A 57671-nucleotide genomic window follows, 5' to 3' on the forward strand; every position below is an offset into this window, starting at 1 on the left:
AATCATGTTTGGCAGGCTCAAGGACTGGCGGCGTGTCGCAACCCGCTATGATCGCTGCCCAAAAGTCTTCCTCTCAGCCATCGCGCTCGCCGCTACAGTCATCTATTGGCTATGAGTCCTGACCCTAACATGTCGGCGATGCTTTGAAACGTATCATCACTTTCAAGACGATCAAACTCATCGACTATTACACATGGAGATTTATCTATATCAGAGGGCTGTATTGCATGCCTCACCAAAGCACTTGCTTGATTAGGTGTGATACTTTCATTCACAGTCAACATATCCGCAGTTTCTCCAGCAAGTGTTATTCCTGCAATTTTTATTTGTCCCTTAAATTTGATCCCCTTCAAGATACTTGGATTTCTCTCTGCTGCGTCGTTAACTATGTCTTGCAAGAGACTGCGGAAATTAGTTTTTTTACCGCAAGCAACGACTGAAACCAACTCGACCAAGTCATTATGTACCTGACAGGCGGTATGGCCGACAGATGTTTTACCTATCCCACGCGCGCCCCAGATAAATGGATGAGCACCGGGCGTTTCGAATGCATCTAACATTTCATTAATATTTTTAGTTCTTCCCTTGAGCTGTTGACTCACCTCTATATGCCTTGAGGGATGCAATAGGTTGTCTAAGCGAGCTCTAAAAGACTTACGATCTAAACCTATAGAATTTTTATTCATCTCGCCGCCCTATCAATTTTCCAATATGATCACATTCGCTACTAGTGCCCACCATATGCCCCAACCCTCACCCGCGCAAGCGCGCACCCCCTTCACATCCCCCCCATACCCAAGTATAGCGCCCTCTGACCCAATCTAGGAGCCGTTCGGATGCAAGGCAGTGCCAACCTCAACCTGATGATCAAGGCCGCGCGCAAGGCGGGCCGCGCTTTGGTCAAGGATTTCCGCGAAGTGGAAAACCTTCAGGTGTCGTCCAAGGCCGCAGGCGATTTCGTCAGCCGCGCCGATATTGCCGCTGAACGCATCATCCGCGACGATCTGATGGAAGCGCGCCCCAATTACGGCTGGCTGGGCGAGGAGACCGACCCGGTCGAGGGCAAGGACCCCACCCGTCGCTGGATCGTGGACCCGCTGGACGGGACCACCAACTACCTGCACGGCCTGCCGCATTGGGCCGTGTCCATCGCGCTGGAATTCAAGGGCGAGATTATCGCCGCAGTGGTGTTCGACCCCGCTAAGGATGAAATGTTCGTCGCCGAGAAAGGTGCGGGCACCTTCATGAATGACAAGCGCCTGCGCGTGTCAAACCGCAACACGATGCTGGAATGCATCTTTGCCACCGGCGTGCCCTTTGCCGCCAAGAAAACCCTGCCCGCCACACTGCATGATCTGGCGCAACTGATGCCCGCATGTGCCGGTGTGCGGCGCTGGGGGGCTGCGTCGCTTGATCTGGCCTATGTGGCGGCCGGCCGGTTCGACGGGTATTGGGAACGCGAAGTACAGCCTTGGGATATTGCCGCAGGGTTGTTGCTGGTACGCGAGGCGGGCGGGTTCATCGCGCCAATCCGCGAAGGCACGGATATTCTGGAACGCGGCGAAGTGATCGCAGCCAATTCCGGCATTTTCGACAGCTTTGCGCGCACCCTGCGCAAACGCCCGGAATAAGCCCGCGCCTGCTATCGAATCCGCTTGAACAGGCGCATCTGCTCGTAAAGCGATTCCATGCGTTCCAGCCTTTCGCTGGTATCGGCCCAGTTGCGTTCCTGAATGCGTGCAAGCATCGCTTCCACAATGGCGACAAGGGGCACGACTGTATCCCATGCGGACGGCACTTCGATATGACTGGCAAGGATATGGCGCGCAACGCTGGCCGCAGGGGACACCCATCTGTCGGTCAGCAGGATAATCTCGACGCCCTGTTCATTCGCCAGTTCGGCAAGCTGCATCACCGATGGCTCATACCGGCGAATGTCGAACACCACCAACACATCGCGTTCGGTCATGTCCAGCAGCGCGGGCGGCCAGGTATTGGGCAGGCTGGACAGCAGCGACACATCCGCGCGCATCACCTTCAGCGCGGTGGCAAAGTATTCCGCGATGGATCGCGTCAACCGCCCGCCCACCATATGCACAGGGCGCGACTTGTCCGACAGAATGCGCGCCGCTTCGTCAAAGCTGGCCAGGTCCTGCTGACTGAGCGTCAGGTTCACATTTTCGATCACGCTTTGGGCAAAGCGGTTCAGAATATGATCACGCGCGCCGACACCCGCCCATTTTTCGTGCTTTGCTATCGGCGAGGCCAGTCTTTCGCCCAGATCTTCATGAAGCTGCGCGCGAAATTCCGGATAACCTGAAAACCCCAGTTTGCGCACCAGCCGCACCACTGTCGGCCCCGACACTTCTGCGGCGCGCGCCACGTCTGACACACTGCCCAGCACGGAAACCGGGAAATTACTAAGCATATAGGCCGCAAGCTGCCGTTCGGCCCGTGTCAGGTCCGGCATTGCCGCGCGCAACCGCGCTTCCAGTGTGTCGATAGGTTTCATGCCTCCCCCTGAAAGAACCTGCAACAGGTCTGTAATGTTTATTACAAAAAATCAATACAAGAAAAAGTCTTGACGAAATCAACCTGGATGCGGCAGGCTTGCACGAAAGGCAGCATGGGCGCTTACTGATGTCACACCCTGACATTGCGACTTTTGACGGGACATCCCCATCTGTGACTGGCGACTGGTCAGGCACCTGCGATGCCTGGGGTGCAACAGGCGCGGCGCAGCCGGACGCGTTGGTTCCGCAGATCATGCTGATCTGCGAACACGCGTCAAATGCCACCGCCCCCCCTTGGGCGCAGTTTGACGACGCGCCCGCGCAGATGTCGGCGCATGTTGCCAGCGATCCGGGCGCACTGGGGCTGGCGCGGGCATTGGGGGAAAATCTGGGCCGGGCGACCGGCGCGGCGGAACTGGTGCATGCGCCCCTGTCGCGGTTGATCTATGACCTGAACCGCAGCCCTGAACGCATGGATGCCATGCCATCCGTGTCCGAAACATTCCATATCACGCAGAATCAGGGGTTGGATACCGCCCAGCGCATGGCACGGATGCAGGCGCTGTATCTGCCGTTTCACAACCATGTCCGCGCCCGTATTGCGCGCGCGCTTCTGCTTGGCACCCGCCCCTGTATCGTGACCATCCATTCCTTCACACCTACATGGTATGGCCAGCCGCGCGATGTGGAATTCGGTATCATTCATGACGACGCGCCTGAATTTGCGCAGGCCATTCTGGCGCATTCCCCCGATACCGGCCTGACAACGCGGTTGAACGAACCCTATAGCGCCGCCGACCATGTGACCCATACGCTGCGCTTGCATGCCCTGCCCTATTTCCTTCCCAATGCCATGCTGGAATTGCGCAATGACCTGATTGCCAGCGCAGCGCAGCAAACCGATATCGCCGCGCGGCTGGCCCCGGCCATTCTGCGAGCCATGCAAAATGTGAAGGATGGCCCATGCCCGCAGCCCTGATCACCTATGTCCGCTGGGTAGAGGCGCTGAATTACCGTGTAGGGCGGCTGGCCATGTGGGGGCTGTTCGCGCTTATGGCGGTGCTGATGTGGGGTGCCATTGCGCGCGCGGGCTTCAGCCCACAGATATGGACCGATGAAATGGCGCAGTTCCTGCTGCTCGGCTATTTCATGCTGGGGGGTGCCTATTCGCTGCAGCTGGGGTCCGCAGTGCGAATGGACCTGCTGTATTCACGCTGGTCGGACCGCAGCAAGGCCGCAGTGGATGCCATCACCATTTTCACACTGCTGGTCTATCTGGGTGTGCTGTTATGGGGCGGTATTGAAAGCACCCAATACGCGCTGGAATATGGCGAACGCCGTCGCGGGCTGTGGCGGCCCTATATGGCCCCCATCAAGATTGTCATGTGTATCGGCATCGTGCTGATGATCCTGCAATGCACCGCCTTTCTGATCCGCGACATTGCCAAACTACGGGGCAAGGACATCTGATGTCATATGAAATGATTGCAGCCCTGATGTTCGGGACCATGCTGGTGGTCATGCTGACTGGCCAGCGCATGTTCGGCGTCATCGGTTTTGTCGCGGTGGTTGCGGCCATCGGGTTATGGGGCGAACGGGGCGGGCATGATCTGGCATTTGCGCAGACCATCAAGCTGATGAACTGGTTTCCGCTGATGACGCTGCCGATGTTCGTTTTCATGGGTTATGTGCTGTCGGAAAGCAAACTGGCCGATGATCTGTATCGCATGTTCCATGTCTGGTTCGGCCCGGTGCCCGGCGGGCTGGCGATCGGGACGATTGTGCTGATGGTGCTGATTTCGGCCATGAACGGGCTGAGCGTGGCGGGCATGGCAATCGGCGCCACAATCGCGCTGCCCGAATTGCTGAAGCGAAATTACGACAAGCGGATGGTCACGGGCGTCATACAAGCCGGGTCCAGCCTTGGCATTCTGGTACCACCTTCGGTGGTGCTGGTGCTGTACGCCATGATCGCGCGCCAGCCTGTGGGGCAGTTATGGATGGCGGGGCTGTTGCCGGGGCTGATGCTGGCGGTGCTGTTCATCATCTATATCTGGATACGCTGCAAGATTAACCCCGCCCTTGGCCCGACCATAGACCCCGCGGAACTGGCCAGTGTCACCCGCGCGGAAAAATACCGCCTGCTGCTGGCGGGGCTGATGCCGCTGGGCATTTTCGCAGTGATGATGGTGCCGTTCGTGCTGGGATATACGCGGCTGGTCGAAAGTTCGGTTGTGGGCGCTGTGGCGGCGCTGGCGGTGTCCTTCCTGAAGGGCCGCATGAGCTGGGATGTGTTGGAACGCTGCACCCGCAAGACGCTGGCGATTTCATGCATGTTCCTGTGGATCATCCTTGCCGCGCTGGCTTTCGGCGCAGTGTTCGACGGGCTGCGCGCGGTCGATTTCGTGCGTGCGCTGTTCATGGATAACCTGGGCCTTGGGCGCTGGGAAATCCTGATTCTGATGCAGATTTCCTTTATCCTGATGGGCATGTTTCTGGACGACACGGCGATGCTGGTCATTGTCGCGCCACTTTATGTGCCGATTGTGCGGATGCTGGAATTCGACCTGATCTGGTATGGCGTGCTTTATACCATCACCTGCCAGATCGCCTATATGACGCCGCCTTTCGGCTACAACCTGTTTCTGATGCGGGCCATGGCCCCGAAAGAAGTGTCCCTGATCGACATCTACCGCTCCATCGTGCCGTTTGTGGGGGTGATGATCATCGGCCTTGGGCTGGTGATGGCCTTCCCGCAAATCGCGCTTTGGCTGCCCGGCGTGGTGTTTCCATGACCCCGGACAGCCCATGCCCCCCGACAGAAGGCGCGGATAACGCGCCCGGATAACTGAAACCCAAGACAGGAAGGAAGACCCATGACAACGACAAGACGGAAGTTTCTGACCACCAGCGCCCTTGGCGGGGCTGCAACACTCGCCGCACCGGCGGTGCGCGCGCAATCCACCATCCGCTGGCGGTTGCAGACCTATGCAGGTGCCGCCCTTGGCGCACAGGTGGCCAAACCCGCCATCGATATGTTCAACGCCATCGCAGGCGATGAAATGCAGATCGACCTGTATTATGCCGACCAGCTTGTGCCAACGGAAGAACTGTTTCAGGCCATGCAGCGCGGCACCATTGATGCTGTGCAATCCGACGATGACAGCATGGCCAGCCCCACCGAAGTGACCGTGTTCGGCGGCTATTTCCCTTTTGCCAGCCGCTATTCGCTGGACGTGCCCGCGCTGTTCAACGACTGGGGCCTGAATGAAATCTGGGCCGAAGAATATGAGAAAGTGGGCGTCAAGCATATCTCGGCGGGGTCGTGGGATCCGTGCCATTTCATCACCTCATCGCCGATCACATCGCTGGACGATCTGCAGGGCAAGCGGGTATTTACCTTCCCGACAGCGGGGCGGTTCCTGTCGCAATTCGGTGTGGTGCCGGTCAGCGTGCCCTGGGAAGATGTGGAAATCGCATTGCAGACACGCGAGATTGACGGCGTGGCCTGGTGCGGGATCACGGAAGCCTATGAAGTGGGCTGGGCCGATATCTGCAGCCATTTCCTGACCAACAATATCTCTGGCGCGTGGATCGGGCATTTCTTTGCCAATATGGACCGCTGGAACGAATTGCCCGAACATCTGCGCAACCTGATGGCCACTTGTTTCGAGCAGTCGCATTACTATCGCCAGCACTGGTACTGGGCGGGCGAAGCGCGGCTGCGCACAGAAGGTGACAAGCTGGAACTGACATCCATCCCGGATGCGGAATGGGGCAGTGTTGAAGGTGCAGCGCGGGATTTCTGGGAAGAAATCGCCGCCGAATCCGACACCAAACGCCGCGTGGTCGAGGTGTTCCGCGCCTATAACGCCGCGATGGACAAGGCGGGCCGCCCCTATCGCTACAGCTAGGGCCGGTTGACCAACAAAGGGCGGGGGGCTGTCTGCCCCCCGCACCCCCCGAGGATATTTTCACCAGAATGAAGCGGATATACGCGCATGCCGGATGTGGCAGGAGGACAGGTTGATGGCGGCTGAAATGACATTGCAGCAATTGCAGGCGGGTTTTGATGCCGGTGAGATTGACACGGTTCTGGTGGCCGCCCCCGATATGCAGGGCCGGTTGATGGGCAAGCGGTTTCATGCCGCGCATTTTCTGGCATCGGGGTATGAAGAAACGCATTGCTGCAATTACCTGCTGGCCACCGATATGGAGATGCTGACTGTTGAAGGGTATGCATCGACAAGCTGGGCGAAGGGCTATGGCGATTACATGATGAAGCCCGATCTTGCCACGCTGCGTCGTCTGCCCTGGCTGGAGGGAACGGCGCTGGTGCTGTGCGATCTGGTGGATCATCACACGCATGCCGAGATCACGATTTCACCGCGTGCGATACTGAAGCGCCAGATCGCGCGGGCGCAGGCCATGGGCTATGTGCCGATGGCGGCGACGGAGCTGGAATTCTATATTTTCGAGCAAAGCTATGAGGCATTGCGCGATCAGGGCACGGACCGGCTGACGCCGATTTCGGCCTATAATGAAGATTACCACCTGTTCCAGACCACCAAGGAAGAGCCGCTGATGCGGGCCTTGCGCAATGGTCTGTATGGCGCGGGAATTCCGGTGGAGAATTCCAAGGGCGAGGCAGAGGCCGGACAGGCGGAAATCAATATCCGCTATGCCGATATGCTCACCACCGCCGATTATCATGTGATCACCAAGCAGGCGACCAAGGAAATCGCGCATGGTCTGGGCAAATCCGTGACCTTCATGGCGAAATATGACCACCGGCGCGCGGGATCATCGAGCCATGTGCATCAGTCGCTATGGACGCCTGAGGGCGCGGCGGCCTTCATGGACGGGGATGCGGAATATGGCATGTCGGCCCTGATGCGCCAGTATATGGCCGGGCAACTGGCCCATGCGCGCGAGATCACGGCCTTTCTGGCCCCTAATGTGAACAGCTACAAACGCTTCTGCACGGGGATGTTCGCGCCCACAAAGGCCGTGTGGTCGCTGGATAACCGCACAGCGGGGTTCCGGGTGTGCGGCGATGGCAGCCGCGCCGTGCGTGTGGAATGCCGGATTGGCGGGGCGGATCTGAACCCCTATCTGGCCTGTGCCGCATTGCTGGCGGCTGGGCTTGCGGGGATCGAGCAGGGCATGGCGCTGGAGCCGGAACTGCACGGCGACATGTATGGTGCACGCGAGGCGCGCGAAATCCCGAAAACCCTGCGCGAAGCGGCAGACCTGCTGGACGGGTCAGAGATGCTGCGCGCGGCCTTTGGGGATGAGGTGGTGGAGCATTACACCCATGCCGCCCGGTGGGAGATTTCGGAACATGACCGCGTGGTCACCGACTGGGAGCGCAGGCGGTTGCTGGAACGGGGCTGAGCAGGCGCCACCGCAGAACTGAGCTTTTTTTGGCAAGATGAAGCCCGCGACACAGGGATGCCGGGCAGAAAACAGGAGCGATAATGTCTACGATCAAGCTGATCTCGCCCGTGGATGGGTCGGTTCACGCGGAACGCGCGATTGTACCGCTGGAGGACGCGCGGGCCTGTGTCGCACGCGCGCGCGCAGCCCAGACAGCTTGGGCCGCGCGGCCCTTGCAGACGCGGATCGATCTGGTGATGGGGGGCATCGAGGCGCTGGAAGGCATGAATGCCGAGATTGTGCCGGAACTGGCCTGGCAGATGGGTCGGCCTGTGCGTTATGGTGGGGAAATGGGCGGGGTGCGCGAACGTGCTGCCTATATGGCGCAAATCGCCGCAGACGCGCTGGCTGATGATGTCATTGAAGACAGCGATAGCGTAAGCCGCGTTCTGGCGCGCGAGCCACATGGCGTGGTCTTTGTAATTGCGCCGTGGAATTACCCGTTCCTGACAGCGGTGAACACAGTCGTTCCTGCACTGATTGCGGGGAATGCGGTGGTGCTGAAACATGCCAGCCAGACATTGCTGGCGGGCGAGCGGCTGGCGCAGGCGCTGCATGCAGGCGGCGTGCCGCAGGATGTGTTCCAGAACCTTGTGCTGGATCATGCCACGACAGAGGCCCTGATCCGCGAACGTGCCTTCGGGTTTGTGAATTTTACCGGGTCCGTCGGCGGTGGGCAGGCGATTGAACATGCGGCGGCGGGCAGTTTCACGGGCCTTGGGCTGGAACTGGGCGGCAAGGATCCCGGCTATGTGCGCGAAGACGCCGATCTGGATGCGGCCGTGGACGGGCTGATGGATGGCGCGATGTTCAATTCAGGTCAGTGCTGCTGCGGGATTGAACGGATTTACGTACATGAGAGCCTGTATGATGCCTTCGTTGACAAGGCCGTGGACTGGGTGAAAGCGCAGAGGCTTGGCAATCCGCTGGAACCGGAGACGACCATGGGACCGATGGCGCATGTGCGCTTTGCAACGACAGTGCGCGGCCAGATTGACGAGGCATTGGCGACGGGCGCGCGGGCGTTGATTGACCCTGCCCTGTTCCCGGCAGATGATGGCGGGGCCTATCTGGCGCCGCAGATTCTGGTCGATGTGGACCATTCCATGCGGGTGATGCGTGAAGAAAGCTTCGGGCCGGTGGTGGGTATCATGCCGGTACGAGATGATGCGCAGGCAGTGTCATTGATGAATGATTCTCCCTATGGGCTGACCGCATCGATCTGGACGCGCGATGCCACCGCCGCGCGGCACATCGGCGCGCAACTGGACTGCGGCACCATCCTGATGAACCGCTGCGATTATCTGGACCCGGCGCTGTGCTGGTCGGGCTGCAAGGATACGGGTCGCGGTGCTGCCTTGTCGAAACTGGGATATCTGGCACTGACGCGGTCCAAATCCTACCATCTGAAAAAGGTCTGATACATGTCATTCACGGCAAACTGGAGCTATCCGACAGTCATCAAATTCGGTGTGGGCCGGATTTCGGAACTGGCGCAGCATTGTCAGGCGACGGGCATGAAACGCCCGCTGCTGGTCACAGACAAGGCGCTGGCGGCGCTGCCCATCACCGCGCAGGCGCTGGATGTGCTGGACGCGGCGGGCCTTGGGCGTGCGGTGTTTTCCGAAGTGGATCCCAATCCGACAGAGGCCAATATGAACACGGGGCTGGATGCCTACCGCGCGGGCGGGCATGACGGGGTTGTGGCCTTTGGTGGGGGCTCAGCACTGGACCTGGGCAAGATGATTGCGCTGATGGTGGACCAGCCTGTGGGCGTGTGGGAGCTGGAAGATATCGGCGACTGGTGGACGCGCGCAAACGCCGACACGATTGCGCCGATTATCGCTGTTCCCACAACCGCAGGCACCGGGTCCGAGGTCGGGCGTGCGGGCGTGCTGACCGACAGCGCCACGCACCGCAAGAAGATCATCTTTCACCCCAGACTGATGCCCGCTGTCACCATCTGCGACCCTGCGCTGACCGTGGGGATGCCTGCCTTCATCACGGCGGGCACCGGAATGGACGCACTGGCGCATTGTCTGGAAGCCTATTGCAGCCCGCATTACCATCCCATGTCGCAGGGAATCGCGCTGGAAGGCATGCGGCTGGTGTTTGAAAACCTGCCCCGCGTCTATGCCGCCCCCGATGATCTGGAAGGGCGCGCGAATATGATGTCGGCTGCCGCCATGGGCGCTGTGGCGTTCCAGAAGGGGCTGGGTGCGATCCATGCGCTGAGCCACCCGATCGGCGCGGTGTACAACACCCATCACGGCACCACCAATGCCGTGGTCATGCCGATGGTGCTGGATTTCAACCGCGCAGAGATTGAGGACAGGATTGCCCGCGCCAGCGCCTATATCGGCATCAACGGCGGGTTTGACGGGTTCCTCACGCGTATCATGGACTTGCGCGCGACACTGTCCATTCCCGAAAACCTGTCTGCGCTGGGGGTGGAACGCGCGCGGCTGGATGAGTTGACAGATATGGCACTGCTGGATCCGTCCTGCGGGGGCAACCCGGTTGAAATGACGCGCGAAAATACCCGCGCACTGTTTGACGCCTGCATGTGACACGGGACTGGCCCGACAGGGTTCGGGCCACTCCCCTCTGCCCCCGTGACCGGGTGGTGGGGGGCATATATCGCGCTGTGCGGCAAACGCCCGCGAGCGGCCGGATACAGGGCAGGTGGTAATTGCAGGGAACAGGTTATTCATCCTGCTGGCGGAACGGGTGCAGGCTTTCTGCGAAACATTCCATGAATTCCAACGTGATCATTGATGGCTGTTTGTGGATCGGGCGCACCAATGACAGGCGGTGCGGCACAGCGGGCCGGAAGGGCCGGTACTCCACCCCCTGCCCGCGATATTTCACCGCATCAAGTTCACTGACGACCGAAACGCCCACCCCTTGCGCGACGAATTCGCAGGCCGTGGTGAATTGCCGCGCTTCAACAAAGGTTGTGATACTTTGCCCATCGGCCAGAAAGGCTTCGTTCAGCAACCTGAAAAACGGGCTGTCGCGGCGGGTATGAATCAGCTTCTGGTCCACCAGGTCACGTGGGCGAATCACATCCTGCCGCGCAAGTGGGCTGTCTTGGGGAAAAATGCACACAGTTCTGACGCGTATTTCTTCACGTTCAACTGCGGGGTGCCCGTCAAACCCGTCGGTAATACCGAAATCGAACTGCTCGCCCACCATCCATTCCAGAATGCGTTCGGGCCGGTCCGGTTCCAGTGTCACAGTCACGCCGGGGCGGTCTTTCAGAAAATCAGCGACAACGCGCGGCAGGTGGCTGATGGCAAACCCCGGCAGGCAGGCGATTCGCAGATCGCCTGCCTTGCGCTGGGTAATGTCGCGGCTGGTTTCGGAAATACGGTCCAGAAGGTCCAGCACGCGCCGGATGTCGGGCAACAGAAACCGCGCTTCCTGCGTGGGCACCAGCCGCCCGTCGCGCCGGTCAAACAGTGCAAAACCCAGATCATGCGCCAGATCCGCCAACAAGCGACTGACCGCCGGCTGCGAGATATTTAACTGCTGCGAGGCCCGCGTCATGGTGCCGTGTTCAACCACCGCATGAAAGGCTTCTAACTGGCGCGGACTGATTTGGCCTGACATGCGTAATTCCTTTAGGTTTCCTTGGCATGTATATAATAAAATGTTATATGATAAAATAAAAAAATTGTCTTGTCTTATGATTGTTACAATGCCACGCTAGTGATCGTAGCGAGCGGGGGCATAGCCTTGCCCCCGTGACAAACTGAACAGTTCCATCGCTACCTTCGAAAGGGAGGAAATCATGAAGAAACATGTGTTTGGCGCCTGTGTCGCCGCAAGCACCGCGCTTACGCCAGTCTGGGCCAATGCGCAGGTCACCATCGACTGGTGGCATGCCATGGGCGGAGAACTGGGCGAATTGCTGGAAGACGTCGCCGCCAATTTCAATGCCAGCCAGAGCGAATTTGAAGTGCGCCCCAGTTTCCGTGGCACTTACACAGAAACCATGACCGGTGCGATTGCCGCATTCCGCGCGCAACAACAACCCCATATCGTTCAGGTTTTTGAGGTTGGCACCGGCACCATGATGGCCGCCGAAGGCGCCACATATCCGATCTATCAGCTGATGGCCGATTACGATGTGCCGTTTGATCCGTCCGCATATCTGCCTGCGGTCGTGGGCTATTACACCGACCCCGACGGCAACATGCTGTCCTTCCCGTTCAATTCCTCTACCCCGATCATGTATTATAACAAGGACGTTTTCGAAGCGGCCGGTCTGGACCCGGAAACCCCGCCCACGACATGGTCTGAGCTGGAGGCTGCTGCAGAGGCGATCCAATCTTCTGGTGCCGCGCCGTGCGCATTCACCACTCGCTGGCCTAGCTGGGTTCAACTCGAAAACCTCCTTGCTCTGCACAACCTGCCGCTGGGCACGCAGTTGAATGGCTTTGCCGGTTTCGACGCCGAACTCATTTTCAACCAACATGAAGTGCTCGTGCGGCACTGGGACAACCTACATGCTTGGCAGCAAGCAGATACCTTCCGTTGGGCAGGAGGTGGCGCTGGCCCGGATGCTGGACCGCTATTTTATAGCAGCGAATGCGCGATCCTGATGGAGAGTTCCGCAGGCCGTGCCGGGGTACTTCGGAACTCAGAATTCGAGGTTGGTTTTGGTATGCTACCCTATTATGACGACGTGTCCGGAGCGCCGCAGAACTCGATCATCGGGGGCGCCACACTGTGGGTGCTGCGCGGCAAGACAGAGTCAGAGTACGAGGGCGTCGCGCGCTTCTTCGAATACCTCTCGCTGCCCGAAGTTCAGGCGCAATGGCATCAGGACACCGGCTATCTGCCGATCACCCAGGCCTCATTCGACCTGACAACCGAGCAGGGCTACTATGACGCCAACCCCGGTGCCGACATCTCAATCCGCCAGATGAACCTGAACGAACCTACCGAAAATTCCAAGGGCCTGCGTTTCGGCAGCTTCGTGCAGATCCGCGATATCATTTCGGAAGAAATGGAATCGGTCATGACCGGCGCGAAAACCGGCCAGCAAGCTGCGGATGATGCGGTCAGCCGTGGCAACGCGCTGCTGCGCGAATTCGAAGCGGCAATGAACTAACCCCGCGACCGAACCTGCACCCCCGGCATGACACCAATTGCCGGGGGTGCTTTCGTTGGACGACAGCCAAGGCCACACGACATGCAAACCAAACGGATGACCTTTTCCAGCAAATGGCTGCCCTATGCCCTGCTGGCACCGCAGGTAATTATCACGGTAATTTTCTTCATCTGGCCTGCATCGCAGGCGTTGTATCAATCCGTGCTGCGGCAGGACATATTCGGGCTGCGCACCGAATTCGTTGGTCTGGACAATTTTGTGCGTCTGCTGAACGATCCGCTATATCTGAATTCGCTGAATGTAACCTTCTGGTTCAGTGTGGGCACCACATTCCTGTCCATGTCAGTGGCGCTGCTATTCGCGGTGATGGTCAACCGCATGATCCGCTCGCGCGACACCTACACTACTTTTCTGGTCTGGCCCTATGCTGTGGCACCCGCCATCGCCGGGGTGTTGTGGTGGTTCATTTTCAACCCCTCTATCGGGATCATGCCCTATATGCTCAAGGGGTTCGGCTATGACTGGAACCACCGGTCATCCAGCACGGATGCGATGATTCTGGTCATCATTGCCGCCGCATGGAAACAGATCAGCTATAATTTCCTGTTCTTCCTGGCCGGTCTGCAATCCATTCCGCAAAGCCTGATCGAAGCGGCAGCAATTGACGGGGCCAGCCGGATGAAACGCTTCTGGACCATCGTGTTCCCGCTGCTGTCACCTATCACCTTCTTTCTGATGGTGGTGAATGTCGTTTATGCCATGTTCGACACATTCGGCGTGATCCATGCCACCACCGAAGGCGGGCCAGCGCAGGCCACGAATATTCTTGTCTACAAGGTCTATCGCGACGGGTTCGTGAACCTGAACCTCGGGTCTTCCGCTGCGCAATCCGTGATCCTGATGGGGATCGTCATCATCCTGACCGTCATCCAGTTCCGCTATATTGAGCGGCGCGTAAACTACTGAAGGGGCGCGGCACATGGTCGAAAACAACCGTTGGGGCAATCTGCTGGCCCATATCATCCTGATCTTTGGCGTGGCGATCGTGATCTTTCCGGTCTATGTGGCGATCATCGCATCAACCCATCCGTCCGGCACATTCCTGCGCGGGGTCATGCCGCTGCTGCCCGGCCCGAATGCGCTTGAAAACTACAAGACTGTCATCCTCGAAGGGCGCTCGCGCGCAGGCACGCCGCCGATCAGCGGCATGTTGTGGAACAGTTTTGTCATGGCGATGGCAATCACCATCGGCAAATTGTCCATCTCGCTGCTGTCGGCATTCGCAATCGTTTATTTCCGCTTTCCGTTCCGCATCTTCTTTTTCTGGGTTATCTTCCTGACGCTGATGCTGCCGATCGAAGTGCGGATTCTGCCCACATTTCAGGTGGTGGCTGATCTGGGCATGCTGAACAGTTTTGCGGGCCTGTCGATCCCGCTGATTGCCAGTGCCACGGCCACATTCCTGTTCCGGCAGTTCTTCATGACGGTGCCGGAGGAACTGATGGAAGCCGCCCGCGTGGATGGTGCAGGGCCGATGAAATTCTTCAAGGACATCCTGATGCCCCTGTCCATCACCAATATCGCGGCGCTGTTCGTGATCATGTTCATCTATGGCTGGAACCAGTATCTCTGGCCCCTGCTGATTACCACTGACCCCGAATATTACACCATCGTCATGGGCATTCAGCGCATGGTCACCGGCGGGGACAGCGAACCACTATGGCATCTGGTCATGGCGACGGTGGTTCTGGCCGCCCTGCCCCCGATCCTTGTGATCCTGTTCATGCAACGCCTGTTTGTCAAAGGCCTGACCGAGACGGAGAAATAAACCATGGCCTCCATTACAATGGATAATCTGCACAAGGTCTATACAGGCGGCGTGCGCGCGGTAACCGGTATCAATCTGGATATTGCGGATGGCGAAATGATTGTGCTGGTCGGCCCGTCGGGCTGCGGCAAATCCACGCTTCTGCGCATGGTCGCGGGGCTGGAAACCATCAGCGAAGGAACGCTGCATATCGGGGAACGTGTGGTCAACAATCTGGAACCGGCAGACCGAGATATTGCCATGGTGTTCCAGAATTACGCGCTTTATCCGCATATGACCGTGTTCAACAATCTGGCTTATGGCTTGAAAAACCGCGGGTTTTCCAAAGCTGAAATTGACCGCCGCGTGCGTGATGCCGCCGAAATGCTTGAAATCGGTGCCTTTCTGGACCGCAAGCCGCGGCAGTTGTCGGGCGGGCAACGCCAGCGCGTGGCGATGGGCCGCGCACTTGTGCGCGAACCGGCAGCGTTTTTGTTTGATGAACCGCTGTCAAACCTAGATGCGAAACTGCGCGTGCAGATGCGTGTCGAAATCCGGCAGTTGCAGAAACGGCTGGCCACAACATCACTTTATGTGACCCATGACCAGTTGGAAGCGCTGACCATGGCCGACCGCCTGGTGGTGCTGAACGGCGGGCAGATCGAACAGGTCGGCACCCCCATGGACGTGTATTCGCGCCCTGCAACCACCTTTGTTGCAGGATTCATCGGATCGCCCGCCATGAACATGCTGCCAGCGGATTATCTGCGCAGCACGCAGGCATCCGACAATCTGGCGCATTTGCCGCAAGCGGCGGATCTGATCGGCATCCGCCCCGAAGATCTCGCACTTGAAACGCCCGGCGATGGCGATCTGTCTCTGACAGGTAAGTTGTTGCTGCTGGAACCTGCAGGGGCCGAAAGCCATCTGCACCTGAAATTCGACGGGCTGCATGAAAACATGATTATACGCCTGCCACATGTCCCGTCGGTTATTGAAGGGCAGGCCTTGTCCTTCACTGTGCGGCGTGACAATTTGCACCCGTTTGACGGCGCCACCGGAAAGCGCGTTTCCTAATCAAGGCATGCAGGAATGACCAATTTTTTGCGCCGCCCAGCGGGGCATCCGCGGATATACGGGCATCGCGGCGCGCGCAGCGTGCTGCCCGAAAACACGATGGCGGGCTTTGCCTATCTGCGTGAAACGGGCGTGACCGCAGTAGAGCTGGACGTCCAGAATGCGCGTGGTCGTGTTCCGGTCATCATCCATGACCCGCTATTGCCCATGGCCCATACCCGCGATGCGCAAGGAAACTGGCTGCCCGCACCCGGCCCGAAGGTCATTGATCTGACCGTGGATGAACTGCGCAGCTATGATATCGGGCGGCTGAACCCTGCCACGGAATATGCCGCGCGCTACCCGCTGCAACGCCCGCAGGATGGCGCGCGCATCCCCACACTTGCCGAATTTCTGGAATGGGCGCAGGCAGATAGCGACCTGCTGATCAATATCGAGATCAAGTCCCATGCCCACCAGCCGGATCTGGGCGATGCCCCCGAGATACTGGCCGCAGATGTGGCAGGGATGGTACAGCATTCCGGGCTGGCAGCACGGGTGGTGGTGTCATCCTTTGACTGGCGTGTCCTGTCGGCGCTGCGCGTGCATGCGCCCGACATTGCCCGCGCATATCTGAGTTTTGAACAACCCGGACAGGACACGAATATCATCGATGGCGGCGCGCTGATGGACGGGCTGAACCGCAAGGATTTCGGCGGCAGCCTGCCCGCGCTGATTGCCGCGCAAGGGGCAAAAGCCTGGTGCCCCTATTTCGGCGACCTGACGCCTGCAGAACTGGCGCAGGCGCATGCACATGATCTGGCGGTCAATGTCTGGACCGTTAACGCTGACGCAGATATCCGCCGGATGATAGCGATGGGTGTGGACGGGATCATTTCCGACGACCCGGCGCGTGCGCAGTATCTGCTGGACACCGCAGCCTGACGGACAGGATATGAACAGGTTGCGGTGCCCCGTCCGGCGGCGGGACCCAGCCTGAAACAGGTATTGACGAGTCCCGGAGCGCGGCAGCCTTTCGGCCCAACTGATATTGTTGCCTTCTACCGCCTGCGCCAGGGGCTGGTGCGGAACCGCGCGGGTTTGCCCGATTTCGGCACATTGGATGCGACGAAACGGTAGCGCGCTTCGGGGTGTGGCGGCTGGCCCAGACAGCGCGTCCAGAACGCCCGCCCGCCCAGCCGCCGCCACAGCGGGAATGACAGCGCCACACCAGCCACGAACCCGCCCGCATGCGCCCAATAGGCAACGCCGCCAACATTCGCAGGTGTCGAGACCCCGCCAAGTATCTGCAGCGTGAACCAGCCCCCCAGAACCACCCATGCGGGGGCCGGGATAATGCGAAAAATGACGATCAGAAAGAAAAACAAATCAACGCGCGCGCGGGGGTAAAACAACAGATACCCGCCCAGAACCCCCGCAATCGCCCCGGACGCGCCCACCATGGGAATAACCGATGACGGGTCCGCCGCGAATTGCAACCCCGCCGCGGCAACCCCGCATAGCAGGTAGAATCCCAGAAACCTGAAATGGCCCCAGACATCTTCCATGTTGTTTCCGAATATCCACAGAAACAACAGGTTGGACCCCAGATGCAGTAGATCCCCATGCAGGAACTGATGCGTCAGCAGCGTGACATAGCCTTCGCCCATGCCAAGGCGCGCAGGCAGCATGCCCCAGGTCTGGAAAAAATGCATCAGCGCGCGGTCCTGCACAAACAGGTCCGCATAGCCGACAAATACCATAATATTCACGACAATCAGCGCATAGGTCACATAGGGCCGCCGCACTGACGGATTGTGGTCGCGTATGGGGATCAACATGGCCGGGGTCCGGAATGCACTGACGCCCGGACGCAACGTCCGGGCGTCTGGTTGTGAAAATCCCCTTCCCCGGCAGATGGGACAAAGGGGACCGGCATTTTCAGTCAGCGGTCAGCAAAGGCGGGTTCTTTCCGGTCAGGCGCCGGGCTTCCGGCCCTTCGACGGTCAGAGCAATCTTGCCGTCGCGCACATGCACGCGCACCAGACCACCCTTGGTCAGTTTGCCAAACAGCAGTTCTTCGGCCAAGGGTTTCTTGATGTTTTCCTGAATGACGCGCGCCAGTGGCCGCGCCCCCATCTTGTCATCATAGCCCTTCTCTGCCAGCCATGCCGCAGCTTCTTCGGACAGGTCAATGGTAACATTGCGGTCCATAAGCTGCGCTTCCAGTTGCAGCACGAATTTTTCGACCACCTGAACGATAACCGTTTTGGGCAACGGTGCAAAGCCGATCACAGCATCCAGCCGGTTGCGGAATTCCGGCGTGAAAGTGCGTTCGATCGCGGCCATATCCTCGCCTTCGCGCCGGTCACGGCCAAAGCCGATTGCCGCTTTCGCCTGTTCTGTCGCCCCGGCATTGGATGTCATGATCAGGATGACATTGCGGAAATTCACTGTCCGGCCGTTATGGTCCGTCAGTTGCCCGTGATCCATGACCTGCAACAGGATGTTATACACATCCGGATGCGCCTTTTCGATCTCGTCCAGCAGCAGCACACAATGTGGGTGCTGGTCCACGCCATCGGTCAGCAGACCGCCCTGATCAAAGCCGACATAGCCCGGCGGTGCCCCGATCAGGCGCGAAACTGCGTGTTTTTCCATGTATTCCGACATGTCAAACCGCAGCAATTCCACCCCCAGGCTGTCGGCCAGTTGCTTGGCCACTTCGGTCTTGCCCACCCCGGTCGGCCCCGCGAACAAGTAGTTCCCGATGGGTTTTTCCGGTTCGCGCAAACCCGCACGTGACAGTTTGATGGCCGATGACAACGCTTCGATCGCGGTATCCTGACCAAAGACCACACGCTTGAGCGAGCGTTCCAGATCGCGCAGGACTTCGGCATCATCCTTGGACACATTCTTGGGCGGAATGCGCGCAATCTTGGCCACCACAGCCTCAATTTCCTTGGGGCTGATGGTCTTGCGCCGTCTGGATTCTGCCAGCAGGTGCTGGGCAGCGCCCGCTTCGTCGATCACGTCAATCGCCTTGTCGGGCAGTTTGCGGTCATTGATATAGCGCGCGGCCAGTTCCACGGCGGTCTTGATCGCTTCATTGGTGTAGCGGATATCGTGGTGTTCCTCAAAATAGGGTTTCAGCCCCATCAGGATCTTGATCGAATCCTCTACCGTGGGTTCGACAACATCAATCTTCTGGAACCGGCGCGACAGCGCGCGGTCCTTTTCAAAATGCTGGCGGAATTCCTTATAGGTCGTGGACCCCATGCAACGCAGCTTGCCACCCTGAAGTGCGGGTTTCAGCAGGTTGGACGCATCCATCGCACCGCCCGATGTCGCGCCTGCACCGATGACAGTGTGAATTTCATCAATGAACAGCACTGCATCCGGGTGGTCTTCCAGTTCCTGCATGACGGATTTCAGGCGTTCCTCAAAATCGCCACGATAGCGCGTGCCCGCCAGAAGCGCGCCCATATCCAGCGAATAGATGGTGGAATGCGCCAGAATTTCCGGCGTCTGCCCTTCGACGATTTTCTTGGCCAGCCCTTCGGCAATAGCGGTTTTGCCGACACCGGGATCGCCCACCAGCAGCGGGTTGTTCTTGCGCCGCCGACACAGAACCTGAATGCAGCGTTCCACCTCGGGGCCGCGGCCGATCAGGGGGTCCACTTCGCCCTTGCGGGCCTTCGCGTTCAGATCAACACAGAATTTGCCCAATGCGGTTTCCTTGGGCTTTTCTTCGGCGCTGGCCTGTTCGGCCTGTTCGCTATCGGCGCCACTGACAGGGCGCGCTTCGGAAAAGCTGGAATTCTTGGCCACACCATGCGCAATGAAATTCACTGCATCATAGCGGGTCATGTCCTGTTCCTGCAGGAAATACGCGGCGTTTGATTCGCGTTCGGCGAAAATGGCGACCAGCACATTCGCGCCCGTCACCTCGTTGCGGCCAGAACTCTGGACATGGATGGCCGCGCGCTGGATAACGCGCTGGAACGCCGCTGTCGGCACGGCTTCGGACCCTTCCACATCAGTCACCAGCGAGGTCAGTTCTTCCTCGATGAAATCGCTGAGGGTTTTGCGTAATTCATCGAGTTCGACATTGCAGGCCTGCATCACGCGGCTGGCATCCGGTTCGTCGATCAGCGACAAAAGCAGATGCTCCAGCGTTGCGAATTCGTGCCGCCGGGAATTGGCCAAGGCCAGCGCCCCGTGAATGGATTGTTCCAGTGTGGCAGAAAATGATGGCACGTCAGACGCTCCTGTATAGTTTGATCCTTCGGCCCATACCGTTGGATCAGTCTCGCCTCATACTCTTAAACTTCGGTTTTATTTTCCGTCGTTCAAGTGTTTTTTCCTTAACTCTGCTTCCAAGATGCAAAACACGCAAGGATTAAGCAGTTCAAACGGTCAAAACCTGTCCTTCAACGCCCTGAGATGTGCGAATACCTCGGCGTCGCTGGCCTGCGCCATCCCAAGTGCCGCCTTCATGCCGGGGTCACCTGCCCGCAGAAAGGGGTTGGTCGCCAGTTCCAGCGCAAGCGGCGCAATCGCCATGGGCCGTCCTTCCGCACGGTCCATTCTGGACCGGGCAATGCGCGCTTGCAAGTCGGGATTGTCACCATCCACAGTTTGCGCAAACGCGGCATTACCTTTTATATAGTCGTGCCCGGAACAAATGACAGTATCTGCGGGCAAATCCATCAGTTTTGTCAGGCTGTCCCACATCTGGGCGGGCGTGCCTTCAAACAAACGCCCGCAGCCAAGCGCCATCAGGCTGTCCGCCGTAAAGGCCAGCCTGCTCTCAGGAAAGTGAAACGCCACATGCCCCAGCGTATGGCCCGACACATCCAGTACCGTGCAGGTTTCGCTGCCAATGCTGAAACTGTCGCCATCTGACAGCGCATGATCCAGCGGCGGCAGGCGGTGCGCATCAGCGCGCGCGCCCCGGACTTTCGCCCCGGTTGCCGCGCGCAGGGCATCGACACCATCGATATGATCGCTGTGGTGATGCGTGATCAGTATATCGCCAAGCGTCCAGCCCTGCGCGGCCAGCGCCTGCTGCACGGGCGCGGCTTCGGGCACGTCAATGACCGCGGTCGCGCCCGTCGTCTGATCATGGATCAGATATGCATAATTATCAGCAAGACAGGGTACTGCGTGCACCACAAAAGGCATGATCTTTTCCCCTTCATCCGTTACAGTCCCGCCAAGACTGCGCCAATTGGGCGACATGTGCAACCGAGGCATCACCAAAGGGTGAAGGGCAGAATATGCATCACGATGTCCGTGCGCTGCGCGACTTCTACTATACCACTTCCCTTGGACGGGCAGCCCAGAAGGCGATGCGCGACCAGTTGCGCGCGTGCTGGAAGGACACCACCGCGCTGACGGTTGCGGGATTCGGGTTTGCGGCCCCGCTACTGCGCCCCTTTCTGCCGGAAGCGGCGCGGGTGACAGCCCTGATGCCCGCACAGCAAGGTGTCATGCACTGGCCTGCGGAATCAGCAAATCATTCCGTTCTGGTGGAAGAAACCAACTGGCCGCTGGCCACCGGCAGTGTTGACCGGTTGGTATTGCTGCACGGGCTGGAAGCGTCGGAACGGCCCGCTGCCTTGCTGGAAGATGCCGCGCGCGTTCTGAAAACCGGCGCGAAGGCAGTTTTCATTCTTCCCAACCGCTCGGGCCTTTGGGCGCGGCGCGATGGCACACCTTTTGCATTGGGGCGCCCCTATTCGCTGGGCCAGATCGAAACCGAACTGAAAATGCACGGTTTCGCCATCGAAGGCCATTCAGCGGCGCTGTTCTTTCCGCCACGTGACACTACACGCTGGTTGCGATGGGCCATGACACTGGAAAGATACGGTCAGAAACTGTCGCGCTATCATGCCGGGGGCGTGCTGATGGTGCAGGCGCGGCGTATCAGCGACACACCCGGCACAACCGGGCTGGCAGTGAAATCGCGCAAACCCCTGCGGGTTCTGGACGGGGTTACCCAACCGGGTGCGCGCCCCGCATGGTAACGATGCCCTGCGCCCCGCCTGCTGCGGAAGGGGGAATCAGCCGCCATATGCGCGCCCGGCCGCAGGCGCGATGGCGCAAACAGGCGCGCGGGCCATACAAAGCGGTGACGAAATCCCGCTAGCAGGGTAATTTTATGTCCCGGAACATCAAGAAGTGGTTACCTTCGCGGTTGCGGCAGAAATGGACCTCTGCTAAACCCGCGCCGACCTCATATGCCGCGTAACTGTAGCATTCATGATATCGGGCCAGCGCGAGGTCCGGTGAAAACAAGATGGAAGGGTGGACGTGTCCGAACCAGCTTCGATCTCCTCTGGCATTGCCGCGCGCTATGCCACTGCAATTTTTGAATTGGCGAAAGAGTCAAAGACGCTCAAATCTCTGGAAGCCGATGTTGACGCGCTGGATGGCGCGCTGACCGAAAGCGCTGATCTGCGCAATCTGATCACATCGCCCGTTTACACGCGCGATCAGGTTGCCAATGCAATCACTGCAATCGCCAGAAAAATGAAACTGTCGCAAACTGTCGCTGGTGCGCTGGGCCTGATGGCCAGCAAACGCCGCTTGTTTGCCCTGCCACAGGTGCTGAACGCACTGCGCGCACGGATCGCCGACGAGAAAGGCGAGGTCACCGCCGAGGTGACAGCCGCGCAGACCCTGTCCAAGGCGCAGGAAACAGATCTTGTCAAAACGCTGAAAGCGCGTATTGGCAAGGATATCAAACTGAAACTGGCCGTCGATGAATCCCTTATCGGCGGTCTTGTCATCAAGGTGGGCTCGCAAATGATCGACACGTCGATCCGCGCACAGCTCGCGGCCCTCAAGAACAGCATGAAAGAGGTCGGATAAATGGGTATCCAAGCAGCTGAGATCTCTGCGATCCTGAAAGAGCAGATCAAGAACTTCGGTCAGGATGTCGAAGTCGCAGAAGTGGGCCGTGTGCTCTCGGTCGGTGACGGTATTGCGCGCGTCCATGGTCTGGACAATGTGCAAGCCGGTGAAATGGTCGAATTCCCCGGCGGCATTCGCGGCATGGCGCTGAACCTTGAAGCTGATAATGTCGGTATCGTTATTTTCGGCGACGACCGAGGCATCAAGGAAGGCGACACCGTCAAACGCACGAAATCCATCGTGGACGTGCCTGTGGGTGATGCACTGCTGGGCCGCGTTGTGGACGGTCTTGGCAATCCGATCGACGGCAAAGGCCCGATCGCAACATCTGAACGCCGCGTGGCCGATGTGAAAGCACCGGGCATCATTCCGCGGAAATCGGTTCATGAACCCATGGCAACCGGCCTGAAATCGGTTGACGCCATGATCCCGATTGGCCGTGGCCAGCGCGAACTGATCATTGGTGACCGCCAGACTGGTAAAACCGCTGTGGCACTGGACACCATTCTGAACCAGAAAAGCTATAACGAAGCTGCTGGCGACGATGAGTCCAAGAAGCTGTATTGCGTTTACGTCGCAATCGGGCAGAAACGCTCGACCGTGGCGCAGCTGGTGAAGAAGCTGGAAGAAACCGGCGCGATCGAATATTCGATCGTCGTGGCCGCCACCGCGTCCGACCCGGCCCCCATGCAGTTCCTGGCCCCCTATGCCGCGACCGCCATGGCCGAACATTTCCGCGACAATGGCCGCCATGCGCTGATCATCTATGATGACTTGTCGAAACAAGCTGTGGCTTATCGCCAGATGTCGCTGCTGCTTCGCCGCCCGCCGGGCCGCGAAGCCTATCCCGGCGACGTGTTCTATCTGCACTCCCGTCTGCTGGAACGTTCGGCCAAGCTGAACGAAGATCACGGTGCCGGCTCGCTGACCGCGCTGCCGATCATTGAGACCCAGGGCGGCGATGTGTCGGCCTTTATTCCGACCAACGTGATCTCGATCACCGATGGCCAGATCTTCCTTGAAACCGAACTGTTCTATCAGGGTATCCGCCCGGCTGTGAACACCGGCCTTTCGGTGTCGCGCGTTGGCTCATCCGCCCAGACCGATGCGATGAAATCGGTTGCTGGTCCGGTGAAACTGGAACTGGCGCAATACCGCGAAATGGCGGCATTCGCGCAGTTTGGCTCCGACCTTGATGCATCCACCCAGCGTTTGCTGAACCGCGGTGCGCGCCTGACCGAGTTGATGAAGCAAGGCCAGTATTCACCCATGACCAATGCCGAGATTGTCTGCGTGATCTTTGCAGGCACCCAGGGCTATCTGGACAAGGTTGCCGTGAAAGACGTGGGCCGCTTTGAAAAAGGTCTGCTGACCCATCTGCGCGGCAGCCACAAGGCGCTTCTGGATGATATCACCGTCAATGACCGCAAGGTCAAAGGCGAGCTGGAAGAGAAAATTCGCGCCGCATTGGATGAATTCGCGAAAGACTTCGCCTGAGGGCGGGGCAAGGAGTAGCGTATGGCAAACCTCAAGGACCTGAAAAACCGGATCGCGAGCGTCAAATCGACGCGCAAGATCACCAAAGCCATGCAAATGGTCGCGGCTGCAAAACTGCGCCGCGCCCAGGATGCGGCTGAAGCGGCACGTCCCTATGCCCAACGCATGGCAGATGTGGTCAACGGCCTTGCGGCATCTGTCGCGGGGTCGGAAACGGCACCCAAGCTACTGGCCGGAAGCGGGTCTGACCAGACCCATCTTCTGGTCGTCATGACTGCGGAACGTGGGCTTTGCGGGGGCTTCAATTCGTCCATCGTCAAGGCCGCGCGCGTGCGCGCCGGGCAACTGCTGAACGAAGGCAAGACTGTCAAGATCCTGACAGTCGGCAAGAAGGGCCGCGAACAACTGCGGCGTGACCTGTCTGCCCATCTGGTGGGTCATGTCGATCTGAGCGAGGTCAAGCGCGTCGGATATGAGAATGCAGCCGGTATTTCGAAACAGGTGTTCGACCTGTTCGATGCAGGTGAATTCGACGTGGCGACCATCTTTTATAACCGCTTTGAATCGGTGATCAGCCAGATTCCGACACCGCAGCAGATCATCCCTGCCGAAGTGCCCGAAACCGATACGGCCAAGTCCGAAACGCTTTATGAATACGAGCCGTCGGAAGAGGCTATTCTGGAAGACCTGCTGCCACGGTCCGTGACCACGCAGATCTTCACCGCGCTTCTGGAAAATGCGGCTTCTGAACAGGGCGCACGGATGTCAGCGATGGACAACGCCACCCGCAACGCGGGCGATATGATCGACCGGCTGACCATCCAGTATAACCGCTCGCGTCAGGCCGCGATCACCAAAGAGCTTATCGAGATCATTTCGGGCGCGGAAGCGCTCTGACGAACCCGGAGAGACATATAATGGCTTCAAATGGCAAAATCACACAGGTGATCGGCGCCGTCGTGGACGTGCAGTTCGACGGCGAACTGCCCCCCATCCTGAACGCGCTGGAAACCGACAATAACGGCAAGCGGCTGGTGCTGGAAGTGGCGCAGCATCTTGGCGAAAGCACTGTGCGCACCATCGCCATGGACGCAACCGAAGGTCTGGTCCGTGGTCAGGCAGTCACCGATTCGGGCGAGCCGATCATGGTTCCCGTAGGCGACGCAACACTGGGCCGCATTCTGAACGTGGTGGGTGAACCCGTCGACGAAGGCGCGCCGATTGCCGCGACCGAACGCCGCGCCATCCACCAGCCCGCCCCCGGTTTCGCCGAACAGTCGACAGAATCCGAAATTCTGGTCACCGGTATCAAGGTCATCGACCTGCTGGCCCCCTATTCCAAGGGTGGCAAGATCGGTCTGTTCGGTGGTGCCGGTGTGGGCAAGACGGTTCTGATCATGGAACTGATCAACAATATCGCCAAGGTGCATTCGGGCTATTCGGTATTTGCCGGTGTGGGTGAACGTACCCGCGAAGGCAACGACCTGTATCATGAGATGATGGAGTCAGGCGTTATCAATATCGACAACCTGGCGGAATCCAAAGTGGCGCTGGTTTACGGCCAGATGAACGAACCCCCCGGCGCGCGTGCGCGTGTGGCGCTGACCGGTCTGACACTGGCCGAACAGTTCCGCGACCAGTCGGGCACCGACGTTCTGTTCTTCGTGGACAACATCTTCCGCTTCACGCAGGCTGGTTCGGAAGTGTCGGCACTTCTGGGCCGTATCCCGTCCGCCGTGGGCTATCAGCCGACGCTGGCGACCGACATGGGCGCGCTGCAGGAACGCATTACATCGACCAAGGCGGGGTCCATCACCTCGGTGCAGGCGATCTATGTTCCCGCAGATGACCTTACCGACCCTGCGCCGGCCACGTCATTCGCCCACCTTGACGCAACCACCGTTCTGTCGCGTGCGATTTCGGAACTGGGCATCTACCCGGCTGTGGACCCGCTTGACAGTAACTCCCGCCTGATGGACCCGACCTATATCGGGGATGAGCATTATCAGGTTGCGCGCGATGTGCAGGGCATCCTGCAGCGCTACAAGTCGCTTCAGGACATCATCGCCATCCTCGGCATGGACGAATTGTCGGAAGAAGACAAAATGACCGTGGCGCGTGCGCGCAAAATCCAGCGCTTCCTGTCGCAGCCTTTCGACGTGGCAAAAGTGTTCACTGGCTCGGACGGCATTCAGGTTCCGCTGGAAAAAACCATCGCATCGTTCAAGGCTGTTGTGGCCGGTGAATATGACCACCTGCCCGAAGCCGCCTTCTACATGGTCGGCGATATCGAGGATGTGATCGCAAAAGCCGCGAAGCTGGCCGCTGCGGCCTAAGGGGGGCCTTATGGCTGACATGATGCAATTCGACCTGGTTTCGCCCGAACGCAAGCTGACATCCGTTCAGGCGTATTCGGTGCAGATTCCGGCAGCAGAAGGCGACCTGACGGCCATGCCCGATCATGCGCCACTGATCACCACGCTGCGCCCCGGCGTGCTGGTGGTGAATGGTGCGGACGGGGAAACCCGTTTTGCCGTGACGGGGGGATTTGCGGAAATCACCCCCAGCGCGACATCTGTTCTGGCCGAACGCGCCTATCCGATGGGTCAGGAAGGCCGCGATGCATTGCAGGCGCTGCTGGACGAAACCCGCGCCAAGGCGGCCAGTGCGGAAGGAAATGACCGGGACGCGCTGAACAAGACAGCTGATGACCTGGCGCAGACCATTTCCACAATGAACTGAGCGTCTTCGGTTCTGACAACAATAGAAAAGCCCCGCAGCACATGGTGCAGGCGGGGCTTTTTCATGGCGTGCGGGATGTTCATGGCGTGCGGGATGAGGCGCCATGGCATGATCAGATCAGACCGGGGCATCCCGTTTGCGGGCGGTTTCGGGGGTTGGGGCATGCTTTCGCGCGGAACAAAAGGCGCAAAGCCCGCCACGCCATAGGCCCGGCCATCCGGTGGCCCGCCGATAGCGGGGCTTCACCCTCTCTCACCGTGGGTGCAACCAGCCTCCCGGCTCCACCTGGCCGCTAACCTCAAGCGCACAACTGACAGGAACGCGCGCCCCCTCAGCGACCGTCCGGCCCGTCGGGGTCAGTGTCACCGCCCGCATCGCCCTCTGTGATCTCATCATGCTGCATGGCTTTCGGCTGCGCCGCTTCAGGTTCGGCGTCCGGCGTTGCGGGCGCTGGCGTATCGCCGCGCAGCACTTCGGGATTGCGCAGCCATATATCGCGCTGCGCAAAGGGGATCTCTATCCCTTCCTGCTGGAACCGCTCGGCAATCTGGTGGCGCACCTCGGTTCGCACAGCCAGACCAAGCCCGACATCACTGATAACAATACGCAATTCGAATTCCAGCGCATCGGCCCCGAAATCCGTAAAATGAACTGCTGGTGAAGGGTCCAGAAGGGCCAGCGGCTGCGCATCGCCAATCTCTTTCAGGATGCGTTCGACCTTGCGGGTATCCGACCCATAGGCCACGCCCACGGGAATAATGACGCGCCCTGTCTGGCTGAAGCGTGTCCAGTTCGTCACTGTACCCGAAATCAGATCGGCATTGGGGACAATCACATCTGTCCGGTCAAAGGTTTCGATAATCGTGGAGCGTACCGAAATGGATCGCACCGTGCCCATGGTGGAGCCAACCTCAATCCAGTCCCCTTCGGCCACCGGCCGTTCAATCAACAGGATCAGCCCCGAAATGAAGTTGGACACGATGTTCTGCAGGCCAAAGCCAATACCAACCGACAGCGCCCCCGCGACAATGGCTAGTCCCGACAGGTCAATCCCGGCAGTCGAAATGGCCACCAGACCTGCAATAAAAATACCAATATAGCCAGTGCCGGAAATAATAGCTTTCTGACCACCCTTGTCGATCCTGGTTTTGGGCAGGACAGAGGAACCAAGCGCGCCCTGCACCATCCGCGTCAGCATATACCCGATTGAGAATATGATGACGAAACTAAGGATATTGGTGGGTGAAATCCGTGTGTCGCCAATGCGGAAGCCTTCGCGCAGCACTTGCCACATTTCCAGCAACTCTGTCAGCCGCACGCCCCAGACCAGCGCGAAAACCGGCAGCGACAACACAACCAGACCAAAACTGATCAGCGCCGGAATCAGGGCGTCGGGATCATCCGGATTGCGCCCGGTGACCATATCATGGAAATCCGACACCAGTTGCGCGATGAAGATCAGAACGGCCACAAGCCACAGCGACATGACGGCAGGAAACAGCACGGCTTCAGCGGCCTGCACATAGCCGATGGCAGCAAAAACCGGCGCACCCGCACCAATGACAACCGCCCCGCGCCCAAGAATATTGATCATCCGGTCATAGAAGCGCCGCTCGTCGCCCTGATCGGCGCAAAGTTTCGTGTGCAGCGTCATCAACGACCCGAAGCGCATCAGCACAATGCCTGCCAGCACCAGAACCGGGAACAGGATGACCGCATTCGCCGTATCTGACTGCTGATCGGGGTCGATAAACGCCATAAGCATCAGCGACAGGCCAAAGATCAACCCCATCAGATGCGACAGGAAACGCCCCTCACGGCGGCGGGTTTCTGGCAGTTTCAGCGGCATCTGGGGCGTGTCAACGGCGGGAAAAATCTCGCCCCCGGCCCAACGCGCCGCGAAATAGATAATTCCGAACCCGATCAACGCATTGGTCAGGTCACTGCCGATATCGCCGATAATCCCGGTCAGGTCCAGCGCCACCGCAACCGCAATAACTGCCGTCACCGGAACGATAATCTGCGCCAGCGATGCGACTTCAGCAAAGACACGTCTGCTTTTGTGCGCGCCCCCTTCATGCAGCAGCCGCGACACGGCACGTTCGATCCAAAGCCGTCCGCGTAACAACACGAAGCCCGCAAAAGCGAATAACAGCAGCACAATCGGCAGATTTGAGCGGAATTCACGCAGGCGCGCGGGGTCAGTCAGCGCATTGGCGACCTGCGTATAGAAGGTAAACCCACGGTCCCAGACAGCATCCGCTGCGTCAACCCAGTTCACAGGATTGATGGGCGATGGCCACAGTTCCAGCAGCGCTTCGGCCTGCCGTTCGCGCAAAAGCACATCAATCTGGCGGATCATCCCGTCTGCACGGCGAAAGGCTTCCTGCGCGGCAATTCCCGGTGCCTGCAATGCCGCAAGCTGTTCGTGCAGTTCTACGCGGCGCGCGGCAATTTCCGGTGCTTCGGATACCCCTTCTTCCGGTGCGGCACCAAGGGCTGAAATCTGTTCGCGCAGGCTGGCGATACGGGATTGATTGGCATCCTGCGCCGCCAGAAAAGCCGACCTGAAGGCGACCAGTTCCTGTCGCAGTTCCTCCAACACCTCCTCTGTGGGGGTGCCATCATCAATGACGTTTTCCGCCCGTGTCGCAAAACTGCGCCATGCTTCATAATCCGGCGCTGTGCTGGCCGCGTGTTCCGTGGATTGTGCCAGCACTACCTGTGGTGGCGCGACAATGGCGATAGTGCAGAAACACGCCAGAATGAAAACTTTTATCAGTTGCATGGGATAAAGCTATCAGCCTTCAAACACTGTGGGAAGGGTGCGGTTCTCACGGTTCAGCCAGCCGGGCACCGGCAAATCCTTGCTGCGCAGAAATTCGGGATTGAACAGCTTTGACTGATAGCGCGTGCCGTAGTCGCACAGCACCGTGACAATCACATGTCCCGGCCCCATGTCGCGCGCCATGCGCACAGCACCCGCCACATTCACGCCCGATGACCCACCAAGGCACAGCCCTTCTTCGGCCAGCAGGTCAAAGACATAGGGCAGCGCTTCTTCATCAGGGATTTGCGCGCAGAAATCCGGCGTGAACCCGTCCAGATTGGCCGTCACCCGTCCCTGCCCGATGCCTTCGGTGATGGACCCGCCTTCGGATTTGAATTCGCCGCTGGTGTAGAAACTGTAAAGGGCCGCCCCCATAGGGTCTGCCAGGCCGATTTTCACGCCCCTGGGCTGCAACGCCTGCGCAACACCGGCCAGCGTGCCACCAGACCCCACAGCACAGATAAACCCGTCCACACGGCCATCCGTCTGCGCCCAGATTTCGGGGCCTGTGGTTTCGACATGCGCCTGACGGTTGGCGATATTGTCAAACTGGTTGGCCCAGATCGCGCCATTGGGTTCGGTCTGCGCCAAGGCTTCGGCCAGACGCCCGGAATAGCGCACGTAATTATCCGGGTTGCGATAAGGGGCTGCGGGCACTTCGACCAGTTCGGCACCTGCCAGCCGCAGCATATCCTTTTTTTCCTGACTTTGCGTTTCAGGTATGACAATGACCGTGCGGAACCCCATCGACGCGCCCACAAGCGCCAGCCCGATTCCGGTATTTCCGGCGGTCCCTTCAACAATCGTGCCGCCCGGTTTCAACGCCCCGCGCGCGACCGCATCGCGGATAATATACAGCGCTGCGCGGTCCTTGACCGACTGGCCGGGGTTAAGAAACTCTGCCTTGCCAAGGATTTCGCAGCCGGTTGCGTCGCTTACCTTGTTCAGCCGGATCAATGGCGTGTTCCCAATGGCCTCTGCCAGGTTTGCGTGACGCTTCATCAGGGTTCTCCAGTATTGTAGAAAGGGCCAAATGCTGGCCCGGTTCAAGCAAGGCCGCACCCGCCAGTGCCAGACAGGGTGAAACGTGGGTTACAGACGCCCGGACCGTTTTGCCGTGCGCGCATAGACCCACATCCCGAAACTACCGAATGCCAGCGCAGACGCGTATTCCAGCGGCCTGATTTCCATGATCTCAGTGTGCCCCTGCAAAAACGCCAGCACGCCCCAGACCAGCGCCACAAGGCTTGCCACAAACGCAAGCGCCAGAACCAGCACTGATGCCCGGTCCCCCAGCAACAACAGCACTGCCCCCAACAGGCCAAGCCAGATTCCCGACGTCATCGCAATAGCGGCCCAGTCCGGCACGCCCTGCAAAAACCCGCCCAGACCAAGCGGTTCAGGCAGCACAATGATTGCGCCAAGCGCATCATATCGCGCGATGACATATTCCAACGCCAGAATGCCGAAACAGGCAATGCCGATAACACCGAAAACCGTTACCAACACACTGCGCGCCCGTTTTGCCACCATAATACACCCCCGCCTATGTTTGCCGCAGATTGCCTTGGGACGCGGTCAGTGTCCACCCCAAAGGGCGAAACACACGCGCGCATCTTGCGGGCGCGCAACCACGCCATGTGCCAGCTTGTTCCTTGTCGGGCGGTTTGCCAAAAGGGCAGTATCCCGCAATCCGGAGCCACGCGGTTGATGAAACCTGGCGGAACCGGAAGTTGCGCACCCAAAGGCGCGACGCAAAGGGCGCAAGCCCGCCACGCCTTCGGCGGCCCGTCCCGCGCCCTGCCAATAGCGCGGGCTTGGTGCATGCCCCAACGGCTGTTTTCGCCCGGAACGACGATGCAGAAAAAGCAAACTGCCGCGCTGGCATACAGCGCGGCAGGAACCGAAACCTGCAATCAATAGGCGATCAGGCCGCGAGCAATGCGCGGACTTCGCTTTCCTTCAGCGTCAGCCGGGCTGCGACATAGGCGTCCTGCCCCGGGATGCTGGTAAGTTCGGGGAACAAGGCCAGCAATTCAGCGCGCTGCATGTCATCCATGCCACCCAGTGTTTTCTGGCCGGGCTGGAAACTTTCGCTCCAGGCCCCTTCGCTGCGAATAATCTGATGGCTGCTGAACATGACATGCACATAGGTCACAGGGGCGCTGTCACGCTGAATGCCCGGTTGCCCGACAAGATGAATGGCGGGAACCAGAACTTCATGTTCGCCAAACAGCAATTCCGCGCGCTGCCCGCTGATAAGAACGCGGTGCCAGGGCGACACGCGCAAATCGCGCTGCGGCAGGCCCGCACCCAGCGCACCCGCGCGGATAATAACGGCGTTATAGTCAGGGTGTTCTGCCAGTTCCTGTGCACCAAGTTCGCGCGACCCCGCCCAGACGACAGGCAGATAACCATTGTCGCGTGTCATCACCAGATCGCCGATCATGATCTGTTCAACCGGTTTCCGCCCATCGGCCGTATCAATCAGCGTGCCCGCGACAAAACACGGGATGGTGACATCATCATCGCCGCTCAGTTTGTTGCCACCCTCCGGGCCTTCGTTAATCCCGGCTTCAACTGTCGGGGGCGATGCCACCTCGATTGCGTGAATATGGCCGGGCTGCCAGGGATCGTCGGGGTTGAATGAATCGGCGGGCGAGATGAAGGAAATCTGAGACCCGTCCTCCGCAGTCAGTGTAAGGCCGATTGTCTGGCCCGACTGGGTGAATTCTTCGCCGGTTTCCGGGTCGATCTTCGTGAACGCGCCCCAGAAATTGTAAATTCCGGCCAGTTCATATTCCACACCATCGATGATGGTAGTTGACCCGACAGGAATGGACTCATCCACAACACCGTCGGGGCGTTCGAATGTAATACCATCAAGGACGCCCACCAGCTCCGTTTGTGCGGGGTCGGGATCGTAGCCGAAAACTGTCCTGAAGCTGTCGGTATCCACGCCAGCTCCGCTCAGTCTGATCAGGTCATTGATGGTCACCGACATGTTCTTGAACCTTTATTCTGTACACCGTATTGCCGAAGGGAAAACCTGAACCGGAAACCGCCGGGTAGTTGCCAAACGATAGGCAGCACGTCTTTCCCAAACGCATCTCATATTTGTCAGGTTTCATGCTTACATAGATATTGTGGCATAATAACGGCAATATCGCGCATTATAAATGGGAAAAAATGCCTGTTTTTTTCCGTTATCGGCAAGGTGGGATGCACTGCGCGGGATTGTGCCTATACTGGAAACACACACGCCAAAATACAGCCCGGCAGAAAACCGGTTCAGCGCCGAAAGATTCGGGATTCGTTTTTCGCGAAATATGGACCGCGCGCGGAAACCCGCATGCATTGCTGATGCGGACGGGTGCGGAACACGGGACCTGCCCGCTGTGCCCGCCGTTTCAAGCTGCTGACAGCACGCTATCGCAGGATCTGCCGATATAAATGCCAGGAGGCGTGGCCAAGAACCGGCAGCACGACAAACAACCCCAGAAAAAACGGCAGCATGGCAACAAACAGCATGGCCGCGATCACGGCGGCCCAGACGCCCATGACAAATAAATTCTTCATGACCGCCGAAAAAGACGTGATCATCGCCGTTATGAAATCCACCTCCTTGTCCAGCAGCAAGGGCAGACTGATGACCGAAAGCGCAAACAGCAGCGCAGCCATGCTGCCGCCAATCACCCCGCCGACCAGCAGCATCATCACGCCCGACCCCGTCATCAGCATGTCAAATGTGGAACTGGTGATGGGGCGCAGGCCGAAAAACAGCGCGAAAATAGTATGCGCCACGAAGACCCAGAACATGAAGGCCAGCATGATGACCATGGCCATGGACGGCACCTGCCGGTCCCGCTGCGCAAAAACACAGCCCGCAACCGCCCCCCAGCTTAGCGGTTCGCCCTGTTCAAGCCTGCGGCTGACCTCATACAGGCCGGTCGCGGCAAAGGGCGCAAGCAACGGAAACCCAACAGCGATGGGAATGAACCACCAGCTTTGCCCCGAGGCCAGAAACACCGCGTAAAGCACCAGCCCCCCCAGCACATAAACCAGCGAAAAGGCCAGTCCGAACAGCGGTGCCCGCCTGAAATCCGACCATCCCGCGCGCAGCGCAGCGCCAAGATCGGCCAAGGTTATGCCCCCCGGTTCCGGTATCACAGATGGCGGCAGATGGGTGCCCTGACTTGAATTGTCGCTCATGATGTCCTCCGTTCCCTGCGGGAAAGGATAGGGCTGCGTCATTCCGTCATGCAAGCGAATTCAATGGCCGGCGCGGGCCATTCACGCGGTTTGCGGGCCGGCTTCGTGCGGGAACCGCGCATCAGTCGGTGGCGTTTGCCTCTGCGCGGGATTTGCCCGACACATCCATTGCCAGCGTGGCCGCCATGAACCCGTCAAGAGCGCCATCCAGAACGCCCTGCGTGTCCGATGTTTCATAGGATGTGCGCAGATCCTTCACCATCTGATAGGGGTGCAGCACATAGGACCGGATCTGGTTACCCCAGCCCGCGTCGCCCTTGGCGTCGTGTGCGGCCTCGATCGCTTCGGTGCGTTTGCGCAATTCCATCTCATAAAGCCGCGATTTCAGCGCGTTCATCGCGATGTCACGGTTCTGGTGCTGTGATTTCTGGCTGGATGTGGTGACAATGCCGGTCGGGATATGGGTGATCCGCACGGCGGAGTCAGTGGTGTTGACATGCTGCCCGCCCGCACCCGATGACCGGTAGGTGTCGATGCGGATGTCAGAGGGGTTGATGTCAATCTCGATATTCTCATCAACGACGGGATAAACCCAGACAGAACTGAAGGATGTATGCCGCCGCGCCGAACCGTCAAAGGGTGAAATCCGCACCAGACGGTGAACCCCCGATTCCGATTTCAGCCAGCCATAGGCATTGTGGCCCGAAATCTTGTAGGCGGCGGACCGGATGCCCGCTTCCTCGCCCGCGCTCTCGCTCATCAGTTCAACCGTATAGCCCTTTTTCTCGGCCCAGCGCACATACATGCGCGCCAGCATTGACGCCCAGTCGCAGCTTTCTGTGCCGCCCGCGCCTGCGTTGATTTCAAGGAAGGTGTCGTTGCTGTCGGCTTCGCCGTTCAGCAGTGCTTCCAGTTCCTTGGCGGCGGCGGATTTGGCCAGTTTGCGCAATTCCTCTTCGGCTTCAGCGATGACTTCGGCATCGCCCTCTGCCTCTCCCAATTCGATCAGGCCGATCTGGTCTTCCAGTTCCTGCGCGATGCTGCGGTAGGTGCCCAGCGCATCTGCCAACAGGCGGCGGTCGCGCATCAGGGCCTGCGCGCGCGCAGGATCATTCCACAGATCGGGGTTTTCGGTCATGGCGTCGAATTCTTCCAGCCGGTGCGGCGCGGTGTCGATATCCATCCGCTGACCAAGCAGGGCCAGTGATTTGCGGATCGCGTCAATGGTGCTAAGCGTCTCTGCGCGCATGGGGATCGTCCATTCCTGTAGCTGAAAGCCGGGTCTGTCCATACCGCGACCGGGCAACGGGGGCAAGCCACCTGCGCCCGCGATGATGGGGGCAGGCCGGCATTGCATTGCCCAAAGCCGGGGCGGATGCGGTGGTTCTGGCCTGATTGGGAGATTGATGAATGGATATAGCCCGCGCCAACGGTGGGCCGGGGTCTGCCGGTCCTACATTCGAGAAATTCACTTTATGCAGGCGGCATAACTCCGCCATTCAAGGCCTGGCGTGACGCTGGGTAACCGGCAGGCCGCGAGACGGCCAGACCTGTGGCGCGGCGGGCTTGCGCCCTTTGTTCCGCGCCTTTGGTGCCACAATACCGGTTTCAGATCGGTTGCATCAGCCGCGCAGCGCCCTCAATACAGCCCGCCCGTTGACACTGTGCCGAAACTGGCCGCTGGTGGCGTGCCGCCACCGCTGGTGCGGTCATCGGGCAACTGGCCACGGCCGGAATCCTCGCGCTGCAACTCCTGATAGGACTCGCCCGGTTCGAACATCGGCAGATCGCCCCCCAGCGCAAAACCACCATCGATGATCGCGGCCAGACCAAAGATCGGTTCCACCCCTTCGCGGAAGAATTCGGCGATGACATTTGCGCCACTGGCCCCTTCGGGCAGTCTTGCGCCAGTGTGACGGTCGATATTGATGAAATACCCGCCGGACGGCACACGGAAACGGCTGCCGCCATATTTCTTGACCGCTTCCTGCATGAATTCGTTGAACACAGGGCCACACATGGTGCCGCCCCCTGCCCCGCGCCCCAGCGGACGCGGCTGATCATACCCGATATAGCATCCAGCCACGATATTGGACGTGTAGCCCACAAACCAGACATCGCGCGCTTCATTGGTGGTGCCGGTCTTGCCCGCAGTCGGCACCGGCAGGTTGACGGTGCGCGCCGCAGTGCCGCGCTGCACGACCCCCTCCATCATGGAGGTCAGTTGATAGGCGGTGACCGCATCCATCACGCGCTGGCGCTGCGAGGTAATCCATGGCCCGCGCCCTTCGGGCAGGTTCGCTTCGCTGCAATCCACGCAATTGCGCTGGTCATGACGGTAGATGGTCTGGCCCCACCGGTCCTGCACCCGGTCCACAAGCGTCGGTTCCACCCGTTCACCGCCATTGGCAAACATTGCATAGGCCGCGACCATGCGGAACAGCGTGGTTTCCTGACTGCCCAGCGCAGCGGCCAGATAATGCTGCGAACGGTCGTAAACCCCGAAACGTTCGGAATAGCCGCCCACAACATCCATGCCGATTTCCTGCGCCAGCCGCACAGTCATCAGGTTGCGCGACATCTCAATCCCGGTGCGCACGGGCGTCGGGCCATAAAACTGGTTGGTGGCATTGGTGGGCCGCCAGATACCCTGAACGGTTTCAACTTCGATCGGGGCATCGATGATGATCGTGGCGGGGGTGAACCCGCTGTCAAGTGCTGCGGCATAAACGAACGGCTTGAACGCGGAGCCAGGCTGGCGCTGCGCCTGTGTGGCGCGGTTGAACACCGAATCCTCATAGGAAAAGCCGCCCTGCATGGCGATGACACGGCCTGTATTGACGTCCATCGCCATCAACCCGCCCTGCACTTCGGGCACCTGCCGCAGGGACCAGCGCTGAAATTCACCGGAACTGTCCAGAACGCGGCGCACATGGACGACATCACCCACTGACAGATTATCGGATAGCGACCCGCGCGCCCAGCTTATATCGGGGCGGTCCACGACATGCGGGGCATCCTGATCGCTGCGGATATCTTCAATGCCAAGCCGCACCTGATCGGGCGACACGTCCAGCACCACAGCGGGATACCAGCGCCCGCCCAGGGTAATATCGCGCGCTATTTCAACGCGGGCCAATGCCGCGCGCCATCTCGCCTCTTCCGCCAGATCGTCGGGGGAAAGTGTTTCACCGCTGGGGCGCAACTGGCCGCGGCTGCGGTCATATTCTTCCAGTGCGCGTTGCAGCGCATGGGCGGCATGGGTCTGCATTTCGGGGTCGATGGTCGCACGGATGCTCAGCCCGCCGGTAAAGAATTCCTCCTCGCCGAATGTGCCTGAAAGCTGACGCCGCACTTCATCGGTAAAATAATCGCGCGGCGGAATGCTATCGCGCGGGCTGGCAAAATCGCCCGACTGCACAGTCAGCAGCGGCAGGTCGCGCGCGTGGTCATGTTCTGCACGCGAAATATGGCCGTTACGCAGCATTTCCCCCAGCACATAATTGCGCCGCGCCACAACGCGGTCACGGTTGCGCACAGGATGATAGTTCGACGGGGCCTGTGGCAGCGCGGCCAGAAACGCCGCTTCATGCAGTTCCAACTCATCCAGCGTCTTGTTGAAATAGGTCTGCGCAGCCGCCGTCACCCCATAGGAATTCTGGCCCAGAAATATCTCGTTCAGGTACAGTTCAAGGATCTGGTCCTTGGTCAACGTCCCTTCCACACGCGATGCCAGTATCAGTTCCTTGATCTTGCGTTCACCCGTGCGGTCGCCCGATAACAGGAAGTTTTTCATCACCTGCTGCGTGATCGTGGACGCGCCGCGCACATTCTGCCCGCGTGAGACGACCGCTTCATACCCGGCAACTGCAATCGCGCGTGGATCAAACCCGCCATGCGCATAGAAATTGCGGTCCTCGGCACTGATAAAGGCATCCTTGACCAGTTCCGGAATGTCATCAATCGGGGTAAAAAGCCGCCGTTCAGTTGCGAATTCATCGATCAGCCGCCCTTCGCCGGAATAAATTCGGCTGATGGTGGGGGGGGAATAGTTGGCCAATTGTTCATGGCTGGGCAGATCCTGCCCATACATCCAGAACACCCCGCCAACGGCAAGTGCGACAAAAAACGCAGCCGTAATGGCGAAACTGAACAGACCGCCGAAAAATGATAGAATCGCTCTTAGCACGCGTGGAACCCCTTGGACCATGTGGCGCGCTTATACGCGCATTCCTTCAGCAGGTCAAAAACCAGCCAATCACTTTCCCGGGTTTTAGCGGATGCCTTGCCGGGGGTGCCGGATGCACTGAATTCACTGCCTGCGCAACAGGTTCCGGGCCTGATCGTCCAGCAGCCAGGCGTCTATGGAATCCGCAATCGCGTCGGCCATGCGCGCGGCCCAGTCAGGATCGCGCAGATTGGCCAGATCGCGCGGGCTGGACATGAAGCCAAGCTCAATCAGAACCGACGGCATGTCAGGCGCGCGAAGCACACTGAAGGCTCCCGCCTGCACGGGGCGGCGGTGCAGGCGCAGGCCGGTTGCGGCAATTCCATCCACCAGCGCATCCGCCAACGCCCGAGAGCGCGGCACCGTGTCCTGCCATGTCACCGACATCAGCACGCGCGCAATCTCATCGCTGCTGCGCGCCAGATCTACGCCGGCCAGCAGGTCGGCGCGGTCATGGCGCTGCGCCAGATATGCGGCTGCATCGTCGCCTTCATCTTCACCCAGCAGGTAAACCACCGTGCCCGTCGCCAGCCCTTCGGGCAGCGCGTCTGCATGCAGCGAAAGGAACAGGTCGGCCTGCGCCGCCCGCGCCGCCCTGATCCGCCCGTCCAGCGACACAAAGACATCCGCATCGCGGGTCATGGCGACATCAACCTGCCCCCGGCGCAACAATTCTTCACGCAGGCGGCGGGCAAAGGCCAGCACCAGATCGGATTCGCGGATGCCATCACGTTCGGCACCGGGATCAATGCCGCCATGGCCCGGGTCCAGCATGACCACAGGCCGCGCGGGGCCATCGCGCGGCGCAGCCTCATTCGCAGATGGCGGGTGCAGAAGGCCCGCCGGATAGCGCGCCAGAAATGCCGATTCGCTTGTCGCGCGTTCCTCAAATTCATCCAGCGGGACACGGCGCAGTGCCAGATGAATGCGCGCCTGTCCCGTTTCGGGGTCAACGCGCTGTTCGGTCAGATAGGGCAGATATGGCCCAGTCATGTCCAGCACCAGCCGCGCCCAGCCATCCGGCAGCGTGCCCGTGCGCATATTGCGCACCCCTGCCCCCGGATTACCGGACCCGACTGCGCCCTGCGCCCAGTCTACTGTGCCCAGATCCAGCACAAGGCGGGGCGGCATATGCAGCACCCGCACCCGGTAGGGTACTGCCTGACTCAACGACAGGTCCAGCAGAAGGGATTGGGGATTGCTTTCCAGGCGGGACTCTTCAGCCAGCACACGCGCCTGCGCAAGCAGGCGGTTTTGCTGCGCCTGCGCGGGCTGCGCCATCAGCACAAGGATCAGGACGCAGCCCAGAACAGCCGCCCAATCCAGCGGATTTCGCGTCACGCCCCTGTTCACCTGTCTGCCCGCTCGATTGCTGTTGTCGGGCGCGACATTACACTGAAAGGCAGGCAGCGCAAATGACCAACCCCGCCCTGTCCGACCGGAATGCGCAGCCCCGCGATCAATTCTGCGAAAGCGACGATTTGTCCGCGCCCTTTGGGTTGATTCTGGCCCTGCCACAGGGTTTAAGGAACCAAAGACGGATTTACCCGGCCCCTGATCGCACTGCGCAAGGGCCAGCTTTACAAGGAGCAGCACATGACCCTTCCCGTGACCGACACCGCCCTGATTGCAACCTGCATGGCGGCAGCGGCCCTTGGGGTTGTGGTATTGTCCGGCGCGGGCGGGTCCGCGCCGGTGGACATTCCCGCAGACGAACAGACCGTGCAGGAAACAACGCAGGACACGCCGGGCGCGCAGCCCCTGTCCGATACTGTCGCTGTGGATGCAGAATTCGGTGAGAAAGTGCGCAGCTACCTACTGCAGAACCCCGAAGTCATTTTCGAGGCGGTGGCCGAATATGAAATGCGCAATACCGCATCGCAGGCGGATATGGATCTTGCCCTGATCGACGCCAATTATGACAAAATCTTCAATGACGGGTATTCGTGGGTCGGTGGCAACCCTGACGGGGATCTGACCCTTGTGGAATTCATGGATTATCAATGCGGGTTTTGCAAACGCGCCTATCCCGAAGTGACCAGCTTTCTGGAACAGGACGGCAATGTGCGCCTGATCATCAAGGAATTCCCCATTCTCGGGCCGGAATCCGAACTGGCATCACGTTTCGCGATCGCCGTAAAACAGTTGGCCGGCGATGACGCCTATGGCGAAGTGCATTCCGCGCTGATCCAGTATGAAGGGCGCTACACCCCCGAACTTCTGACCAGTCTGGCCGAAGATATGGGCCTTGACGGGAACGACGTGCTGGCCATGCTCGATGATGACAGCATCACCGAAATCCTTAGCGAAAACCGGATGCTGGCGCAGCGTCTGCAGATCAGCGGCACGCCCAGCTTCATTATGGAAACCGAATTCCTGCGCGGTTTTGTTCCCGCTGACACACTGGCGATGGTGGCCGAAACGCTGCGCGACTGACATGCGCGGGCGGCAATGCTGATCCCCCGGCCCGTCGCGGTGCCGGGGGTTTTCATGTCAGGCTGACAGCCCACCTTGACGCGCCGCTGATTTACAGGCACTTCGCCCGCATGCTGCATATAGACGACATCACATTCTCCATCGACGGTCGCCCCCTGTTTGACGGGGCTTCGGCCAATATTCCCACAGGCCACAAGGTCGGGCTGGTCGGGCGCAACGGCACTGGCAAAACCACGCTGTTTCGCATGATCCGGGGTGACCTGCCGCTGGAAGGGGGCGCGATCACGCTGCCATCGCGCGCGCGCATCGGTGGCGTGGCGCAGGAAGTGCCATCCTCATCCACATCCCTGCTGGAAACGGTTCTGCAGGCCGATGTCGAACGCGCCGCCCTGATGGCGGAAGCCGAAACCACCACGGACCCCGCGCGCATTGCCGCTGTGCAGACACGTCTGGCGGATATTGACGCATGGTCCGCCGAAGGGCGCGCAAGTTCCATCCTGAAGGGGCTTGGGTTCGACACAGCAGCACAGGCCCGCCCCTGTTCGGATTTTTCGGGCGGCTGGCGGATGCGGGTGGCACTGGCGGGGGTGCTGTTTGCGCAGCCCGATCTGCTGCTTCTGGATGAGCCGACCAACTATCTGGACCTTGAAGGTGCCTTGTGGCTGGAAAGCTATCTGGCGAAATACCCCCACACGGTCATCATCATCAGCCATGACCGCGGTTTGCTGAACCGCGCGGTCAGCCATATCCTGCATCTGGAAGACCGCAAACTTACGCTTTATGCAGGCAATTACGACACGTTCGCACGTACCCGCGCCGAACAGCGTGCCGTTCTGGCCGCCGAGGCGCAGAAAGTTGCCGCTAAACGCGACCATATGCAGAAATTCGTGGACCGGTTCCGCGCGAAGGCTTCAAAAGCAAAGCAAGCGCAGTCACGGCTGAAAATGCTGGAAAAGCTGACGCCCATTACCCCCCCGGCCGAAGCCGCGCGCCATGTTTTCACCTTCCCCGCCCCGGAAGAACTGTCACCGCCCATTCTGCGGCTGGACGGGGTTTCAGTGGGCTATGGCGGCCCGCCCGTTCTGCGCAATCTGGAATTGCGCATCGATCAGGATGACCGCATCGCCCTGCTGGGGCGCAATGGCGAAGGCAAATCCACCCTGTCGAAATTGCTGGCCGACAAACTTGAAGGCAATGGTCAGATGACCCGCGCCAACAAGCTGCGCGTGGGCTATTTTGCGCAGCATCAGGTGGATGAACTGGAACTGGACGAAACGCCCCTGCAACATTTGCAGCGCATGCGCCCGATGGAAGCGCCGCCCCGCCTGCGCGCGCGGCTGGCCGGTTTCGGGCTGATGGCGGAACAGGCAGAAACCGTGGTCGCGCGGCTGTCGGGGGGGCAAAAAGCCCGCCTGTCGCTGCTGCTGGCCACACTAGATGCGCCGCATATGCTGATTCTGGACGAACCGACCAACCACCTGGACATCGAATCGCGCGAAGCGCTGGTCAACGCGCTGACCGTCTATACTGGCGCTGTGGTTCTGGTCAGCCATGACATGCACCTGCTGTCGCTGGTGGCGGACCGGCTGTGGCTGGTATCGGGCGGCAAGGTCACCCCCTATGAAGGTGATCTGGAAAGCTATCGTACGTTCCTTTTGTCCAACGATGACAAGCCCGCGCGCGAAAAACCCAGCACGCCAAAGCCCAAACGCGCCAGCCGCGAAGATATTTCAACCCTGCGCAGCGATCTGCGCAAGGCCGAAGCCCGCATCGCAAAGCTGGAAGACATGCGCAGCAAACTGGCCACCAAACTCGCCGATACGGAACTGTATGAACAGGGCCGCGAGGGGGACTTAGGCGTGTGGCAACGCAAATACGCCGAAGTGATGGATGCGCTGGACCGCGCCGAAACGCTTTGGGTGGCCGCGCAGGAAGCGCATGATTCAGCGCAGAACGCCTGAAATCCGGGCCAGTCGCGCACCGGTTTGTGTACGCGGAACCTTCGGGCCAACCGAAGACGGCATGATGGGGCGCTTGGTGTTTTCAAAGCATCGCCTGGCCGGAAGCAGATCGCGCCGCATTCCGGCCTGATGACTTCGCATGTCCGAGTAGCAGAAAACCGGTTCCTGCTTCGTTTCGTGACATGCGATGAACACCTAGCGCAGTGGCATGCCCTGCGCGCGCGACACCCGGCGCTGTGCGGCAATGCGGTATGGGGCATTCGCCGCGCCATATCCCGCGTGATTCCCGTCCCGCTGCACAATCTCGAAGAACAATCCGTCACGTCGCGGTTTGCTGAACAGCTGGAAGAAACTGCCACCCTCTTCTTCGTCATAAAGAATGCTTTCGGCTTCCAGCCGCGCAAAAAGGTCTTCCGGCAATCCGAAACGGGTCTTCAGGTCGGCATAGTAATTTGCGCCCAGACGCAGCCGTTCAAACCCGCAGGCCGCCAGCTTGGCGGAGGTCGCAAAGATATCATCGGTGCCGAAGGCCACATGCTGGACTGATGCGCCCAGACTGTCCTGAATGAAGCGCCCCGCGAAGGTGCGGTGGTTTTCCGCCCCGTTCAGCGTCAGGCGCAAGCCGCCGCTTCTGATGGCCTGCGACCGCACCAGCCCGCCGGGATCAATGACATCCACAATGGGTGATTTCTGCGCATCAAACAGCGTTGTATAATAAAGTGACCAGCTCAGCATTTCGTCATAGGCCATGGTCTGGCCGATATGGTCGATGCGCGTCAGCCCGGCCCCGCCCGACACGGGCTGCACCGCGAAATCACGTTCCCAGATACGCCGCAGTTCCGGCCCGTCATCCAGCAAACGCAACAACCCGCCCCCCAGACTGTGCAGGGCCGGGATGGCCAGTTCGCCGGGGCCGTGTTCGGTTGCGTCATCCGCATCGGCCCCCAATTCGCGCGCGCGGGTCTGAACGGCGCTGGCGTCGGGCACCTGCAGGGCAATTTCACTGACGCTGGTGCCGTGGTTCACCCATGTCAGGTGGGCATGCCCCTTGTTTTCAGTGTTTATCAGAATGTTGATCTCGCCCTGACGCCACAGCGACACGGATTTCGACACATGCCTGCCTGCATGTTCGAACCCCGCGCGCGCCAGGAATGCGCCCAGATCCGGTTCTTCTTCGGCAGACGCAGCAAATTCCAGAAAGGCCACGTCCTGAACCTGCTGGGGTGCGGGCATGACCGGCAGGCGCTGGGGCAGGTCCGGTTCCGCGCGTCGCGCAGCGTCCAGCAACGCTTTCAACGCGCGCAGACCATCATGCGCAATCACCCCTGCAACACCGCCGCGGAACTGGTCATTGAAAATTTCAGGGCTGAACACATGGTCATAGCCAGTGGCAAGCACAGCCCGCGTAAAACCTACGACATCCATTTCCCCTTCCAGCGGCATGCAGCGGAAATGGCGCGACAGATACAGCAGATCCATATCGATCTTTGGCGCATCGGCCAGATGCACATAAAAAATGCGGTCCCCCGGAATCTGGCGGATGGTGTCCACGTCAATGCCGCGCGCAAGGGTATGAAAACTGTCCAGCACCAGCCCAAGCGCGGGATGATCAGCGCGGCGCACGATTTCCCAGGCATCACGGTGGTCGTTCACATAACGCCCCCAGGCCAGCGCTTCATACCCCACACGCAGGCCACGGCTTGCGGCACGTTCACCCAACTCGCGCAGATCAGCGGCAGACCGGTCAACGCCCCCCCGCGCCGCCGGATGCAGGTTGGAACAGACCAGCATCAGATCGCAGCCCAACTCGCCCATCAGGTCGAACTTGTGCTCTGCCCGCGCAAAAGCGCGGCTGCGCAGGGGTTCTGGCAGTCCCTCGAAATCGCGGAATGGCTGGAACAGTGTTATTTCCAACCCGGAATCGCGCACCATACGCCCGATTTCGCGCGGACTGACATCAGAGGCAATCAGATCCTGCTCAAATATCTCGACCCCATCCAGCCCGGCTGCGGCGATGGCTTCCAGCTTCTGGCGCAGATCACCGGCAATGGATACTGTGGCAAGCGAAAGTTTCATCTTCCCTCCGATGGGATTTGCAAATCCGCGCACAAGCGCGCCAGATCAAGTGGCATTCCGTCAGAAACCGTGTTTCGGCAGGCATGGAATGAACGTCGGAGCCCGTTCCGCGCCCGTCATGGCCTTGCGCGCGGGCCTTGGCGCGGATGGGCACAAGGTGCAAACCCGCCCCCAAACGCTATAATAGGCCCGAAGTTCATTGCGCGCTGACGGTATTATTCAGCGTTCCAGACATAACGTCAAATATCAAATCTGACGCCATATGAACATAATGTTCATTCCAGTGCGGCGCAGCGCGATGTCAGCTGTCGGTCGCGGCACGCAATTCATGCCGGAACCGCTTGATCGTGTATTCGGCGAAATTGGACAGGTTGCGCCCTTTCTTGCGCACCACATGGATATGCACGGTCGCTTCCTCCTGCAGGGGGCGGCGCACAAGGCCGGGCAGATACACTTCGGCCACGGAAAATTCGTCAATCAAGGCAATCCCCAACCCGTGCCGCACCAGACTGACCACCGTTTGCGCGAACCGTCCCCGCATAGACTGGCGCAATTCAATCCCTGCATCACGGAAAGGTCTGGTCAGAATGGCGCCATACGGATCGGACGGGTCAACACCGATCAGCGGTTCATCCACCAGATCATGCACCGACAAGACCGCGCGTTCCGCCAGCCTGTGACCTTCGGGCAAGATGACAACAATGCGCCCGCGCGCCAGTTCGATATTCTCTACCCCCGGATTCTCAATGGCCGATGACATGATCACGAATTCACCCCGTTCCAGCAGCAGGTACTCAACGGTTTCTTCGATCTTCAGGATATTCAGATCAATAAACAGGTCCGGATAGCGCGCCCGCACTGACCGCAGCACCCGCGCGGCAATGAACTGCGCCACTGATGGCGCGGATGCAAAGGCCAGATCCGCCCCGTCACCCTTTTGCAGATTGACCAGCGCATGATGCAGGTTTTCCACCCCGCGATGCACTTCGCGCACCTGATCAAACACTGCGCCTGCCTCCACTGCCGGGATGAACAGCCCTTCGCGGCGCTCAAACAGGCGCAGGCCAAGGGTTTCTTCGGTATGTTTGACAAGGCGGCTGATTCCCGGCGGCGACACGCCCAGAAATTCCGCAGCACCGCTGATGGTGCCGCGTAGCATGACGGCGCGAATAACCTCTATCTGGCGCAGGGTAAGTTCTTTCATCATGTTCTCCCGAAGGGAAGATTAACACAGCGTTACCAATTAGCCAGAAACGATAATCGAAGTTAATAATATTTCCGTTGTTCGTTGCTGTGTGCTTCTCCCGAACCTCTGAACAGTTGCAGGCGGCACCTTCCCGGCCATATCGATGACCGGCGTCATTGCGCTTGCAGGTATCGTTGCGCGCAATCCGGTTCTGACCATCCCTGCCACCTGCCCGGGGGACCGTACATCCGCACAAACCATACCCTGCCTGCAACTTTATCCCGGAGACCCCTTGCAATCGTACCCGCAAGCAGACATATAGGGCAGGCATAGCTTCTTCATTCGATCTTCTGTCTCCTTCCGGCTTCAGTTGCGACTCTGACGACACTGGGCCAGGCCACCGCAATGACGCGGGTGGTACTAAATTAAGGAGATATCACGATGGCTAATGGCACCGTGAAATGGTTCAACGCAACCAAAGGTTTTGGCTTTATCGCTCCCGAGCATGGCTCCAAGGACGTTTTCGTCCATGTGACCGCTCTGGAACGCGCAGGCATTCGCCAGCTTGATGACGGCCAGGCCGTCACATTCGATCTGGAAAGCGACCGCAATGGCCGCGAATCCGCGACGAACCTCGCCCTCGCCTGAACGATACGTTCAGCGTCGACGGACGTGACAAGATAAAAGGCGGGGGGTGACAAAAGTCACCCCCCGTTTTTTTAACGATCTGACCCAGACCTGCATGCGCATTGCACGTCCCGGTGGTCACGCGGACCGCCATAGCGCGGGTTTCATCCCTGCCCCAACCGCCCCCCCCGCAAACAGAGTGCTTCAGCATGACCGGGCCACGCCATGACCTGTTGAAAAACAGTCGCGGGAAACCAGACCTCCATTCATTCTGGTTCAAATATCCACCAAGTAAACCCGGTCAGCACCCTGGCGCAACACCGGCATAGAAGATGCGGAGTTCAGGCACCGAGCCGGGCACCGAATAAAGGCGGGTGCCGCATATCGTGCAGAAATAACGGACGATACCTTGGCCTGCATCGCTCGTATCCTCATACTGGCGCATGTCACCCCGGATTCTGACGCGACCCTGCTCGAATCCCATAAATGGTGTTCGTCCCGGCCCAGACATCCGGCGGCAATGCGAATATAGGCAGTAGCCCGCGAATTCAGGTTCTCCTGTGGCCTGCCAGCGGCAGCGCCCACAAAGGCAGGCACCTGTGAAAATCTTGTTGTCAGGTATCGATCTCGTCACCTCTGATCGGCACGGAAGCATCAATGATGAGCAATCCTTCCGGTTTGAGGGCGGCTTTCAGCTTCTTCATCGCGCGCCGTCCCGCGTCGGGGTGGCGACCGTCCAGCGCCCCCACGCGCATGGCAAAGGCAAGGTCGAACCGACCTTCACCGGGTACGAGCGCGAAATCCTCTATAGCCACCGTTCTGAATTCCAGTTGACCCGCTTCGAGTTCTGATACCGAACAGCGCATAGCAAGCTCGATGGCTTTCGCCGACCGGTCTATGGCAAGAATCCTGCCATCACCGATCCGGCGCGATACCTCTCGCGCGGCCACACCGGGGCCGCACCCGATTTCCAGAACCCGGAGACCCGGCCGCAGCGGCAATGCATCCACAAAATCCGCAATTCTGGACGAGATTTTCACCGGCATAGCCCGATAAATTTACCAGAGGGGCCGGACAAGCGACAGAATAAATTCCGCTTGGTTCGCATCTTTTCAGCTCAAGGCAGTCGTATCAAAGGGCCGCCCGTTTCTGCGCGACTGGCGCGTTTCTTCACTTGCCGCCTGCCACATGTCATGCCAGCCTGAACGCAAAACAAGGATATATGCTCATGCAACGTGTTACCATTACGCTGCCAGATACGCTATGCGCCGAACTGGATGCATTTGTGGCGGCGCGGCGCTATGACAACCGGTCGGAAGCAGTGCGCGATCTGCTGCGCTCAGGTCTGCGCGATCAGGGTCGGGGACCGGAAGATGGTGATGCGATGGGCGTTCTGTCTTACGTCTATGACCACGACACCCGCGATCTGGCCCGTCGGCTGATGCATCACCACCATGACCACCACGCGCTGACAGTAACCACGACCCATGTGCACCTGGATCATGATACCTGTCTGGAAACCGCCATCCTGCGCGGGCAGGTGGCGGCAATACAGGCCTATGCGGACGGGGTGCTGGGCCAGCGCGGGGTCATGCATGGCAACCTGTTCCTGATCCCTGTTGAGGCCCGTCACCATACCCATGACCATGGTGACGGGCAGAAAACAGCGCATGAACACCTGCATGTGAAGAACAGCTTCTGAGATGTCAGGTCAGGAACCGCTGCCGGCCTGTGGCCAATGCATATGCGGCGCGCGCTCATGCGGGGTCAGGGAATGGGGCACTTCCTGCCCATGCGCGGCCATCAGCCCCGCATCACCCAGCACCTCGCGGGCGGGACCATCGGCGCAGATGCGGCCCTGATCTATCAGGATGACACGCGGGCACAGTTCCAGCACCAGTTCCAGATCATGGCTGGCAATCAGCAACGCCTGACCAGTCTGGCGCAGCAGCGTCATCAGATTGCGGCGGTTGCGCAGATCCAGCCCCGCGCTGGGTTCATCCAGCAGCATCAGCGCGGGCTGCATCACCAGCGCCCCTGCAATGCAGGCGCGGCGTTTCTCGCCCCCCGAAAGCTGATGCACCGGCCGCGTGGCCAGTCCGGTCAGGTGACAGGCCGCCAGCGCCTGCGCCACGCGCAGATCCAGTGCAGCGCCCGCCAGCCCCATGTTGCGCGCACCAAATGCCACGTCTTCGGCCAGCGTCGGGCAGAAAAGCTGATCCTCGGCCTGTTGGAACACTAATGCGACATCGGGCAGGAACTGCCCGGTCTGCATCTGCCGGCCCATCAGGCGGACCTGACCGCCAAGCGGCGCAAGCACGCCTGCAATGGACAGGAACAGGCTGCTTTTGCCCGCACCGTTGGGGCCGACAAGCGCGACGCGTTCACCATGATGCAGCATCAGCGAAATATCTGCCAGAACCGGTGCCTGTCCCGGCCAGCCTACGGACAGCGCATCCAGATGCAGCAATTCTGTCATCGGTGTTGGCCTGTCCCCGTTCATATTGCGCGATCCAGCAGCACAAGCGCAACGCCCCCCGCCGCGACAAGAACCATGCCCCAGCGCGCGCGCGCGGCAAGCGGCGGCAGGGACTGCGCCACCCCGGCACCATAGCCACGCAGGCGCATCGCGGCCCATAGTCGTTCGGCGCGTCTGTGGCTTCGGATCAGCACAGCGGCCAGAATCACGCCATAATCGGACAACCCGCGCCAGCCCCCCTTGCCGCCGCGCAAGCGCCGCGCCAGCATTGCGCGCGCCAGTTCAGCGCGCAATTCGTCCAGATAGCGCAGCGTCAGCAGCGCAAGATCGGCCATCAGCGTCGGTACCCCCAGCGCACGCGCGCCAGCCACCAACCGGAAGGGCGGCAACGGGGTCAGAAATGCCAGTGTGACCGTCACAATCGCCAGCAGCCGCCCGCCGATCAGCAGTCCCGCCGCCAGCCCTTCGGCATGCCAGCGCAGCGGGCCGAATTGCCACAGCACCTGATCGCCCGTCACAAATGGCAGGATCAGTACAACCCCCAGGGCCAGCACCCCTGCCCCGCGCAACCGCCGCAAGACCACGCCCACGGCCGCACCCGACAGCGCCAGCACAGCCAGTGCGACCATACCAAGCACGGGCAGCAGCATGACATTGCCGACAGCCGCGAATGCAAACGCCAGTATCAGCGCCATGACCAGCCTTGCGCGCGGGTCAGGTTGCACCGGTGGCCGCACGTCCGGGCCAGTGGCAACACAATCAGACATGCGGCACCAACCCCGGTTCCACCCGGCGCAGCACCCGCATAAGCGCCAGTACAATCACCCCTTCGGCCAGAACCAGTGGCAGATGCGCCAGCAAAAACGCCCTGATCGCCAGCGATTCAGCCCCTGAATCCAGCGCAACCGGCAGGCCCGCAAGCACGATCGCGGCGAAAACCGCCAGCCCCAGGACCACCGCGCCACTGCCCGCAACCAGCGCAGCCATATCCGGCCAGCGCCGCCCCGCCAGTTGCCAGAATCCGAAAGCCAGCAGCGCGGGCAGTCCTACAATAACTCCGTTCAGCCCCAGCGTGGTTAAGCCGCCATGGCCAAACAGCACCGCCTGCAAAAACAGCCCCACCATGATTGCGGGCATGGCAAACCAGCCCAGCATCACCCCCATCAGCCCCGACAGCATCAGATGCACCGATGTCGGCGGCACCGGAATGGCGACAAGCGCTGCCGCGAAAAACACTGTCGTCAGCATGGCCGCGCGCGGGATTGCCGCGCGCGGGTCGGGCTGGCGGTTCAACTGCGACAGCGCAAGCGCGGTCAACACGCCACTTGCCGCATAGCCCGCAAGCGCGAATTCAACCGGAACAATCCCGTCAGGCAAATGCATCCGGCCTGCCTTTTTTGCGCCACGCAAACAGCGCTGTGCCCAATGCCCCCCACGCTACAAGTGCAATCATCACGGCGCGTTGCAGCCATGTGCCCTGTGCGGATGTGACCATGATCACGGGTTCCCCTGCGCCAATATCTATATGGGCCACGACGCCATGCCCGGCCTGACGTACCTGCACAGTCCAACGCCCGGCAATATCATCCGGTATGAAATCAAAATGCCCGTCGCGATCTGTGACCCCGCGCCCCCAGACTTCGGATGGCGCATCGGGCGCATGAATGATGACCTGCGCCTGCGCCATCGGCGCGCCCGTGTCATAATGCGCATGCAGACGAATGGCCTGTACTGATTGTGCATGTATCTGCGTGGCATGCGACAGCGCAGATTGCGGGGCCAGAAGCGCCGCCATGCCAAGCGCGATCCCCACCAGATTCCAGCGCAGTGACATGACACTACCGTTCACCCACACGGCCCGGATACAACCCTGCACGCGAAATTTTCCGCCATCGGCACCTGTCCGGTCGCGGGGCATTACCTTTTGCAGGGGGGGAGAGATGCTGCATTGGTCATGATGACACGGATTGAACCACCCCTCGCACATTCGCCAGCAGCGGTGAACAAGGCAAGCCGCCCGCTTTCCAGCCTTGCGCAATGGCGCAAACCCCGCATATGCAGGCAGGGTAAGGAAAGCTGGTTCCATGGGGCGCTCCGCAATCGTATGATTATTCTGTACTTTCATCATACGCCGCCCGGAAACACTGTCAACCGCCGCCAGTCGTCGCTGCGGCATCCCGGCGGACGGCTGATCAGATGGCGGGATTTCCCAGCGGCGCGGCATATATTTCCAATGATCGTTTCATGCCGGAAACGACCAACCTTGCGGCACCCGCGGACCTGACTGCGATTTATGCAGTCACATAGCGCAGATAGTGCGCAAGGCTCGCCTCTACACCGTCGGCGTTTATCCGGCGCAACCAGTCGCAGAACGCATCTGCGAAACGGGGATGCCCGGCCAGGTCGCCATAATACTGGCGCTGTTCCAGCCACAGATGCGGATTCTGTGCTGCCGCGCGCGCCACGTTTTGCAGCACGGTCCAGTGCGGATCATTGGCGTCAATCACGCTGCCATCCTCGCGGGTGCCTGCGCAATAGCGTGCCCAAAGCGCGGAAACCAGCGCCAGCCCTGTGACCGGTGTGCCTTGGCGCAACCCGTCGCGGATGGACGGCACAATGAATCCCGGATGGCGGCTGGACCCGTCAAAGGCCACGCGGCGGGTGGTATCCGCAATTTCGGGATTGGCAAAGCGACGTTCGATCTGGTCCAGATAATCCAGCGGTGTGACACCCGGCACCGGCGCGACATGCGGCGCGATTTCGTCGCGCACCACGCGGTGCAGAAACGCGCGAACGCCGTCATGCGCCATGGTCTGCGCAATGGTTGTCAGACCCAGCAATTCACCGGGATCCGCTATCACCTGATGCCCGCCATTCAGGATGCGGATTTTCATCGCCTCATAGGCATGGACATTATCGGTGAATGTCACGCCCGCGCGGTCCCAGTCAGGGCGGCCTGCGCAGAAATCATCCTCTATCACCCATTGGCGGAAATTTTCATGGGTGACGGGGGCGGTGTCATCAATGCCGAAACCATGGGCCAGCGTAATTTCACGCGGGCCGGTGGCGGGCACGATACAGTCCACCATGGCATTGGGAAAGCTGCACTGCGCATCAATCCAGTCCGCCAGTTCAGGGTCGGACAGACGCGCCAGTGACACCACAGTCTGGCGCAACACGGCCCCGTTGCCTTGCAGGTTGTCACAGCACAGCCCGGTAAACGGCCCATCCCCACGACCACGCCGCAAGCGCAGCGCCGCAACCATGGCCCCGAACGCGGTACGCGGGTGGTCCGGGTTGGCGGCATCATGCACTATATCAGGATGGGTGCTGTCAAAACCGCCGCTGGCAGGATCGATGAAATACCCCCCTTCGGTCACGGTCAGTGCAACGATACGGATTGCGGGGTCCGCCATCTGCGCGATCAGCGCGGCGTTATCGGGCTGCACCGGCAGGAAGCCGATCATTGCGCCTGTCACTTCGGCGGATTTGCCGGACGGGTCCAGCTCGATCAGCGTGCTTAAACAATCCTGCGCCAACAGCTTTTCACGCATCGCCGCGTCGCCGGGGCGCACGCCAGCGCCAAGTATCGCCCAGTCATGGCACATCCCCATGTCGAACAGCCGGTGCAGATACCATGCCTGATGCGCGCGGTGAAAATTGCCCAGCCCGATATGCACGATACCGGCGGACAGATCAGCGCGGCTGTAACGCGGCACCCGCACAGTGGCAGGCAGGCGGTCAAGCGTGGCCAGCGACAGGGGCGTCAGCTCATCCATTGGCCACCATCTACGTTATAGGTCTGCGCCACGATATAATCGGCATCGGATGATGCCAGAAACACCGCCATGCCGGTCAGGTCTTCGGCCACGCCCATGCGCCCATATGGCACAGCCGCACCCACTTCGCGCTTTTTCTGGCCCGGTGCCTTGTTTTCGTATTTCGCAAAGAATGCATCCACCCCGTCCCAATGTTCACCATCCACAACACCCGGCGCGATGGCATTCACGTTGATGCCATGCCCAATCAGGTTCAGCCCCGCCGATTGCGTCAGGCTGATGATGGCGGCCTTGGTCGCGCAGTAAACACCCACCAGCGCTTCGCCGCGCCGACCTGCCTGTGATGCCATGTTGATGATCTTGCCACCCTGCCCGCGCGCAATCATGTGCCGCGCCACGGCCTGCAACGTGAACAGCGTGCCCGCCACATTGATGTCAAAGCAGCGCGCGTAATCTTCGCGCGCAATCTCCGTGATAGGGGCCGCGGTGAAGATGGCGGCGTTATTGATCAGAATGTCAATCTGGCCGAAATGCGCGATTGTTGCATCCACCGCCGCATCGATGCTGGTCTGGCTTGTGACGTCCATGTCCACGGCAAAGGCCGCATCGCCCAGACGCGCGGCTTCATCACCTGCGCGTGCGGTGTCGATATCTGCAATCGCCACGCGCGCCCCTTCGCGGATATAGGCCTGCGCGAAGGCCAGCCCGATGCCGCGCGCGGCCCCTGTGATCAGCGCGGTTTTTCCAGCAAGTCGTGTCATGCGATCCGAAGTCCCTGTTCGTCAAAGCGGTGAATGACATCGGCGCGCGGTGTCATGTGAATGCGGTCGCCATGGCGAAAACCCACTTCGCCATCGGCGCGCACGGTAATCGTGTCGGCCAGACCAGTCTGATGCACGTGAAAAAACGTGTCCGACCCCAGATGTTCGGACACGGCCACCACGCCCGACCATTCCCCGTCTGTGGCGGAAACGCTGATATGTTCGGGACGGACACCAATTGTATGGGCGTCATGTTTCGCGGCCTCGGCCCCTGCGATCAGGTTCATCTTGGGTGATCCGATGAAACCCGCCACGAACAGGTTGCGCGGCGCGTGGTACAGATCCAGCGGACTGCCGACCTGTTCAATGAACCCTGCGCGCAGCACCACAATCTTGTCGGCCATGGTCATGGCTTCAACCTGATCATGGGTCACATAGATCATGGTGGTTTTCAGCCGTTTGTGCAGTTCGGAAATTTCCAGCCGCATGCCCACGCGCAGCGCCGCATCAAGGTTGGACAGCGGTTCGTCGAACAGGAATGCCGCCGGTTCGCGCACGATGGCGCGGCCAATGGCCACGCGCTGGCGCTGCCCGCCTGACAACTGCCCCGGGCGGCGGTCCAGATAGTCGGTCAGGTTCAGTACCGAAGCCGCCAGATCCACGCGCCGGTCCTGTTCCGCCTTGTCCATACCCGCCATGCGCAGCGGAAAGGCGATATTCTTGCGCACCGACATATGCGGATAAAGCGCATAGGACTGAAACACCATCGCCAGCCCGCGCTTCGCCGGGGAAATGCTTGTCGCATCCTCTCCGTCAATGCGGATGGCACCGGATGTCACGTCTTCCAGCCCCGCGATCAGGCGCAGCAGCGTGGATTTACCGCAGCCCGATGGGCCGACAAATACCGCGAATTCGCCATCCTCGATGGTCAGATCCAGCGGCGGAATGACCGTCACATCGCCGAAGCTTTTGGTCACCTGGTCAAGAACAATGCGTCCCATGTCATCTATCCTTATTTCACCGCGCCAAATGTCAGGCCGCGCACAAGTTGCTTCTGGCTGAACCAGCCAAGGATCAGGATCGGCGCAATGGCCATGGTCGATGCCGCCGAGAGTTTGGCGTAAAACAACCCTTCCGGGCTGGAATAGCTGGCAATGAAGGCGGTCAGGGGGGCGGCCTTGGCAGCGGTCAGGTTCAATGTCCAGAACGCTTCATTCCAGGCCAGGATCACGTTCAGAAGCACCGTGGACGCAATGCCAGGCAGCGCCATGGGCGTCAGTACATACAGGATTTCCTCGCGCAGGCCTGCCCCGTCCATGCGCGCCGCTTCCAGAATTTCACCGGGGATTTCCTTGAAATAGGTATACAGCATCCAGACCATGATCGGCAGGTTGATGAACATCAACACAACAGTCAGCCCGATGCGCGTGTCAAGAAGCCCGAACCTGATGAATATCAGATAGATCGGGTACAGCACCCCCACTGCGGGCAGCATCTTGGTGGACAGCATCCACAGCAGAATATCCTTGGTGCGTTTTGACGGCACGAAAGCCATGGACCATGCCGCCGGAATGGCGATCAGCAAACCCATAAAGGTGGATCCGCCTGCGATGATGATCGAATTCCACAGGAAACGGCTGTAATCGGACCGTTCCTGCACCACGCGGTAATTGTCCAGCGTCCAGTCAAAGAAGAACCATACGGGCGGGTCTGCAATGGCAGTCGCTTCGGTCTTGAAGCTGGTCAGGATGGTCCACATGATCGGAAAGAAGATCAGCAGACCCACCATCCATGCAAATGTGGTGTTGATGATCTTGCGTTGAGTGGTGACGGCGCGGGCCATGATGTCCTCCTCACCTGTCCAGATTTTTGCCAACGATGCGCATCAGGAACAGCGCAAGGATATTGGCCAGAATGATTGCATAAACCCCACCAGCGGACCCCAGCCCCACATTCTGGCTTTCCAGCACACGCTGGAAGATCAGATAGGTAAGTGTGCGGGTGCCGAACGCGCCCTGGGTGGTCACGAATATCTCGGCGAAGATGGCCAGCAGGAAAATGGTCTGGATCAGCACGACAATGGTGATTGCGCGCGCCAGATGCGGCAAGGTGATATAAATGAAGCGCGACAAGGGCGGCGCCCCGTCCATTTCTGCGGCTTCCAGTTGTTCACTGTCCAGCGACTGGATGGCGGTCAGCAGGATCAATGTGGCGAAGGGCAACCATTGCCAGGACACGATCAGAATGATCGATGGCATTGACGCCTCTGACAGCCATGACACCGGGGTTGCCCCGAAGAACCGCCATAAATGTGCAAACAGCCCGTTCACAGGGTCCATGAACATGTTTTTCCACACCAGCGCGGACACAGTGGGCATGACAAAAAACGGCGCGATCACCAGAATGCGGACAATCCCCTGCCCCCACATCGGCTGGTCCAGCAGAATGGCCAGCAACACGCCCAGCACGACCGTTATCAACAGCACGCCGCCCACAATCATCAGTGTGGACTGGACTGCGGGCCAGAACGCGCTGGAACTTACGAACCGGACATAGTTTTCAAACCCTACCCAGCCAAGATCGCCGCCGCGCATGGGCAGATAGCGCTTGAAGGAAAAAATCACCGTCATCGTCAGCGGCACCAGCATCCAGCCCAGAAGCAGGATGACTGCGGGGGCCAGCATCAGGCGCGCGGCGGCTCTGGAAGCCTTGGTTGCCATGGTCATATCTCCGCCATGGGCGGCAGGGCGCCGCCGAAGGAATGGTCAGGTCATGGAAGCTGTTGGTCTGGGGGCGGCACGGATGCCGCCCCCGACCGCAGGAGGAAAGCGTCAGTAGCCAGCGGATTCCATCGCGTCTGTGGTCAGGGCCTGTGCCCGTTCCAGCGCCGCTTCGACCGATTGCTGGCCCGCCAGCGCATTGGCGAATTCCTGACCGACTTCGGTTGCGAAACCGGCAAATTCAGGAATGGCAACAAACTGCACACCAGTATAGGGAACCGAGTCAACTGTCGGTTGTATCGGGTCGGCCGAATTGATCGAACGCAGCGTCATTTCCGCAAAACTCGCAGCTTCCAGATATTCCGGATTCTCATAAAGCGAAGTGCGCGTTCCCGGCGGCACATTCGCCCAGCCTTCGTTTTCGGCGACAAGGGCTGTGTATTCCTTGCTGGTCGCCCATGCGATAAAGGCTTTTGCCGCATCGGTCTGCTGCGAACCGGCAGGAACCGCCAGCGACCATGCCCACAACCAGTTGCCACGCTTGCCCAACCCGTTATCGGGGGCCAGAGCAAAACCGACCTGATCAGCCACAGTGGAATCATTGGGATTGGTAACGAAACTTGCGGCAACGGTTGCATCAATCCACATGCCGCAACGGCCTTGTTGAAACAGCGACAGGTTTTCGTTGAACCCGTTATTCGCCGCGCCGGGTGGGCCGTATTCGCCCATCATATCCATGTAGAAATTCAGCGTATTGGCCCATTCTTCGCTGTCGAACTGGGCGTTCCAGTCGTCATCGAACCAACGCGCGCCGAAGCTGTTGGCCATTGCCGTAAGAAAGGCCATATTCTCGCCCCAGCCCGCCTTGCCGCGCAGACAGATGCCATACACATCGCCATCAGTCATGGCGGCCGCTGCTTCGCGGATGAAGTCCCATGTCGGGGCTTCGGGCATGTCCAGTCCGGCAGCTTCCATCAGGTCGGTGCGGTACATCACCATGGAGCTTTCGCCATAAAACGGCGCCGCATAAAGTTCACCATCCACTGTCAGGCCGTCGCGGATGGCCGGCAGCAGGTCATCTGCATCCCATTCGTCAGGCAGATCATTCAGCGACACCAGCCAGCCATTCTCGCCCCAGATGGGCACTTCATAGGTGCCGATGGTCATGACATCAAACTGGCCGCCACGGGTGGCGATGTCCTGTGTGACACGCTGGCGCAGCACGTTTTCTTCCAGCGTGACCCATTCCAGGGTGATGTCGGGATATTGCGCGTTGAAA

At 59.8% G+C, this 57671-nt stretch carries 51 protein-coding genes and 1 pseudogene (1 of these 52 running past the window's edge); 24 read left to right on the forward strand and 28 right to left on the reverse strand.

Annotated features, from left to right (window positions below):
* A pseudogene (locus PUT78_RS08350) lies at positions 1-115 on the forward strand (IS5/IS1182 family transposase); the annotation flags it as partial.
* Here PUT78_RS08350 and PUT78_RS08355 read toward each other — a convergent pair.
* Positions 99-686, reverse strand: coding sequence for an ATP-binding protein (locus PUT78_RS08355; RefSeq protein WP_274351802.1), 588 nt, complete (start codon positions 684-686; stop codon positions 99-101). The pseudogene PUT78_RS08350 and the gene PUT78_RS08355 overlap by 17 nt on opposite strands.
* 150 nt (positions 687-836) lie before the next feature.
* Between PUT78_RS08355 and PUT78_RS08360 the strand changes: the two genes are divergently transcribed.
* Positions 837-1631, forward strand: a complete 795-nt coding sequence (locus PUT78_RS08360; RefSeq protein ID WP_274351803.1) for an inositol monophosphatase family protein — start codon at positions 837-839, stop codon at positions 1629-1631.
* Positions 1632-1642: 11 nt separating this feature from the next.
* On the opposite strand, the gene PUT78_RS08365 is transcribed toward PUT78_RS08360, so the two are convergent.
* Positions 1643-2512, reverse strand: a complete 870-nt coding sequence (locus PUT78_RS08365; protein ID WP_274351804.1) for a MurR/RpiR family transcriptional regulator — start codon at positions 2510-2512, stop codon at positions 1643-1645.
* A 128-nt stretch (positions 2513-2640) separates the two neighbouring features.
* On the opposite strand from PUT78_RS08365, the gene PUT78_RS08370 reads away from it, so the two are divergent.
* The 7 genes from PUT78_RS08370 (at position 2641) to PUT78_RS08400 (ending at position 10522) form a co-directional block, all read left to right on the forward strand.
* Positions 2641-3492 carry an N-formylglutamate amidohydrolase gene (locus tag PUT78_RS08370; RefSeq protein WP_274351805.1) on the forward strand — a complete coding sequence of 284 codons (852 nt, stop codon included), beginning with the start codon at positions 2641-2643 and terminating at the stop codon, positions 3490-3492.
* Positions 3477-3983, forward strand: a complete 507-nt coding sequence (locus PUT78_RS08375) for a TRAP transporter small permease subunit (protein WP_274351806.1) — start codon at positions 3477-3479, stop codon at positions 3981-3983. Before PUT78_RS08370 ends, PUT78_RS08375 begins: the two co-directional genes overlap by 16 nt.
* A complete protein-coding gene (locus PUT78_RS08380; protein WP_274351807.1) occupies positions 3983-5308 on the forward strand; it encodes a TRAP transporter large permease in 1326 nt (441 codons plus the stop codon). Before PUT78_RS08375 ends, PUT78_RS08380 begins: the two co-directional genes overlap by 1 nt.
* Positions 5309-5389: 81 nt before the next feature.
* Complete coding sequence (locus PUT78_RS08385; protein ID WP_274351808.1) at positions 5390-6427, forward strand: TRAP transporter substrate-binding protein; 1038 nt, start codon at positions 5390-5392, stop codon at positions 6425-6427.
* 115 nt (positions 6428-6542) lie between these two features.
* On the forward strand, positions 6543-7910 hold the full coding sequence (locus PUT78_RS08390) for a glutamine synthetase family protein (RefSeq protein ID WP_274351809.1): 1368 nt from the start codon (positions 6543-6545) through the stop codon (positions 7908-7910).
* 83 nt (positions 7911-7993) lie between these two features.
* Positions 7994-9373, forward strand: coding sequence for an aldehyde dehydrogenase family protein (locus tag PUT78_RS08395; RefSeq protein WP_420793481.1), 1380 nt, complete (start codon positions 7994-7996; stop codon positions 9371-9373).
* Positions 9374-9376: 3 nt separating this feature from the next.
* Positions 9377-10522 (forward strand): iron-containing alcohol dehydrogenase, encoded by a 1146-nt coding sequence (locus PUT78_RS08400; RefSeq protein ID WP_274351810.1) that lies wholly within the window; start codon positions 9377-9379, stop codon positions 10520-10522.
* 136 nt (positions 10523-10658) lie between these two features.
* On the opposite strand, the gene PUT78_RS08405 is transcribed toward PUT78_RS08400, so the two are convergent.
* Positions 10659-11567 (reverse strand): LysR substrate-binding domain-containing protein, encoded by a 909-nt coding sequence (locus PUT78_RS08405; RefSeq protein WP_274351811.1) that lies wholly within the window; start codon positions 11565-11567, stop codon positions 10659-10661.
* A gap of 181 nt (positions 11568-11748) precedes the next feature.
* Between PUT78_RS08405 and ugpB the strand changes: the two genes are divergently transcribed.
* The 5 genes from ugpB (at position 11749) to PUT78_RS08430 (ending at position 16882) form a co-directional block, all read left to right on the forward strand.
* The gene (gene ugpB / locus PUT78_RS08410; RefSeq protein ID WP_274351812.1) at positions 11749-13074 is read left to right on the forward strand and encodes a sn-glycerol-3-phosphate ABC transporter substrate-binding protein UgpB; all 1326 of its coding nucleotides are present in this window, start codon (positions 11749-11751) and stop codon (positions 13072-13074) included.
* An 81-nt stretch (positions 13075-13155) separates the two neighbouring features.
* Positions 13156-14040 (forward strand): sn-glycerol-3-phosphate ABC transporter permease UgpA, encoded by an 885-nt coding sequence (gene ugpA / locus PUT78_RS08415; protein WP_274351813.1) that lies wholly within the window; start codon positions 13156-13158, stop codon positions 14038-14040.
* 13 nt (positions 14041-14053) lie between these two features.
* A complete protein-coding gene (ugpE, locus tag PUT78_RS08420; RefSeq protein WP_274351814.1) occupies positions 14054-14902 on the forward strand; it encodes a sn-glycerol-3-phosphate ABC transporter permease UgpE in 849 nt (282 codons plus the stop codon).
* A gap of 3 nt (positions 14903-14905) precedes the next feature.
* Entirely contained in the window at positions 14906-15958 is a 1053-nt protein-coding gene (locus PUT78_RS08425; protein WP_274351815.1) for a sn-glycerol-3-phosphate import ATP-binding protein UgpC, read from the forward strand.
* Positions 15959-15973: 15 nt separating this feature from the next.
* The gene (locus PUT78_RS08430; RefSeq protein ID WP_274351816.1) at positions 15974-16882 is read left to right on the forward strand and encodes a glycerophosphodiester phosphodiesterase family protein; all 909 of its coding nucleotides are present in this window, start codon (positions 15974-15976) and stop codon (positions 16880-16882) included.
* Between the two features lie 116 nt (positions 16883-16998).
* On the opposite strand, the gene PUT78_RS08435 is transcribed toward PUT78_RS08430, so the two are convergent.
* The 3 genes from PUT78_RS08435 to gloB form a co-directional block, all read right to left on the reverse strand.
* Positions 16999-17775 (reverse strand): rhomboid family intramembrane serine protease, encoded by a 777-nt coding sequence (locus PUT78_RS08435; RefSeq protein WP_274351983.1) that lies wholly within the window; start codon positions 17773-17775, stop codon positions 16999-17001.
* A 103-nt stretch (positions 17776-17878) separates the two neighbouring features.
* Complete coding sequence (gene clpA / locus PUT78_RS08440) at positions 17879-20197, reverse strand: ATP-dependent Clp protease ATP-binding subunit ClpA (RefSeq protein ID WP_274351817.1); 2319 nt, start codon at positions 20195-20197, stop codon at positions 17879-17881.
* A gap of 159 nt (positions 20198-20356) precedes the next feature.
* A complete protein-coding gene (gene gloB, locus PUT78_RS08445) occupies positions 20357-21124 on the reverse strand; it encodes a hydroxyacylglutathione hydrolase (RefSeq protein ID WP_274351818.1) in 768 nt (255 codons plus the stop codon).
* Positions 21125-21219: 95 nt separating this feature from the next.
* Between gloB and PUT78_RS08450 the strand changes: the two genes are divergently transcribed.
* From PUT78_RS08450 to atpC, 6 genes are all read left to right on the forward strand, one after another.
* Positions 21220-21969 (forward strand): methyltransferase domain-containing protein, encoded by a 750-nt coding sequence (locus PUT78_RS08450; RefSeq protein ID WP_274351819.1) that lies wholly within the window; start codon positions 21220-21222, stop codon positions 21967-21969.
* Between the two features lie 286 nt (positions 21970-22255).
* Positions 22256-22816 (forward strand): F0F1 ATP synthase subunit delta, encoded by a 561-nt coding sequence (locus PUT78_RS08455; RefSeq protein WP_274351820.1) that lies wholly within the window; start codon positions 22256-22258, stop codon positions 22814-22816.
* Complete coding sequence (gene atpA / locus PUT78_RS08460) at positions 22817-24355, forward strand: F0F1 ATP synthase subunit alpha (protein ID WP_274351821.1); 1539 nt, start codon at positions 22817-22819, stop codon at positions 24353-24355. It begins immediately after the preceding gene.
* Positions 24356-24376: 21 nt separating this feature from the next.
* Positions 24377-25252 (forward strand): F0F1 ATP synthase subunit gamma, encoded by an 876-nt coding sequence (locus tag PUT78_RS08465; RefSeq protein WP_274351822.1) that lies wholly within the window; start codon positions 24377-24379, stop codon positions 25250-25252.
* Between the two features lie 20 nt (positions 25253-25272).
* A complete protein-coding gene (gene atpD / locus PUT78_RS08470) occupies positions 25273-26691 on the forward strand; it encodes a F0F1 ATP synthase subunit beta (protein ID WP_274351823.1) in 1419 nt (472 codons plus the stop codon).
* Positions 26692-26701: 10 nt separating this feature from the next.
* Positions 26702-27097: an ATP synthase F1 subunit epsilon gene (atpC, locus tag PUT78_RS08475; RefSeq protein ID WP_274351824.1), complete on the forward strand. Its 396-nt coding sequence runs from the start codon at positions 26702-26704 to the stop codon at positions 27095-27097.
* A 331-nt stretch (positions 27098-27428) separates the two neighbouring features.
* Here atpC and PUT78_RS08480 read toward each other — a convergent pair whose 3' ends face one another.
* From PUT78_RS08480 to PUT78_RS08515, 8 genes are all read right to left on the reverse strand, one after another.
* On the reverse strand, positions 27429-29885 hold the full coding sequence (locus PUT78_RS08480; RefSeq protein ID WP_274351825.1) for a DUF3772 domain-containing protein: 2457 nt from the start codon (positions 29883-29885) through the stop codon (positions 27429-27431).
* A gap of 12 nt (positions 29886-29897) precedes the next feature.
* Positions 29898-30929 carry a cysteine synthase A gene (locus PUT78_RS08485; protein ID WP_274351826.1) on the reverse strand — a complete coding sequence of 344 codons (1032 nt, stop codon included), beginning with the start codon at positions 30927-30929 and terminating at the stop codon, positions 29898-29900.
* Between the two features lie 90 nt (positions 30930-31019).
* Entirely contained in the window at positions 31020-31460 is a 441-nt protein-coding gene (locus PUT78_RS08490) for a hypothetical protein (protein WP_274351827.1), read from the reverse strand.
* A gap of 394 nt (positions 31461-31854) precedes the next feature.
* Positions 31855-32931, reverse strand: coding sequence for a Hint domain-containing protein (locus tag PUT78_RS08495; RefSeq protein ID WP_274351828.1), 1077 nt, complete (start codon positions 32929-32931; stop codon positions 31855-31857).
* A gap of 425 nt (positions 32932-33356) precedes the next feature.
* The gene (locus tag PUT78_RS08500; RefSeq protein WP_274351829.1) at positions 33357-34139 is read right to left on the reverse strand and encodes a DUF2189 domain-containing protein; all 783 of its coding nucleotides are present in this window, start codon (positions 34137-34139) and stop codon (positions 33357-33359) included.
* A gap of 121 nt (positions 34140-34260) precedes the next feature.
* Positions 34261-35388 carry a peptide chain release factor 2 gene (prfB, locus tag PUT78_RS08505; RefSeq protein ID WP_274351830.1) on the reverse strand — a complete coding sequence of 376 codons (1128 nt, stop codon included), beginning with the start codon at positions 35386-35388 and terminating at the stop codon, positions 34261-34263.
* Between the two features lie 390 nt (positions 35389-35778).
* Positions 35779-38328 (reverse strand): penicillin-binding protein 1A, encoded by a 2550-nt coding sequence (locus PUT78_RS08510; RefSeq protein WP_274351831.1) that lies wholly within the window; start codon positions 38326-38328, stop codon positions 35779-35781.
* 123 nt (positions 38329-38451) lie between these two features.
* On the reverse strand, positions 38452-39708 hold the full coding sequence (locus PUT78_RS08515; RefSeq protein WP_274351832.1) for an N-acetylmuramoyl-L-alanine amidase: 1257 nt from the start codon (positions 39706-39708) through the stop codon (positions 38452-38454).
* A gap of 255 nt (positions 39709-39963) precedes the next feature.
* Between PUT78_RS08515 and PUT78_RS08520 the strand changes: the two genes are divergently transcribed.
* Together PUT78_RS08520 and PUT78_RS08525 are read left to right on the forward strand one after the other, a co-directional pair.
* Positions 39964-40803, forward strand: coding sequence for a DsbA family protein (locus PUT78_RS08520; protein ID WP_274351833.1), 840 nt, complete (start codon positions 39964-39966; stop codon positions 40801-40803).
* 110 nt (positions 40804-40913) lie between these two features.
* On the forward strand, positions 40914-42764 hold the full coding sequence (locus PUT78_RS08525) for an ABC-F family ATP-binding cassette domain-containing protein (RefSeq protein WP_274351834.1): 1851 nt from the start codon (positions 40914-40916) through the stop codon (positions 42762-42764).
* A 195-nt stretch (positions 42765-42959) separates the two neighbouring features.
* Here PUT78_RS08525 and PUT78_RS08530 read toward each other — a convergent pair whose 3' ends face one another.
* Positions 42960-44840: a bifunctional sugar phosphate isomerase/epimerase/4-hydroxyphenylpyruvate dioxygenase family protein gene (locus PUT78_RS08530; protein WP_274351835.1), complete on the reverse strand. Its 1881-nt coding sequence runs from the start codon at positions 44838-44840 to the stop codon at positions 42960-42962.
* Between the two features lie 301 nt (positions 44841-45141).
* Positions 45142-46047, reverse strand: a complete 906-nt coding sequence (locus PUT78_RS08535) for a LysR family transcriptional regulator (protein ID WP_274351836.1) — start codon at positions 46045-46047, stop codon at positions 45142-45144.
* 420 nt (positions 46048-46467) lie between these two features.
* Here PUT78_RS08535 and PUT78_RS08540 point away from each other — a divergent pair, with 420 nt between their 5' ends.
* Positions 46468-46674 (forward strand): cold-shock protein, encoded by a 207-nt coding sequence (locus tag PUT78_RS08540; protein ID WP_228686443.1) that lies wholly within the window; start codon positions 46468-46470, stop codon positions 46672-46674.
* Positions 46675-46954: 280 nt separating this feature from the next.
* Here PUT78_RS08540 and PUT78_RS23790 read toward each other — a convergent pair whose 3' ends face one another.
* Positions 46955-47308, reverse strand: a complete 354-nt coding sequence (locus tag PUT78_RS23790) for a GFA family protein (RefSeq protein ID WP_420793484.1) — start codon at positions 47306-47308, stop codon at positions 46955-46957.
* On the reverse strand, positions 47268-47699 hold the full coding sequence (locus PUT78_RS08545) for an SAM-dependent methyltransferase (protein WP_274351837.1): 432 nt from the start codon (positions 47697-47699) through the stop codon (positions 47268-47270). The genes PUT78_RS23790 and PUT78_RS08545 overlap by 41 nt, the downstream gene beginning before the upstream one ends.
* 182 nt (positions 47700-47881) lie before the next feature.
* Between PUT78_RS08545 and nikR the strand changes: the two genes are divergently transcribed.
* The gene (gene nikR / locus PUT78_RS08550; protein ID WP_274351838.1) at positions 47882-48355 is read left to right on the forward strand and encodes a nickel-responsive transcriptional regulator NikR; all 474 of its coding nucleotides are present in this window, start codon (positions 47882-47884) and stop codon (positions 48353-48355) included.
* A gap of 9 nt (positions 48356-48364) precedes the next feature.
* Here nikR and PUT78_RS08555 read toward each other — a convergent pair whose 3' ends face one another.
* The 10 genes from PUT78_RS08555 to PUT78_RS08600 form a co-directional block, all read right to left on the reverse strand.
* A complete protein-coding gene (locus PUT78_RS08555; protein WP_274351839.1) occupies positions 48365-49132 on the reverse strand; it encodes an energy-coupling factor ABC transporter ATP-binding protein in 768 nt (255 codons plus the stop codon).
* Between the two features lie 20 nt (positions 49133-49152).
* Complete coding sequence (locus PUT78_RS08560; RefSeq protein ID WP_274351840.1) at positions 49153-49899, reverse strand: energy-coupling factor transporter transmembrane component T family protein; 747 nt, start codon at positions 49897-49899, stop codon at positions 49153-49155.
* Positions 49892-50515: a cobalt transporter CbiM gene (gene cbiM, locus PUT78_RS08565; protein WP_274351841.1), complete on the reverse strand. Its 624-nt coding sequence runs from the start codon at positions 50513-50515 to the stop codon at positions 49892-49894. Before cbiM ends, PUT78_RS08560 begins: the two co-directional genes overlap by 8 nt.
* Positions 50502-50966 carry a carboxypeptidase-like regulatory domain-containing protein gene (locus PUT78_RS08570; RefSeq protein WP_274351842.1) on the reverse strand — a complete coding sequence of 155 codons (465 nt, stop codon included), beginning with the start codon at positions 50964-50966 and terminating at the stop codon, positions 50502-50504. The genes cbiM and PUT78_RS08570 overlap by 14 nt, the downstream gene beginning before the upstream one ends.
* Before the next feature lie 457 nt (positions 50967-51423).
* Positions 51424-52911: a mannitol dehydrogenase family protein gene (locus PUT78_RS08575; protein ID WP_274351843.1), complete on the reverse strand. Its 1488-nt coding sequence runs from the start codon at positions 52909-52911 to the stop codon at positions 51424-51426.
* Positions 52899-53672 (reverse strand): L-iditol 2-dehydrogenase, encoded by a 774-nt coding sequence (locus PUT78_RS08580; protein ID WP_274351844.1) that lies wholly within the window; start codon positions 53670-53672, stop codon positions 52899-52901. The genes PUT78_RS08575 and PUT78_RS08580 overlap by 13 nt, the downstream gene beginning before the upstream one ends.
* Positions 53669-54673, reverse strand: coding sequence for an ABC transporter ATP-binding protein (locus PUT78_RS08585; protein WP_274351845.1), 1005 nt, complete (start codon positions 54671-54673; stop codon positions 53669-53671). The genes PUT78_RS08580 and PUT78_RS08585 overlap by 4 nt, the downstream gene beginning before the upstream one ends.
* Positions 54674-54684: 11 nt before the next feature.
* Entirely contained in the window at positions 54685-55515 is an 831-nt protein-coding gene (locus PUT78_RS08590; RefSeq protein ID WP_274351846.1) for a carbohydrate ABC transporter permease, read from the reverse strand.
* A gap of 10 nt (positions 55516-55525) precedes the next feature.
* Positions 55526-56392 carry a carbohydrate ABC transporter permease gene (locus tag PUT78_RS08595; RefSeq protein ID WP_274351847.1) on the reverse strand — a complete coding sequence of 289 codons (867 nt, stop codon included), beginning with the start codon at positions 56390-56392 and terminating at the stop codon, positions 55526-55528.
* Positions 56393-56503: 111 nt separating this feature from the next.
* Positions 56504-57671: the 3' portion of an ABC transporter substrate-binding protein gene (locus tag PUT78_RS08600; protein ID WP_274351848.1), read on the reverse strand. 146 nt of this gene lie beyond the right edge of the window; the window shows 1168 of its 1314 coding nt (coding positions 147-1314); the start codon falls outside the window, past its right edge — the gene reads right to left on this strand; the stop codon is at positions 56504-56506.

The organism is Roseinatronobacter alkalisoli (assembly GCF_028745735.1).
GTDB classification, from domain to species: domain Bacteria; phylum Pseudomonadota; class Alphaproteobacteria; order Rhodobacterales; family Rhodobacteraceae; genus Roseinatronobacter; species Roseinatronobacter alkalisoli.

Coding starts and splice junctions, on each gene's coding strand:
- PUT78_RS08355 (WP_274351802.1), bottom strand. CDS start 686: ATGAATAAAAATTCTATAGGTTTAGATCGTAAGTCTTTTAGAGCTCGC.
- PUT78_RS08360 (WP_274351803.1), top strand. CDS start 837: ATGCAAGGCAGTGCCAACCTCAACCTGATGATCAAGGCCGCGCGCAAG.
- PUT78_RS08365 (WP_274351804.1), bottom strand. CDS start 2,512: ATGAAACCTATCGACACACTGGAAGCGCGGTTGCGCGCGGCAATGCCG.
- PUT78_RS08370 (WP_274351805.1), top strand. CDS start 2,641: ATGTCACACCCTGACATTGCGACTTTTGACGGGACATCCCCATCTGTG.
- PUT78_RS08375 (WP_274351806.1), top strand. CDS start 3,477: ATGCCCGCAGCCCTGATCACCTATGTCCGCTGGGTAGAGGCGCTGAAT.
- PUT78_RS08380 (WP_274351807.1), top strand. CDS start 3,983: ATGTCATATGAAATGATTGCAGCCCTGATGTTCGGGACCATGCTGGTG.
- PUT78_RS08385 (WP_274351808.1), top strand. CDS start 5,390: ATGACAACGACAAGACGGAAGTTTCTGACCACCAGCGCCCTTGGCGGG.
- PUT78_RS08390 (WP_274351809.1), top strand. CDS start 6,543: ATGGCGGCTGAAATGACATTGCAGCAATTGCAGGCGGGTTTTGATGCC.
- PUT78_RS08395 (WP_420793481.1), top strand. CDS start 7,994: ATGTCTACGATCAAGCTGATCTCGCCCGTGGATGGGTCGGTTCACGCG.
- PUT78_RS08400 (WP_274351810.1), top strand. CDS start 9,377: ATGTCATTCACGGCAAACTGGAGCTATCCGACAGTCATCAAATTCGGT.
- PUT78_RS08405 (WP_274351811.1), bottom strand. CDS start 11,567: ATGTCAGGCCAAATCAGTCCGCGCCAGTTAGAAGCCTTTCATGCGGTG.
- ugpB (WP_274351812.1), top strand. CDS start 11,749: ATGAAGAAACATGTGTTTGGCGCCTGTGTCGCCGCAAGCACCGCGCTT.
- ugpA (WP_274351813.1), top strand. CDS start 13,156: ATGCAAACCAAACGGATGACCTTTTCCAGCAAATGGCTGCCCTATGCC.
- ugpE (WP_274351814.1), top strand. CDS start 14,054: ATGGTCGAAAACAACCGTTGGGGCAATCTGCTGGCCCATATCATCCTG.
- PUT78_RS08425 (WP_274351815.1), top strand. CDS start 14,906: ATGGCCTCCATTACAATGGATAATCTGCACAAGGTCTATACAGGCGGC.
- PUT78_RS08430 (WP_274351816.1), top strand. CDS start 15,974: ATGACCAATTTTTTGCGCCGCCCAGCGGGGCATCCGCGGATATACGGG.
- gloB (WP_274351818.1), bottom strand. CDS start 21,124: ATGCCTTTTGTGGTGCACGCAGTACCCTGTCTTGCTGATAATTATGCA.
- PUT78_RS08450 (WP_274351819.1), top strand. CDS start 21,220: ATGCATCACGATGTCCGTGCGCTGCGCGACTTCTACTATACCACTTCC.
- atpA (WP_274351821.1), top strand. CDS start 22,817: ATGGGTATCCAAGCAGCTGAGATCTCTGCGATCCTGAAAGAGCAGATC.
- PUT78_RS08465 (WP_274351822.1), top strand. CDS start 24,377: ATGGCAAACCTCAAGGACCTGAAAAACCGGATCGCGAGCGTCAAATCG.
- atpD (WP_274351823.1), top strand. CDS start 25,273: ATGGCTTCAAATGGCAAAATCACACAGGTGATCGGCGCCGTCGTGGAC.
- atpC (WP_274351824.1), top strand. CDS start 26,702: ATGGCTGACATGATGCAATTCGACCTGGTTTCGCCCGAACGCAAGCTG.
- PUT78_RS08480 (WP_274351825.1), bottom strand. CDS start 29,885: ATGCAACTGATAAAAGTTTTCATTCTGGCGTGTTTCTGCACTATCGCC.
- PUT78_RS08485 (WP_274351826.1), bottom strand. CDS start 30,929: ATGAAGCGTCACGCAAACCTGGCAGAGGCCATTGGGAACACGCCATTG.
- PUT78_RS08490 (WP_274351827.1), bottom strand. CDS start 31,460: ATGGTGGCAAAACGGGCGCGCAGTGTGTTGGTAACGGTTTTCGGTGTT.
- PUT78_RS08495 (WP_274351828.1), bottom strand. CDS start 32,931: ATGTCGGTGACCATCAATGACCTGATCAGACTGAGCGGAGCTGGCGTG.
- PUT78_RS08500 (WP_274351829.1), bottom strand. CDS start 34,139: ATGAGCGACAATTCAAGTCAGGGCACCCATCTGCCGCCATCTGTGATA.
- prfB (WP_274351830.1), bottom strand. CDS start 35,388: ATGCGCGCAGAGACGCTTAGCACCATTGACGCGATCCGCAAATCACTG.
- PUT78_RS08520 (WP_274351833.1), top strand. CDS start 39,964: ATGACCCTTCCCGTGACCGACACCGCCCTGATTGCAACCTGCATGGCG.
- PUT78_RS08525 (WP_274351834.1), top strand. CDS start 40,914: ATGCTGCATATAGACGACATCACATTCTCCATCGACGGTCGCCCCCTG.
- PUT78_RS08530 (WP_274351835.1), bottom strand. CDS start 44,840: ATGAAACTTTCGCTTGCCACAGTATCCATTGCCGGTGATCTGCGCCAG.
- PUT78_RS08535 (WP_274351836.1), bottom strand. CDS start 46,047: ATGATGAAAGAACTTACCCTGCGCCAGATAGAGGTTATTCGCGCCGTC.
- PUT78_RS08540 (WP_228686443.1), top strand. CDS start 46,468: ATGGCTAATGGCACCGTGAAATGGTTCAACGCAACCAAAGGTTTTGGC.
- PUT78_RS23790 (WP_420793484.1), bottom strand. CDS start 47,308: ATGCTTCCGTGCCGATCAGAGGTGACGAGATCGATACCTGACAACAAG.
- PUT78_RS08545 (WP_274351837.1), bottom strand. CDS start 47,699: ATGCCGGTGAAAATCTCGTCCAGAATTGCGGATTTTGTGGATGCATTG.
- nikR (WP_274351838.1), top strand. CDS start 47,882: ATGCAACGTGTTACCATTACGCTGCCAGATACGCTATGCGCCGAACTG.
- PUT78_RS08555 (WP_274351839.1), bottom strand. CDS start 49,132: ATGACAGAATTGCTGCATCTGGATGCGCTGTCCGTAGGCTGGCCGGGA.
- PUT78_RS08560 (WP_274351840.1), bottom strand. CDS start 49,899: ATGTCTGATTGTGTTGCCACTGGCCCGGACGTGCGGCCACCGGTGCAA.
- cbiM (WP_274351841.1), bottom strand. CDS start 50,515: ATGCATTTGCCTGACGGGATTGTTCCGGTTGAATTCGCGCTTGCGGGC.
- PUT78_RS08570 (WP_274351842.1), bottom strand. CDS start 50,966: ATGTCACTGCGCTGGAATCTGGTGGGGATCGCGCTTGGCATGGCGGCG.
- PUT78_RS08575 (WP_274351843.1), bottom strand. CDS start 52,911: ATGGATGAGCTGACGCCCCTGTCGCTGGCCACGCTTGACCGCCTGCCT.
- PUT78_RS08580 (WP_274351844.1), bottom strand. CDS start 53,672: ATGACACGACTTGCTGGAAAAACCGCGCTGATCACAGGGGCCGCGCGC.
- PUT78_RS08585 (WP_274351845.1), bottom strand. CDS start 54,673: ATGGGACGCATTGTTCTTGACCAGGTGACCAAAAGCTTCGGCGATGTG.
- PUT78_RS08590 (WP_274351846.1), bottom strand. CDS start 55,515: ATGGCCCGCGCCGTCACCACTCAACGCAAGATCATCAACACCACATTT.
- PUT78_RS08595 (WP_274351847.1), bottom strand. CDS start 56,392: ATGGCAACCAAGGCTTCCAGAGCCGCCGCGCGCCTGATGCTGGCCCCC.